The sequence below is a fragment of the Micromonospora vulcania genome, assembly GCF_042658605.1.
GTDB lineage: Bacteria > Actinomycetota > Actinomycetes > Mycobacteriales > Micromonosporaceae > Micromonospora > Micromonospora vulcania.
This window is the reverse complement of sequence record NZ_JBHSQS010000007.1, coordinates 343,915-400,499: the sequence shown is the minus strand read 5'-3', so window position 1 is coordinate 400,499 and position 56,585 is coordinate 343,915. Positions and strand designations below refer to the sequence as shown.

The 56,585-nt window shown below is 72.2% G+C and carries 51 protein-coding genes and 3 pseudogenes (2 of these 54 only partly in view); 27 read left to right on the top strand and 27 right to left on the bottom strand.

The features are described from left to right. Window positions 1-848, bottom strand: the 5' portion of a protein-coding gene (locus tag ACFQGL_RS14860) for an acyl-CoA dehydrogenase family protein (RefSeq protein WP_377511611.1). Its footprint begins 313 nt before the window's first position; the window shows 848 of its 1,161 coding nt (coding positions 1-848); it begins with the start codon at window positions 846-848; its stop codon lies off the left edge, out of view. Between the two features lie 78 nt (window positions 849-926). Here ACFQGL_RS14860 and ACFQGL_RS14855 point away from each other — a divergent pair, with 78 nt between their 5' ends. Then, the gene (locus ACFQGL_RS14855) at window positions 927-1,766 is read left to right on the top strand and encodes an acyl-CoA thioesterase (RefSeq protein ID WP_377511608.1); all 840 of its coding nucleotides are present in this window, start codon (window positions 927-929) and stop codon (window positions 1,764-1,766) included. Window positions 1,767-1,773: 7 nt separating this feature from the next. Here ACFQGL_RS14855 and ACFQGL_RS14850 read toward each other — a convergent pair whose 3' ends face one another. The 4 genes from ACFQGL_RS14850 to ACFQGL_RS14835 all read right to left on the bottom strand — a co-directional run bounded on the left by ACFQGL_RS14850 (window position 1,774) and on the right by ACFQGL_RS14835 (window position 5,413). Next, window positions 1,774-2,538: an ABC transporter permease gene (locus ACFQGL_RS14850; protein WP_377511605.1), complete on the bottom strand. Its 765-nt coding sequence runs from the start codon at window positions 2,536-2,538 to the stop codon at window positions 1,774-1,776. Then, the gene (locus ACFQGL_RS14845; protein ID WP_377511602.1) at window positions 2,535-3,308 is read right to left on the bottom strand and encodes an ABC transporter permease; all 774 of its coding nucleotides are present in this window, start codon (window positions 3,306-3,308) and stop codon (window positions 2,535-2,537) included. The genes ACFQGL_RS14850 and ACFQGL_RS14845 overlap by 4 nt, the downstream gene beginning before the upstream one ends. After that, window positions 3,305-4,285 (bottom strand): ATP-binding cassette domain-containing protein, encoded by a 981-nt coding sequence (locus ACFQGL_RS14840; RefSeq protein WP_377511599.1) that lies wholly within the window; start codon window positions 4,283-4,285, stop codon window positions 3,305-3,307. The genes ACFQGL_RS14845 and ACFQGL_RS14840 overlap by 4 nt, the downstream gene beginning before the upstream one ends. Before the next feature lie 78 nt (window positions 4,286-4,363). Next, complete coding sequence (locus ACFQGL_RS14835) at window positions 4,364-5,413, bottom strand: phosphate acyltransferase PlsX (protein WP_377511596.1); 1,050 nt, start codon at window positions 5,411-5,413, stop codon at window positions 4,364-4,366. Between the two features lie 65 nt (window positions 5,414-5,478). On the opposite strand from ACFQGL_RS14835, the gene ACFQGL_RS14830 reads away from it, so the two are divergent. Next, a complete protein-coding gene (locus ACFQGL_RS14830) occupies window positions 5,479-6,072 on the top strand; it encodes a nucleotidyltransferase family protein (protein WP_377511593.1) in 594 nt (197 codons plus the stop codon). 7 nt (window positions 6,073-6,079) lie between these two features. Here ACFQGL_RS14830 and ACFQGL_RS14825 read toward each other — a convergent pair whose 3' ends face one another. Together ACFQGL_RS14825 and ACFQGL_RS14820 are read right to left on the bottom strand one after the other, a co-directional pair. Beyond that, window positions 6,080-6,475, bottom strand: coding sequence for a hypothetical protein (locus ACFQGL_RS14825; protein ID WP_377511590.1), 396 nt, complete (start codon window positions 6,473-6,475; stop codon window positions 6,080-6,082). Between the two features lie 78 nt (window positions 6,476-6,553). Beyond that, entirely contained in the window at window positions 6,554-7,078 is a 525-nt protein-coding gene (locus ACFQGL_RS14820; RefSeq protein WP_377511587.1) for an NUDIX domain-containing protein, read from the bottom strand. A gap of 438 nt (window positions 7,079-7,516) precedes the next feature. On the opposite strand from ACFQGL_RS14820, the gene ACFQGL_RS14815 reads away from it, so the two are divergent. From ACFQGL_RS14815 to ACFQGL_RS14805, 3 genes and pseudogenes are all read left to right on the top strand, one after another. Beyond that, window positions 7,517-7,771 carry a hypothetical protein gene (locus ACFQGL_RS14815; RefSeq protein ID WP_377511584.1) on the top strand — a complete coding sequence of 85 codons (255 nt, stop codon included), beginning with the start codon at window positions 7,517-7,519 and terminating at the stop codon, window positions 7,769-7,771. Beyond that, window positions 7,741-7,860 (top strand): annotated as a pseudogene (locus ACFQGL_RS14810) (Tn3 family transposase); the annotation flags it as partial. The gene ACFQGL_RS14815 and the pseudogene ACFQGL_RS14810, both read left to right, overlap by 31 nt. A gap of 64 nt (window positions 7,861-7,924) precedes the next feature. Further along, a pseudogene (locus ACFQGL_RS14805) lies at window positions 7,925-8,182 on the top strand (Tn3 family transposase); the annotation flags it as partial. A gap of 186 nt (window positions 8,183-8,368) precedes the next feature. Here ACFQGL_RS14805 and ACFQGL_RS14800 read toward each other — a convergent pair. Then, the gene (locus tag ACFQGL_RS14800) at window positions 8,369-8,761 is read right to left on the bottom strand and encodes a MerR family transcriptional regulator (protein ID WP_377511581.1); all 393 of its coding nucleotides are present in this window, start codon (window positions 8,759-8,761) and stop codon (window positions 8,369-8,371) included. A gap of 49 nt (window positions 8,762-8,810) precedes the next feature. Here ACFQGL_RS14800 and ACFQGL_RS14795 point away from each other — a divergent pair, with 49 nt between their 5' ends. The 3 genes from ACFQGL_RS14795 to ACFQGL_RS14785 all read left to right on the top strand — a co-directional run bounded on the left by ACFQGL_RS14795 (window position 8,811) and on the right by ACFQGL_RS14785 (window position 11,636). Further along, on the top strand, window positions 8,811-10,109 hold the full coding sequence (locus tag ACFQGL_RS14795; RefSeq protein ID WP_377511578.1) for an MFS transporter: 1,299 nt from the start codon (window positions 8,811-8,813) through the stop codon (window positions 10,107-10,109). Beyond that, on the top strand, window positions 10,106-11,113 hold the full coding sequence (locus tag ACFQGL_RS14790; protein ID WP_377511575.1) for an NADP-dependent oxidoreductase: 1,008 nt from the start codon (window positions 10,106-10,108) through the stop codon (window positions 11,111-11,113). The genes ACFQGL_RS14795 and ACFQGL_RS14790 overlap by 4 nt, the downstream gene beginning before the upstream one ends. Window positions 11,114-11,435: 322 nt before the next feature. After that, the gene (locus ACFQGL_RS14785; protein WP_377511573.1) at window positions 11,436-11,636 is read left to right on the top strand and encodes a recombinase family protein; all 201 of its coding nucleotides are present in this window, start codon (window positions 11,436-11,438) and stop codon (window positions 11,634-11,636) included. Window positions 11,637-11,763: 127 nt separating this feature from the next. Here ACFQGL_RS14785 and ACFQGL_RS14780 read toward each other — a convergent pair whose 3' ends face one another. After that, window positions 11,764-12,420 (bottom strand): recombinase family protein, encoded by a 657-nt coding sequence (locus tag ACFQGL_RS14780; RefSeq protein ID WP_377511570.1) that lies wholly within the window; start codon window positions 12,418-12,420, stop codon window positions 11,764-11,766. Window positions 12,421-13,444: 1,024 nt separating this feature from the next. On the opposite strand from ACFQGL_RS14780, the gene ACFQGL_RS14775 reads away from it, so the two are divergent. Further along, the gene (locus tag ACFQGL_RS14775; RefSeq protein ID WP_377511567.1) at window positions 13,445-13,915 is read left to right on the top strand and encodes a hypothetical protein; all 471 of its coding nucleotides are present in this window, start codon (window positions 13,445-13,447) and stop codon (window positions 13,913-13,915) included. 265 nt (window positions 13,916-14,180) lie between these two features. On the opposite strand, the gene ACFQGL_RS14770 is transcribed toward ACFQGL_RS14775, so the two are convergent. The 5 genes from ACFQGL_RS14770 to ACFQGL_RS14750 form a co-directional block, all read right to left on the bottom strand. Beyond that, a complete protein-coding gene (locus tag ACFQGL_RS14770; RefSeq protein ID WP_377511564.1) occupies window positions 14,181-14,948 on the bottom strand; it encodes a hypothetical protein in 768 nt (255 codons plus the stop codon). Then, the gene (locus ACFQGL_RS14765; RefSeq protein WP_377511561.1) at window positions 14,945-16,438 is read right to left on the bottom strand and encodes a hypothetical protein; all 1,494 of its coding nucleotides are present in this window, start codon (window positions 16,436-16,438) and stop codon (window positions 14,945-14,947) included. The genes ACFQGL_RS14770 and ACFQGL_RS14765 overlap by 4 nt, the downstream gene beginning before the upstream one ends. Then, window positions 16,431-17,201: an AAA family ATPase gene (locus ACFQGL_RS14760; RefSeq protein WP_377511558.1), complete on the bottom strand. Its 771-nt coding sequence runs from the start codon at window positions 17,199-17,201 to the stop codon at window positions 16,431-16,433. Before ACFQGL_RS14760 ends, ACFQGL_RS14765 begins: the two co-directional genes overlap by 8 nt. Next, window positions 17,198-18,694, bottom strand: a complete 1,497-nt coding sequence (locus ACFQGL_RS14755) for a Mu transposase C-terminal domain-containing protein (protein ID WP_377511664.1) — start codon at window positions 18,692-18,694, stop codon at window positions 17,198-17,200. The genes ACFQGL_RS14760 and ACFQGL_RS14755 overlap by 4 nt, the downstream gene beginning before the upstream one ends. A gap of 307 nt (window positions 18,695-19,001) precedes the next feature. Beyond that, the gene (locus tag ACFQGL_RS14750) at window positions 19,002-19,172 is read right to left on the bottom strand and encodes a hypothetical protein (protein ID WP_377511555.1); all 171 of its coding nucleotides are present in this window, start codon (window positions 19,170-19,172) and stop codon (window positions 19,002-19,004) included. A gap of 655 nt (window positions 19,173-19,827) precedes the next feature. Here ACFQGL_RS14750 and ACFQGL_RS14745 point away from each other — a divergent pair. After that, entirely contained in the window at window positions 19,828-20,367 is a 540-nt protein-coding gene (locus ACFQGL_RS14745; protein ID WP_377511552.1) for a GNAT family N-acetyltransferase, read from the top strand. 26 nt (window positions 20,368-20,393) lie between these two features. Here ACFQGL_RS14745 and ACFQGL_RS14740 read toward each other — a convergent pair. Then, window positions 20,394-20,699, bottom strand: a pseudogene (locus tag ACFQGL_RS14740) (VOC family protein); the annotation flags it as partial. Window positions 20,700-20,834: 135 nt separating this feature from the next. Between ACFQGL_RS14740 and ACFQGL_RS14735 the strand changes: the two are divergent. Further along, window positions 20,835-21,125 (top strand): hypothetical protein, encoded by a 291-nt coding sequence (locus tag ACFQGL_RS14735; RefSeq protein WP_377511549.1) that lies wholly within the window; start codon window positions 20,835-20,837, stop codon window positions 21,123-21,125. A 6-nt stretch (window positions 21,126-21,131) separates the two neighbouring features. After that, window positions 21,132-21,830 (top strand): phosphotransferase, encoded by a 699-nt coding sequence (locus ACFQGL_RS14730; protein WP_377511546.1) that lies wholly within the window; start codon window positions 21,132-21,134, stop codon window positions 21,828-21,830. 28 nt (window positions 21,831-21,858) lie between these two features. Here ACFQGL_RS14730 and ACFQGL_RS14725 read toward each other — a convergent pair whose 3' ends face one another. Beyond that, window positions 21,859-22,680, bottom strand: a complete 822-nt coding sequence (locus tag ACFQGL_RS14725; protein ID WP_377511543.1) for a hypothetical protein — start codon at window positions 22,678-22,680, stop codon at window positions 21,859-21,861. Next, entirely contained in the window at window positions 22,649-23,224 is a 576-nt protein-coding gene (locus ACFQGL_RS14720) for a DUF6817 domain-containing protein (RefSeq protein ID WP_377511540.1), read from the bottom strand. Before ACFQGL_RS14720 ends, ACFQGL_RS14725 begins: the two co-directional genes overlap by 32 nt. A 110-nt stretch (window positions 23,225-23,334) precedes the next feature. Here ACFQGL_RS14720 and ACFQGL_RS14715 point away from each other — a divergent pair, with 110 nt between their 5' ends. From ACFQGL_RS14715 to ACFQGL_RS14680, 8 genes are all read left to right on the top strand, one after another. Beyond that, a complete protein-coding gene (locus ACFQGL_RS14715) occupies window positions 23,335-24,066 on the top strand; it encodes a class I SAM-dependent methyltransferase (protein ID WP_377511537.1) in 732 nt (243 codons plus the stop codon). A gap of 79 nt (window positions 24,067-24,145) precedes the next feature. Next, window positions 24,146-24,691, top strand: a complete 546-nt coding sequence (locus ACFQGL_RS14710) for a GNAT family N-acetyltransferase (protein WP_377511534.1) — start codon at window positions 24,146-24,148, stop codon at window positions 24,689-24,691. An 18-nt stretch (window positions 24,692-24,709) separates the two neighbouring features. Further along, on the top strand, window positions 24,710-25,213 hold the full coding sequence (locus tag ACFQGL_RS14705; RefSeq protein ID WP_377511531.1) for a hypothetical protein: 504 nt from the start codon (window positions 24,710-24,712) through the stop codon (window positions 25,211-25,213). Window positions 25,214-25,277: 64 nt separating this feature from the next. After that, complete coding sequence (locus tag ACFQGL_RS14700; protein ID WP_377511528.1) at window positions 25,278-26,573, top strand: GNAT family N-acetyltransferase; 1,296 nt, start codon at window positions 25,278-25,280, stop codon at window positions 26,571-26,573. 129 nt (window positions 26,574-26,702) lie between these two features. Further along, window positions 26,703-28,523, top strand: a complete 1,821-nt coding sequence (locus ACFQGL_RS14695; protein WP_377511525.1) for a glycoside hydrolase family 3 protein — start codon at window positions 26,703-26,705, stop codon at window positions 28,521-28,523. 11 nt (window positions 28,524-28,534) lie between these two features. Beyond that, a complete protein-coding gene (locus tag ACFQGL_RS14690) occupies window positions 28,535-29,818 on the top strand; it encodes an exo-beta-N-acetylmuramidase NamZ family protein (protein WP_377511522.1) in 1,284 nt (427 codons plus the stop codon). A gap of 11 nt (window positions 29,819-29,829) precedes the next feature. Continuing rightward, a complete protein-coding gene (locus ACFQGL_RS14685) occupies window positions 29,830-31,617 on the top strand; it encodes a serine hydrolase (protein ID WP_377511519.1) in 1,788 nt (595 codons plus the stop codon). A 45-nt stretch (window positions 31,618-31,662) separates the two neighbouring features. Beyond that, the gene (locus ACFQGL_RS14680) at window positions 31,663-32,238 is read left to right on the top strand and encodes a maleylpyruvate isomerase N-terminal domain-containing protein (RefSeq protein ID WP_377511517.1); all 576 of its coding nucleotides are present in this window, start codon (window positions 31,663-31,665) and stop codon (window positions 32,236-32,238) included. Window positions 32,239-32,252: 14 nt separating this feature from the next. Here the strand turns inward: ACFQGL_RS14680 and ACFQGL_RS14675 are convergent, their stop codons facing one another. Next, complete coding sequence (locus ACFQGL_RS14675; RefSeq protein ID WP_377511514.1) at window positions 32,253-32,738, bottom strand: DnaJ family domain-containing protein; 486 nt, start codon at window positions 32,736-32,738, stop codon at window positions 32,253-32,255. 175 nt (window positions 32,739-32,913) lie between these two features. Between ACFQGL_RS14675 and ACFQGL_RS14670 the strand changes: the two genes are divergently transcribed. Further along, window positions 32,914-33,564: a LysE family translocator gene (locus ACFQGL_RS14670; RefSeq protein ID WP_377511511.1), complete on the top strand. Its 651-nt coding sequence runs from the start codon at window positions 32,914-32,916 to the stop codon at window positions 33,562-33,564. Between the two features lie 5 nt (window positions 33,565-33,569). On the opposite strand, the gene ACFQGL_RS14665 is transcribed toward ACFQGL_RS14670, so the two are convergent. Genes ACFQGL_RS14665 through ACFQGL_RS14655 form a run of 3 tightly spaced genes read right to left on the bottom strand, consistent with a single transcriptional unit; the run spans window position 33,570 to window position 36,442 of the window. Further along, window positions 33,570-34,394 (bottom strand): SDR family NAD(P)-dependent oxidoreductase, encoded by an 825-nt coding sequence (locus ACFQGL_RS14665; RefSeq protein ID WP_377511508.1) that lies wholly within the window; start codon window positions 34,392-34,394, stop codon window positions 33,570-33,572. Then, window positions 34,391-35,743 (bottom strand): flavin-containing monooxygenase, encoded by a 1,353-nt coding sequence (locus ACFQGL_RS14660; protein WP_377511505.1) that lies wholly within the window; start codon window positions 35,741-35,743, stop codon window positions 34,391-34,393. Before ACFQGL_RS14660 ends, ACFQGL_RS14665 begins: the two co-directional genes overlap by 4 nt. Before the next feature lie 57 nt (window positions 35,744-35,800). After that, a complete protein-coding gene (locus ACFQGL_RS14655) occupies window positions 35,801-36,442 on the bottom strand; it encodes a TetR/AcrR family transcriptional regulator (protein WP_377511661.1) in 642 nt (213 codons plus the stop codon). 80 nt (window positions 36,443-36,522) lie between these two features. Here ACFQGL_RS14655 and ACFQGL_RS14650 point away from each other — a divergent pair, with 80 nt between their 5' ends. The 5 genes from ACFQGL_RS14650 (at window position 36,523) to ACFQGL_RS14630 (ending at window position 49,294) form a co-directional block, all read left to right on the top strand. Beyond that, window positions 36,523-37,875, top strand: coding sequence for an MFS transporter (locus ACFQGL_RS14650; RefSeq protein ID WP_377511502.1), 1,353 nt, complete (start codon window positions 36,523-36,525; stop codon window positions 37,873-37,875). A 36-nt stretch (window positions 37,876-37,911) separates the two neighbouring features. After that, window positions 37,912-39,069, top strand: a complete 1,158-nt coding sequence (locus tag ACFQGL_RS14645) for a coiled-coil domain-containing protein (protein ID WP_377511499.1) — start codon at window positions 37,912-37,914, stop codon at window positions 39,067-39,069. Between the two features lie 167 nt (window positions 39,070-39,236). Beyond that, complete coding sequence (locus ACFQGL_RS14640; RefSeq protein ID WP_377511496.1) at window positions 39,237-42,386, top strand: non-ribosomal peptide synthetase; 3,150 nt, start codon at window positions 39,237-39,239, stop codon at window positions 42,384-42,386. Between the two features lie 6 nt (window positions 42,387-42,392). Further along, window positions 42,393-48,002 (top strand): non-ribosomal peptide synthetase/MFS transporter, encoded by a 5,610-nt coding sequence (locus ACFQGL_RS14635; RefSeq protein WP_377511493.1) that lies wholly within the window; start codon window positions 42,393-42,395, stop codon window positions 48,000-48,002. Then, window positions 47,999-49,294: a phosphotransferase gene (locus ACFQGL_RS14630; protein WP_377511490.1), complete on the top strand. Its 1,296-nt coding sequence runs from the start codon at window positions 47,999-48,001 to the stop codon at window positions 49,292-49,294. Before ACFQGL_RS14635 ends, ACFQGL_RS14630 begins: the two co-directional genes overlap by 4 nt. 10 nt (window positions 49,295-49,304) lie before the next feature. Here the strand turns inward: ACFQGL_RS14630 and ACFQGL_RS14625 are convergent, their stop codons facing one another. Then, a complete protein-coding gene (locus tag ACFQGL_RS14625; RefSeq protein ID WP_377511487.1) occupies window positions 49,305-50,786 on the bottom strand; it encodes a peptide MFS transporter in 1,482 nt (493 codons plus the stop codon). A gap of 222 nt (window positions 50,787-51,008) precedes the next feature. On the opposite strand from ACFQGL_RS14625, the gene ACFQGL_RS14620 reads away from it, so the two are divergent. After that, on the top strand, window positions 51,009-51,350 hold the full coding sequence (locus ACFQGL_RS14620; protein ID WP_046564157.1) for an RNA polymerase-binding protein RbpA: 342 nt from the start codon (window positions 51,009-51,011) through the stop codon (window positions 51,348-51,350). 65 nt (window positions 51,351-51,415) lie between these two features. Here the strand turns inward: ACFQGL_RS14620 and ACFQGL_RS14615 are convergent, their stop codons facing one another. The 5 genes from ACFQGL_RS14615 to kal all read right to left on the bottom strand — a co-directional run. Continuing rightward, the gene (locus tag ACFQGL_RS14615; RefSeq protein WP_377511484.1) at window positions 51,416-51,940 is read right to left on the bottom strand and encodes an FxsA family protein; all 525 of its coding nucleotides are present in this window, start codon (window positions 51,938-51,940) and stop codon (window positions 51,416-51,418) included. Between the two features lie 65 nt (window positions 51,941-52,005). After that, complete coding sequence (locus tag ACFQGL_RS14610; protein ID WP_377511481.1) at window positions 52,006-52,815, bottom strand: polyprenol monophosphomannose synthase; 810 nt, start codon at window positions 52,813-52,815, stop codon at window positions 52,006-52,008. 34 nt (window positions 52,816-52,849) lie between these two features. Beyond that, complete coding sequence (lnt, locus tag ACFQGL_RS14605; RefSeq protein ID WP_377511478.1) at window positions 52,850-54,469, bottom strand: apolipoprotein N-acyltransferase; 1,620 nt, start codon at window positions 54,467-54,469, stop codon at window positions 52,850-52,852. Window positions 54,470-54,955: 486 nt separating this feature from the next. Beyond that, window positions 54,956-56,293: a glutamate mutase L gene (locus tag ACFQGL_RS14600; RefSeq protein WP_377511475.1), complete on the bottom strand. Its 1,338-nt coding sequence runs from the start codon at window positions 56,291-56,293 to the stop codon at window positions 54,956-54,958. A gap of 40 nt (window positions 56,294-56,333) precedes the next feature. After that, window positions 56,334-56,585: the 3' portion of a 3-aminobutyryl-CoA ammonia lyase gene (gene kal / locus ACFQGL_RS14595; RefSeq protein WP_377511472.1), read on the bottom strand. 156 nt of this gene lie beyond the right edge of the window; 252 of the gene's 408 nt are visible here — the last part of the coding sequence; its start codon lies beyond the right edge, outside the window — the gene reads right to left on this strand; the stop codon is at window positions 56,334-56,336.

Here is a 56,585-nt window from a genome sequence, read left to right as displayed (position 1 = left end):
TCGCGTACCAGAGGGTCGTTGTCCCGGCCCCGGGCCCGGGCGGTCGCGACCAGCCGGCGGAACGCCACCTCCAGGCGGGCGGTCAGGGTGAACCCGAACGTGCCCCGCTCGTGGGCGAGAGTGGTCATCGCGACGCGCCACCCGTCGCCGATCTCGCCCACCACCGCGTCGAGCGGCACCCGGACCTCGTCGAACTCGATCTCGGCGAACTCCGACTCACCGGTCATCTGACGGATCGGGCGGACCGTGACGCCGGGCGAGGACAGGTCCACCAGCAGGCAGGACAGGCCCCGGTGGCGCCGCTGCTCCGGGTCGGTACGGGCCAGCAGCAGGCAGTGGTCGGCGAGTTGCGCGTACGACGACCACACCTTGCGCCCGGTCACCACCAGCTCGTCACCCTCGCGGCGGGCGACGGTCCGTACCGCGGACAGGTCGCTGCCGGCCTCCGGTTCGGAGAAGCCCTGACAGAAGATGACCTCCCCGGTGAGGATCCGCGGCAGGTACCAGGCGCGCTGCTCCGAAGATCCACGAGCGATGATCGTCGGCCCGACCATGCCGAGACCGATGACCCCGATGTGCTCGGCGGCCTCGGCACGGGCCGTCTCCTCCAGGTAGATCGCCTGGTACGCCGGGGACAGTCCGCGCCCGCCGTGCTCCGCGGGCCAGGTCAGACCGGCGTAGCCGGCGGCGTGCAGCGCGCAGGTGAAGGACCGCACCGCGGCGATGTCGTCCCACCGCCCGGGCGCGGGTGCTCCGTCCGGCCCGCTGGTCACCGGCACCGCGTCAGCCAGCCACTCCCGCAGCCCCGCCCGGAACTCCGCCTCGTCGGCGCTGTCACGCAGATCCATGCGCCGCATCGTACTCGTATCTGGTTTTGATCTGCAGTATCTTGTTTTCACGCGTTCCGACGCCGGAAGGGGTCCTCGATGGCCAGTCTCGCGGACGGCGCCGCGGTGCGGCAGACCGCGCCCGGCCGGTACCACGCCCACCTGGCCGAGGACTGGTCGGTGTGGGGGCCCAACGGCGGCTACCTGGCCGCGATCGCGCTACGCGCGGCCGGCGAGGAGGCCGGCGGCATGCTGCCGGTGAGCCTGAGCTGCCAGTTCCTCGCCCCACCCCGCTACGGCGAGGTCGACATCGAGGTCACTCGGGTGCACGGCACCCGGCGTGCCGTCGCCCTGCACGTCACTCTGCGGCAGCGCGGCCGGATCCTGCTCACCGCGCACGTCTGGACCATCGCCGCCGGCTTGGTCGGTCCCGAACGGCGGTGGATGCCGCCGCCGGACCTGCCCAAGCCCGACGAGCTGCCCAGCCTGGTCGAGCTGATGCGCCGCGACGGTCTGCCCGTGCTGCCGATCTGGGAGCGGTGCTACGAGGTACGGCTCTCCGGCTGGCCCGCCGGTGGCTGGACTCCGCAACGCGACGGCGTGCCGACCATCCGGGGCTGGCTGCGGCTGCACGAGGGGTTACCCGCCGACCCGGACCCCTGGCTGGCGGCGGCCCGGCTGGTCTTCGCCGTCGACGTGGTGCAGTTCCCGGCGGTCGTGCAGGCGTTCGAGCGGACCACCTTCATGGCCCCCAGCATGGACCTGTACGTGGGCTTTCAGGGCGGCGACGACGGCGGCGAGTGGCTGCTCGTGGAGGGCGAAGCCGCCGCCGCCACCGGTGGCGTGCTCGGCGCCCGGGCCCGGGTCTGGTCGGACACCGGGCTGCTGCTCGCGACCGGCGGCCAGCAGATGCTCTACCGGATGGCCAGCCCCGCCTGACCGACGCTCAACGGCCGGTGCGGTTGGCGAACCGGCGTACGGCCACCAGCAGGCACACCGTGCCCAGCCCGAGCACCCAGGCCAGCGTCTGCAGCACCGGGACCAGCACCGGACCGCCAGTGGACAGGCCGACCAGCGCCTCGGTGGCGACCGAGAACGGGTTCGCCCGCACCACCGGCTGCACCACCGAGGGGAACGCCGACACCGGCACGAACCCCGAGGAGAAGATGAACAGCAGAGTCGCCGGACCGGTCAGCGACGGTGGCAGCGACTCCTCGTCACCCGGGCCGGACCCCCGCCACAGCGCGATCGCCGCCCACAACAGGCCGAAGAGCGCGATCACCGCGAAGAAGCCGACGACGGCCAACGGCCCGGCGCGGAACCGGAAACCCAGCAGCACCGCCACGCCGGTGGTGAGCAACCCGATCAGGACGATGCGCAGCACGTCGCCGACGAGCCGACCGGCCAGCAGCGCGCCCGGTGTCACCGGCATCGTGCGCAGCCGGTCGACCAGCCCACCGCGCAGGTCGCGCAGGAAACCGACGGCGCTGGACGGCGAGCCGAACGCGGCGGTGGACAGCACCACCAGCGGCGCCAGCCGCTCCAGGTAGTGCTGCCGGTCGCCGTCACCGACGATCCGACCGAAGACCGCGTACTGGGTGAGCAGGAGCAGCACCGGGAACGCGAACGCGTACACCAGCGCGGGTGGGGCCCGGAAGAACCGGCGAAGGTTGCGCCCGGCGAACAGCGAGGCCTGCGTGACGGTGCTCATCGGCTCCTCCGAAACGAACGTGCCGCGGCGAAGCCGAACAGCAATCCCAGGACCAGCAACCAGACCAGGGCCGGCCACACCCTCTGCGTGGCCCCCTCGGTGGACAGCGCCCTCAGCGCGTCGACCTGGGCGGAGAACGGCGACACCTGCACCACCGGCTGCAACCAGCCCGGAAAGGCGTCGACCGGGACGAAGGCGGTGGAGACCGTGGTGAGCACCAGGTACGGCAGGGTCAACGCCGAGTACACCTGCTCGGGGTCACGGGCGCCCAGCCCCAGTGCCGCGCAGCCGGCCGCGAGCACCACCGCGAAGCCGACCGCCAGCAGTACGAAACCCGCCGCCCGTGCCGCTCCGGCGGTGAACCGGAATCCGACCAGCACGGCAGCGATCAGGATCACCGCCACCGCGACCGCGGCCCGGGCGGCGTCGACCACGAGCCGGGCCGACGGCACCACGGCGGCGCTCATCGGCAGCGTCCGGTAGCGGGCGATCAGACCGCTGCGGGCGTCGCCGGCGATCAGGTAGCAGGCCGACATGGCGACCAGGGCGGTGGTCTGCACGACGATCGCGGGTGGCAGGAACTGCTCGTAGGCGATCCCGTAGTCGGCCATCAGCCGGCGGAAGACCACCATGAAGCCGGCGAAGAAGGCCAGCGGGAAGATGACGGTCAGGCCGACCGACCGGCCGGCGCGTGCCTGCCGCAGGTTACGGGCGGCCAGGACGGCGAACTGCTGCAACGGGCTGGCCGCCGACGCGGCCGTGCTGCTCACCGGCCGGCCCCCGCCACGTCCCGCGCCACCGTCGACCGCTCTGAGCCGTCCACGTCGGGGGCCCCGGTCAGGGACAGGAAGACCTCGTCCAGGGTGGGCCGCCGGACGGTCACGTCATCGGCCTCGACGCCGGCCGATTCGAGCCGCCGGACCACCTCGGTGAGCGTGCCGGAGCCGGCGGCCAGCCGCAGCACGTCGTCGTCCTCGGTCAGCCCCGGGAAGGCGGCGCGCAGTTGTTCGGCCGCGACCGCGCGGGCCTGCGGGTCTCCCACCCGCACCTCGCAGACCGCGCCGCCGAGCTGACGCTTGAGTTCGTCGGGAGTGCCCTCGGCGACGATCCGGCCGTGGTCGATGAGCAGCACCCGCCCGGCCAGTTGGTCGGCCTCCTCCAGGTACTGCGTGGTGAGCAGCACGGCGGTCCCGCTGTCCCGCAGCTCCCGCACCACCTCCCACAGGGCCCGCCGACTGCGTGGGTCCAGACCGGTGGTCGGCTCGTCGAGGATGAGCACGGGTCGGTCGACCACCAGGCTCGCGGCCAGGTCGAGACGGCGCCGCAGACCGCCGGAGTAGGTGCGGACCGCGCCGCCGGCCACCTCGCCCAGGTCGAAACGTTCGACCAGCTCGTCGGCGCGCGCGGCGGCGGCGGACCGGCCGAGCCCGAGCAGCCGGCCGAACAGCACCAGGTTCTCCCGGCCGGTCAGCATCTCGTCGAGCGCCGCGAACTGGCCGGTGACCGCGATGCTGCGGCGTACCTCGGCGGCCTGGCTGACGACGTCGAAGCCGGCGACGCGGACGGTGCCGGCGTCCGGCTTCAGCAGCGTGGTGAGACAGTGGATCGTGGTGGTCTTGCCCGCGCCGTTGGGCCCGAGCAGGCCGACCACCTCACCGGCGGCGACCTCGAAGCCGACCCCGTCGACCGCGGCCGTGGCGCCGAACGACCGGCGCAGATCGCTGACCTGGATCATCTGTTGTGACATCGCACCACCCTCATGCCAGGAATCCCGGAACCATATCAACGCTCGTATGTGTAATGCCAGATACAAGAACCAGTTCGGTCAGCCGTCAACGGGGCTGCGCCGTCCCCTTCGTCGCTGCTCGGAGGACGCCGCGAAGGCCGCGCCGATCCGCCGCACGACACCCGAGCGCAGACACTCCCCGGCGATCCCCACGCTCGCCTCGATGTCGGCCGCTCCGGCCGTCCCATGACATATCACGCAAACACCGCGTACCCCCAGCAACGCTCCGCCCGGCTCGGCCTCGAGTCCGTTCCGCACCGCCTGGGTCACCCGCCGCTCCCGGTCCCGGGCCAGCGCCCCGATCGGCGAGAACGCCCGCACCGCGTCCAGCGCCAGGCCGACGGTGGCGTCCAGGGTGCGCTCGTGCATCTTCAACGCCACGTCACCGGTGAAACCGTCGGTCACCGCCACGTCGACCCGGCCACCGAGCACGTCGTACGCCTCGATCTGGCCGACGTAACCGGGCATGGTGGCCAGCAGGAGGTGCGCGTCACGGCGTACCGGCCCGCCCTTGACCGACTCGTGGCCGTTCGACAGCAGACCGACCCGGGGTCGGTCCAGCCCCAGCCGCACACGGGCGTACTCCGTGCCGAGCACCGCGAACTCGACCAGCCACTCCGGCACCGCCGCGGCGGTCGCACCGATGTCGAGCAGCACGGTCGGGCCCGCGCCGGGCACCGGCAGCACCGTCGCCAGGGCCGGATTGCTCACCCCCGGCACTCGGCCCAGCCGGACGGCCGCCGCGAGCACCGCGGCACCGGTGTTGCCCGGTGTCACCATGGCGTCGGCCCGGCCCGTCGCCACCTGCCCGGCCGCGACCAGCAGCGAGGAGCGCCGCTTCGCGTACGTCGCGGCCACCGGATCCTCGGCCATCGTGACCACGTCGGGGGCGTGCACCAGCCGTACGCCGGGCGGCGGAACACCGCCGGGCAGTAGGGGACGGATGAGCGCCTGCGGGCCGACCAGCACGACGTCCACCGTCGCGGCCGCGGCCAGCGCTCCGGCGACGACGGGCTCGGGCCCGAGGTCCGCTCCGGCGACGTCGACCGCCACCCGCAGCCGCCGCCCGCCGGTCTCGTCCGGTGTCATCGGGCACCTCACCAGAAATACGCGACAGCAGATACGAGATGCATGCTAGGGGCTATGCTCGCCCCATGGCTACGGCTGGACTGCTCCTCGCGGCCGGCGCGGGCCGCCGGTTCGGCGAGCCGAAGGCCCTCCTGCGCTACCGGGGGCGGCTGCTCGTGGAGCACGCCGCGGCGATCCTCACGGCGGCCGGCTGCCGGCCGGTCGTGGTGGTGCTCGGCGCACAGGCCGACCAGATCCGCGCCAGAACGCGGCTGCCCGAGGTGGTGCTGAACGACGACTGGGCGACGGGCATGGGATCCTCCCTGCGGGCCGGGCTGGCCGCCCTGACGTCCGGCACCGCCGAGGCCGCCGTGGTCACCCTGGTCGACATGCCCGGCCTCACCCCCCAGGCGGTACGCCGGGTCGCTCGCGACGCCACCGCCGACTCCCTCGCCGTGGCCACCTACCAGGACGGTCACCGCGGGCACCCGGTGCTGCTCGGGCGGCACCACTGGGCCGGCGTGGCCGAGGCGGCGGCCGGGGACCGGGGCGCACGGGACTACCTGCGCGCCCAGGGCGACGCGGTCCGGCTGGTCCCCTGCGCCGACGTCGCCGACGGCACCGACGTGGACCTGCCCGAGCAGGCCGCCGCCTTCGAAATCACCCGAGCGCTGGAGTGACCGAAGCTCAGTCTCCGTACCAGTAGAGCGCCAGGCCAGGATCGTGACGCCAGCGCACCAGCAACGCCCGTAGCGCCGCCACCAACCCACGCTCCTCGTCGTTAACCGCTGCCGCTTCCAGACGGTCGACCTCGGCATCGAGCTGCGGCAGATCCTCGTGAGCGAGTACACCGTCTGCCCATGGGTCAAGCTGGCCCAGGAACGAAAGGCGGTTACCACCGGCCGCATTCAGCAACGGCAGCAGCTCCTCGACACGCAGGTCGAGCAGCAGACCGCGTTCGTCCATCGTGGCCCACTCTTCGACATCAGCCCGATGGTGCTCGCGCCGCTGTGCCCGGGTAGCACGGCGCAGGCTTTTCGGACGCGGCGGCGACGAGGGGCGCAGCGCCAACAGCAGACCCATCCCGGTGAAGTTACGGCACTGTCCTTGGCCCGTGCCGGCAGGACCGCGATCGGGTCACCAACCCGCGCGGCACCGGGGTCAACGGGACATTGTGTAGAGGGTCAGCGCCGCCAGCGACGGCGCGTCGACGATGTCGCCAGCCAACACCATGGCACGGATCTGCGCGTCGGTGAACGACCGGTGCACCATGTCCTGCTCGGTCGCCTCGCGGTCCGGCTCCCCCTCGGTCAACCCGGTTGCCAGGTAGACGTCGAAGCCCTGCGTGGAATAGCCGTACGCCTCGTACAGGTGCCCCAGATGAGTGAACGTCTCCGCACGCAATCCGGTCTCCTCGGCCAACTCCTGACGAGCCAGCGCGGAGGCGCCGCCCCCGTCTCCGTGTCCCCAACTGCCCTGAGGGAATTCCCAGGCTCGCCGGCCAACTGGGTAGCGGAACTGCTCGACCAGCCAAAAGCCCTCAGTCCAGCGAGGCAGGACCAGCGCGGAGTCCGGCTTCTCCACCACCCCGTAGATGCCAGTCGAGCCGTCTGGCAGGCGAATGCGATCCTCCCGGACGGTCATCCAGGCGTTGGTGTAGACGGTCCGACTCTCCAAGCGCTCCATCGCAGGATGCTCGCAGGTCAACTGCGCCGGTCGAAACCTGGTCCCCGAGCCGCGCCCCCTGGCAGCCCTCGGCACGGCTGCGGCCGTTCCTGTCGTTGCTGGGCAAGTCGAAGGCGCTGGACGCGGCGAGCGCGGGCAAGCGGGTCCTGGCCGGGGTCCGCGCATTGCCGGCACTGGCCCGGCGGAAGGTGGGCATCAAGCCGCTGCTGCCGCGCGAGGTCGACGACAAACTCGTGCCGCCCGCGTGGCGCAAGGCGGTGTACGCCAACCCTGATCTGCCGCGGGGCGTGGTGGACCGGGACGCGTACGTGGTGTGCGTGCTGGAGCAGCTGCACCGGGCTCTGAACAGCCGGGACGTGTTCGCCTCGCCCTCGCACCGCTGGTCCAACCCGCGCCCGGCTGCTGGACGGGCCCGACTGGAACGCGGTCGAGGAGGACGTGCTGGCCGGGCTGAGCCTGGACATGCCCGTGGAGGAGCACCTGGCGGAGCTAATGCGGGGCCTGGACGCCGGGTGCAAGCAACTCGCCGAACGGCTTCAGGAGGCGGGGCCGGCGGCGAAGGTCTCCATCGAGGCGAAGGACGACGGGCGGGTGAAGCTGAACGTCGACAAGCTCGGCGCGCTCGGCGAGCCGAAGTCCCTAACCTGGCTGCGGGGGACGGCGTGCTGGAAGACCTGGCCCGCAACCGCGTGAACCTGAACAAGGTGATCACGCACTGGCCGGACCTGCTGAAGGTCGCCGGTTCCCTGGTCACCAACCAGGTCCGCGCCTACGACCTGCTGCGAATGCCCGGACGGGAGAACCGTTCGGTCCCGCTGGGGCAGGCGTTCGCCGAATACGGGTCGCATCGCCAAGACCGAGCACCTGCTGCGGGTGGTCGATCCGGTCGACGACACCTACCGCCGTCAGATGAATCGGCAGCTCACCGTGCAGGAGTCGCGGCACAAGCTCGCCCGGGACGTGTGCCACGGCAAGCGCGGCACCATCCACCAAGCGTACCGCGACGGGATGGGAGATGAGCTCGGCGCGCTCGGCCTGGTCCTCAACGCCATCGTGCTCTGGACGACGATGTACATCGACGCCGCCGTCGCCCAGCTCAAGGCCGAGGGCCACGAGAATCCGGGACGAGGACATCGCCCGGCTAGACCCCACGGGCCCTCCGGTGCTTCGGGGCGGGCGGTTCGAGCGTGGTGGTCCGACCGGAAGGGGGGCCATGGTGATGCCGGCTCCGCCCCCTTCCCCTCGGGGTCGACCGGTCCCCAGACGAAGTGCTGGGATGGGGCGGGCGGCTCAGGTGCCCGTTGGAGTGTGTCTGACCCGGGTGGCGCGGAGGCGTCGCAGGTGCTGCTGTACGGCGCTCCGGCTGAAGCTCAGGCACTTGACCTGGCTGTCGAGCCGGGCAAATTCGGCAGCGAACAGTGCGACCAGGTCGTCGTCTCCGTCGTCTGTCTCGTCCCCGTCCATCGGGTTCAATTGTCTGTCGCGGAGCAGCGGCAGGATGAGTCTGGTCGGCAGTCCTGATCTGACCAGGCTGCTCACCAGCGTTGCCTGTTCGATGTCCGCCTCCTGGTAGTGCCGGTAGCCGCTCGGTGCGCGCTGCGGTGTCAGCAGCCCCCGCTCCTCGTAGTACCGCAGCATCCGGATCGGAATCTGGGTACGCCTGGACAGCTCGCCGATCCGCATAAACCGCTCCTTGACTCTCACATCAATGAGAGACTCTACGGTACTGGCCATGACCCCTCAACCCTCCGGGCCCACAGCAAAAGCGCTGCCCCGGCTGCCCTGGCGAGCACTACTTCTCCTCTCCGGCGCGGCCTTCGCCACCGTCACCACCGAACTGCTGCCCGCGAGCCTGCTGCTGCAGCTCAGCGACGGCCTCGACATAACGCCCGCGACCGCCGGCGGACTGGTCGGGGCCTGGGCACTGACGATCGCTGTCGCCAGCGTCCCGCTGACCCGGCTGACCGCACGGGTACCGCGCCGGCGGCTCCTACCTGTCATCCTGCTGCTGCTCGCCCTGGCGACCACCGGCACCGCGCTCGCCCCCTCGTACGGATGGGCGCTCACCGGCCGGATCACCGCCGCCGCCGCGCACGGCCTCTTCTGGTCCCTGCTCGTGCCGACGGTGGCCACGCTCGTCCCGCCGGCGCGGATCGGCCGGGCGGTCTCGGTAGTGCTGGCCGGGCCCGCACTGGCCAGCATCGTCGGCATTCCGCTCGGCGCCACCGCCGGCGCCGCGCTCGGCTGGCGGGTCTCCTTCGCCGGGTTGGCGGCGCTGCTCGCACTGGCGGCCCTAGGCATCCGTACCCTGCCGCTGTCGGACGCGCCCCAACAGGCAGCACGGCAGGAAGGCCGCGACCCAGCGCTGTGGACCGTGCTCGGCGTCGCGCTGGCCGGAGGTCTCGTCATTACCGGCCACTTCCTGCTCTACACCTACATCGCCCCGCTACTCCAACAGTTCGGCGGGTACGACAACGCCACCAGCGGCATACTGCTGTTCGTCTTCGGGGCGGCCGGGGTGGTCGGCACCGTCGGGGCCGGATCGCTCTCTGACCGGTTCCCACGGCAGGCGCTAGGCTGGGTCAGTGCCGCCTTCGCCGGTAGCGCCGCCTCACTGCTACTACTCGATCTCCATCTCGCCGTGGCAGTCGTAGTGATCGCCGGCTGGGGCGTACTCATCGGGTTGCTGCCACCGGTCTTCCAGATGCACCTGCTTCGGATCGCCTCCCCCGGTCGGGAGGCCGCCTCCGGGGCGATCGGCATCACCGTGCTCAACCTCGGGATCGCCACCGGGGCGACGCTCGGCGGGGCGGTACTCGACAACTGGCAGGCCGGTGCCCTACCCGCCGTCGCGGCCATCGTCATCGCCATCGCCACCGTCGGGCTGGTGGTCAACGGTCTCCGGGGCCAGGGCACCGCCGGTGGTGCCGGAGCCGAGCACACCACCGATGCTGTCCCGGACGGTGATGACCCCCGAAGCGCAGCGGCGCCGGATCGCAGCGTCGCCGAAGCTGGCGAGGTGCGGTCGTGACGGCCGCCGTACCAGGGAGCGCGGCCGACGCCGCCGCACCCGCCCCCGACCTGATCCGCGTCAGTGTCATGGAGCGGTTCGGCGAACCCCAGGTGCTGCGTACGGTCCGGCGTCCACGACCCACACGAGCATCCGGACACGCCCTGGTCCGGGTACATGCGGCCTCGGTGAACTACGGCGAGACGAAGATCCGTCGGGGACTCGTACCGGAACTCGGGCCGCCACCGTTGGTGCTCGGCTCGGACCTCTCCGGCACCGTTGTCGAGGCCGAGCCGGGCGGCCGGTTCCGGGTCGGTGACGAGGTCTACGGCATCCACTTCATCGGCACCTACGCCGAGTACGTCTCAGTGCCGGAGGCGAGTCTGGCGACCAAACCCGTGACCATGAACCATGTAACCGCGGCAGCACTGCCGGTCGCGGCGCGCACCGCACTCGTCGCCATCTCCGAGTACGCTGCCCTGCGCGTCGGTCAGCGGATCCTGATCCACGCCGCGGCCGGCGGTGTCGGCCACCTCGCGGCGCAGCTCGCCCGGCACCGAGGCGCCTACGTTTTCGGCACGGCCCGGACCGCGCACCACCCGTTCCTCCGCGATCTCGGGGTGAACGAACCGATCGACTACACCAGGGTGGACTTCCGGAGCGTGGTCCGCGACGTCGACGTCGTCCTCGACCTAGTCGGCGGCGAGTACGGACAACGCTCCCTCGACTGCCTCCGCCCCGGCGGCCTCCTGCTCGGCGCGGCACTCGACCCGGGCGTGACCGAGGAGGACGCCGACCGCCGGGGCCGGCAGTACCAGTGGCTGGGCGGGACGCGGATGGCCCAGCCCCTCGACGTGGTACGTGACCTCGTTGACGCGGGACAACTCAAGGTCCACGTGGAGCGGACCTATCCGCTGTCCGAACTACCCGCCGCGCATGCCCACGCCGAAACTGGCCGGGTCACCGGGAAGCTCGTCATCACAATCGACGACGAACCGGCGGTCGGCTGGCCGACGCCGCCGTAGTCCGGCTCCCAGGCGGTGCCGCTACGGCTCGGTCCCCAGCTTTCGCACACCGACCCAACTTCGCACAGTCCCCGCAGGGTCAGGTAGCCCTGGCGCATTACTGCGCCGGGGCCGTGTTTCACCAGCGCCGCAGGCGCGGTCACCAAGACCGAACCGGCCGCCTGTCGGCAAACGATCGTTTGCCGACAGGCGGCCGACGTGCCCAATGAACCCGCGCAATCCGGGGGTTCGCGGCGGCGCGAATCCAATCAGATCCGATGGTGATTGCTGACAGGGTTTGACAACAGATAAGGTCCCATCCTCCGTACGCAGGGGCCCCTCGGTGGCGAACCTGGTCTACAAGCGGGTCTCGACAGACCAGCAGTCGACTGCCCGGCAGAACCGCGTCCTGGACGAGGCCGGGATTGAGGACCCGGTCGTCTTCGAGGAGGACCCGGGCACCTCCAGCCTCCTCCACCCGCTTCAGCGGCCGAAGTTCAGCGAGCTATTCACCTACGTCTGGGTGCTTGCCGGGCAGGAGTGAGACTTCTCGGCTGGACGCCACTGCTTGATTTCTCGTTTCGTGTCATTGGTTTCTCGCCAGGTGTCAGTAGGGGCTTGAGCTTGGCGGGCGGGTACGACGCTGCTCGCCGTGATGGTTGGGCGGCCGTTCATGTGCCCTCAATTGCTCGGCGGGTGCGGCTGCCGCGGAGCTGGTGCAGGTCGGGGATGTGGTTGTAGAGGGTGCCGACGCTGACGCCGAGCAGTTTGGCGATGGAGGTGAGGCTCGCGTCGGGGTTGGGCAGCATGTCGCGGGCCGCGCGGATGATCTCGGGGGTGACAACGCTGGGCCGGCCGCCGACGCGGCCTCGGGCGCGGGCGGCGGCCAGGCCCTCGCGGGTGCCGGAGACGATCAGTTCGCGGATGAACTCGGCGAGGGCGGCGAAGACGTGGAAGACGAGCCGGCCGCCGGGGGTGGTGGTGTCCAGGTTCTCGTGCAGGGAGGTGAACCCGACGCCGCGGGTGCGCAGGTCCCCGACGGTGGTGATGAGGTCTTGCAGGGATCGGGAGAGCCGGTCGAGGGCCGGGACGACGAGGGTGTCGCCGGCGGCCATGAATTCCAGGCACGCGGTGAGCTCGGGCCGTTCGGTGTCGCGGCCGGACAGTTTCTCGGCGAAGATCCGCCGGCAGCCGGCCGCCTTGAGCGCGTCGAGCTGTCGTTCGAGCTTCTGCCCGCCGGTCGACACCCGGGCATAGCCGATCTTGATCTGGGTGAGTTGCGCCGGCTCGGCGGCGAGCACTTCGGTGGGTTCCAGGGCGGCCGTCACGCCCGCAATCCTTTCAGAAAACGGTGCCGAGCAGGTTACTGAACACGCCGGTTTTTGAAGGAGTTTTTGAAGGCTCCGAGGGTCACGTTGATCATCCTTAGATGATCTTCATTAAACGAAGGTTTGTTGACGGCCCTCGGGGGGCGTCGGAACGAGAGTCACTAGGTCTGGGCCGCGTGTCGCAGCGAATGCCCGACGACTGGGCCGAGCCCGCCCCCGGCAACGCGCAGACCTCTCCCGCCTGTTGACGGCTGTATCCATGAGGTGTGCCAAGAGTTACATCGATACTCGTGGAGGTGGTTAGTTTGACCAAGCCCACAGGATCAGAACCCTGCGCCGCGCATCCGTCGCTGCATGCTGCGCTGCGGCCGTGTTCCTCGGCGCGATGCCCACCGCCGCGGTGGCATCGCCAGCACCATCGGTAGCGTCGCAGCCGTCATCACCCTCGCGGGCGGGTCACTTCGCGCCCTATCCGGGTGGTGGGGTCAGCCCACAGACGGAGTCGTCCGACATCACAGCCGGCGGCTGCAAGTACCGGCAGGCCGTTGATGACCCTCACCTCTCCGGTGGGGAGACCTCCGTCCACGGCTGGTGGATCAAGGTCTCCGGCAGTTGCCCCGCGAAATCAGACGTGGCGGTGGATTTGCAGGCCTACTTCTGTGACTCCATCTCGTGCTACTGGGTGACGGTCGGGTCGGGCAGCGGCAGGTACGCCCCCGGGGGTGGCTCCTCTAGCCGCGCCACTGCAAGAAAGGCCTGCGCGAACTCCTCGACGGTCGGCTGGCAAGGCGTCGTGGACGTGGATCTACCCGGGATAATTGACCCGTCCGGTAAAACTACGGGAACCTACCAAAACCTCGCATGCAGCCCCTGACCGCCTCTGCGCCAATTCGCATCCCCTAGGCTGCAAAGCTTGTTTCAATAGGACGTGCTCCAGCCGCACCAGCGTCGGAGCGCGCCGTAGCAGCCGATCAGGGTTGAACGGGTCTACCGCAGTCGGCACCAACGCGGGACCTCCGAGGAAGTGAGCGACGTGGACAGCGGTTGGCACGCACACCCTGACGCCGCTGACGATCACGCCGATCTTCGCCCGGTCAACCCAGGACGAGTCGTAGGGCTGGGTGCGATCTGCGACATCCGACCTGAACGCCTTGACGACCCGGACGCCCAGAGCTTCTCGGTCACTGAGTTCGCAGCACTGGATGACGCCCGCCACGTGATCTTGGATAACGCTCGTGGCTTCACGATCGGCTGGACGTCCGGTAGGACACGCGACGATGCTGTCCCGGACCACGTGGCCCGGGACAGCATCGTCCAAGCGACGTTGAACGCCGTTCTTCCTGACGACGACGAGACCCCCGAGGCACACCCATGGGCGGAGCTGGCCGACCTGGCTCGGGCTCGCGGCCTGAAGGTTTCTGCCGAAGACCTGCGCGGTCTTCCATACGACGTGATCCTCACCGACGACGTGCTCTGCTGGCTCGCAAAACCCTGAGGCCGACGCCGGCCACCGCTACCAAGTCCTCGTCCACGAAAGTGAAGCCCCCGGTCTACTCGCGCCCGGTCTAAGGTGACTTTTCGTTCCGATGCTCCCCGAGGGCCTCTGCGTCGCCGGCCCGCTCAGCGACCGGATGCGAGGGCTGGTCCAGGCCCCAGTCGTAGGCGATATCCACCCTCGCACTGTACGACCGCGGCCGCCGCCCGTGCTCCTGTTGGGCCAGCTCAGGAGGCGTCGACCGGACGGGCCCACCGGTAGGGCTCTATGCCTCGGCCGGAACCTCTGCGGGAGTGCTCGTGAGGCGCAGCGCGAACATCACGTCGGGGTGGATCTTCACTCGTGGTCCGAGGTGTGGCCTGTCGGGGTCGGCAGGACCGGCCGCGTCGTCGGGCAGGGCCAGGCCCCGGGCGATGAGGTTCTGGTAGAGGTCATACGGCGTTGGGCGCTGTTCTGATCGCTCGTCGGGGAACGGTGCGAGCAGTCGGTCGTGGACCAGCCGCATCGCCTCGGCTGCTTCCTGCGGGCGTAGCGGTTCCCCGGCGCGATCGTTGGCGAGCAGCCGGGTCTGGATGTCGGCGGGGACGCTGCCGGCGAGGATCAGGTAGGCGAGGCGCTGGTCGGTGACGATCAGTCGAAGCGGCGTCGCCGCGAGGTGGGCTTGCGCTGTGGCGAGCGCGGCGTTGAGCCGGTCTTCGGTCCAGTCGAGCGCGTCGAGGACCTGGCGGATGCTCATGGTGCGGTAGGTGGCGGCGAGGGCCAGCAGCACCTGGTCGTCGCCGGCGGTTGTCGGCGCGGTTGGTTCGGGGTGCTTCTCGCTGGTGATGATGAGGTCGTCGATGCTCATGGCGAGGATTTGCGACAGTCGGACGAGCACCTGCAGGGAGATGCTGCGCTGGTCGAGGTCGTCGTTGAAATCGCTCAGGCGTACGCCGAGCAGGGAGGTCAGGGCGTTGTCGGAAAGCCCGACCTCGCCGGCGCGGGTGCGGATGCGCGCGTAGTCGAGGGTGGCGTTGACGATCGCGGCGATCATGGCGGGGGTCCGTTCTTGGCGTGCAGTGGGTGGCTGATCCACCAGCCCTTCGCGTCGAGGTGCCAGGGCCTGCCGAAGTGCTGGGCGGGGATGGGTAGCGGCAGCGCGCACGTTTCGGCGGTGACAACCAGCGTCGCGGCGCTCGCTCCGATGCCGGTGGAGAGCAGCCGGTGGTTTCGCTCCGGGCCACGGAGGTGCTGGAATGTCCGCGCGGCGGCCATCAGCGGTCGGGCCGGGTCGGGGATGTGGTAGCCGACCGCGCCGTCCGCTACCCAGGTCGTCGCGCGCATCGCCGTGATGTGCAGGACGGTCGCGTCGTCGGACAGGGCGCTGAGCGGCACCGGGGTCAACAGGTCCGGGGACAGGCCGGTGAAGTACACGGCGGTCAGCGCGGCGGCGTGCACCGGGTTGGCGACGCCGGCGCGCAGCCGTGCGGCGGTGTGCTCGGTGAAGTCCAGGGTCGTCATGCCGGGCCCGCTGGCGATGTCGAGGTTGTCGGGCAGCGCGAGGTGCAGCCCGTGCAGCAGGAACCCGGCCTGGGCCCCGCGCAGCCGGGCGAGGGTGTGCCGGCGCGACGGGCTGTCGACGACGAGCCCGGAGAGGAACACCTGCAGTCCGACGGTGTCGTCCCACGCCCGTGGGTACCGGACGTTGTCGGCGTCCGGGTCGACGCAGAGCAGACCGGCGGCGATCTCACGCAGCGTGGAAGCGGTGTATCGGGCGTCGAGCAGATCCAGTCCCGCGTTGACCTGGCTCGCGGGCAGGTACCGAGGGAAGATCGACCGGCCGACGTCGTGGCGTGGAGTGAAGTCGCTGTTGTGCCCGTCGGGGTGTTGAGACAGCCAGGCGCACGCCGTGGTCAGGCCGTGCGTGTAGACGGCGTCGACCAGGGCGAAGTCGGCCGCCGACAGCCGCCGGTAGGCCTCAGCGCGGAACCGGTGCACGTCAGCAAGAGGTAGGCGTGGCAGTTCCGCGACCGGCGGCCCGGGCAGGGTCGCCGGTCGTACCGGTGCCGGCGGGGGCAGCACGGCGGACAGGTTGGTGGTCTCCCGGCAGTCGACGTCGGCGAGTACCGCCATGACCTCGGCCGGGAGCGCGCGGGCGTGGCAGACCAGCACGAGATGTACGCCGGTGCGCTGCGCTATCTCGATCAGCCGCTCGCACCCGGACGGCAAGATCCGGTGTGCCCGCAGCACGACCAGGTGTGTGACCCGGTCGGCGATCATCCACGCGGTGACGGCGGTGAACGCCGCAGCGGCGCTGGCGACCAGCTCGCCGGCCAGCCGGCCTACCGGGCGGCCCAGCGCGTTGAGCAGGTCGTGGGCCAGGTACCTGGTGCTGCTGACCGCCGGCGTGGGGTGCACCACGACATACCCGGCGGCCGGGTCGTGCGCCCCCAGCAGTTTCCGGGTGACCGCCACGTCGTCGTCGGTGTCGAACAGCACCGTCACCCGAGCCGGCCCAGCGTCGAGCTGCTCGACGTCAGCCACTGAGGCCGCCGAGCCGGCTGAACACCCATTGCAGCAGCTCCCGGTCGACGCGGCTGCGCTCGGTGCGGGCCAGGCCGGTCACGACGTGCGAGGTGATTCTCGCCCAGGCGCGGAAGTTGCCATGCCCAGCGTGGGTGTCGGTGAAGGCAATGTCCTCGATGTCGGCGTCGGCCCAGACCGGGTGAAAGGCCGGGATGATCTCCAGGACCTGCGCTCGGGTCATTCGCCGGAACTCCTGCCAGACGTAGACCCGGCTTGACAGCATCGGCTCGCGGCGCAGCACCTTGTAGCAGTCGCCACCGCCGACGAACACGATCGCGATGTCGGTACGCGGGTCGTCCCACAGGTGCCGCCAGAACTCGAAGCACTCCCGCGAGAGCCACTGCGCCTCGTCGCAGACCAGCACCCGGAACCGCTCAGCCAGCACGTCCTTGAGCAGCGAGTCGAACTCGATCGGGGCCGCGGGCGGGTGCCCGCCGATGCCGAGGGCATCGAAGAGCACGTGCCGGATGTCGCGGGGCGTGGGCCGGGCCCGGAACTGCACCCGGTAGACGTCCTCCGGCGCCAGGGTGCGCAGCGAAGCGTTGACCGACAGGGTCTTTCCGAGACCGGCGTCGCCGTGCACGCACATCATCGCCTTCGCGGCGACCACGTCGGCGAGGTTGTCGCGGGTCGTTAGCAGCGACTGGGTAGCCACGATGTTCGCCCCAGCCAGTCCGAGGTAGTGATCCACGCGCCCGTCGATGTCCAGCCAGGCGCTCACCGGTCACCGCCACCGCGAGCAGTGCGGGGCAGCACCCAGCCAGGGGCCGGCGGGCCGAGCGGCAGCAGCCCCGGCCGGGCCACCCTCGCCAGCTCGAGGTCGTCGGCGTCGGCCAGCTCCGCGGCGGCCTCCGCCGCGGTGACCGCGCCGACCGGCTCGGCCGGGCCGGGCGCGGTCTGCGCGGCGTAGCGCTGCCGGCGGGGCTTCTCCACCGCGCGCAGGTCGGCCTCCAGCTTGGCCTTGCGGGCGCCTCGCGTCCGGCGTAGTTGCTGGATTTGCTCCCGGCTGGCCTGGTCGGCCAACGTCGCCGAGCCCAGGGGTGTGCCGGTGCGAGCGTCGAACACCTCGACCTCGTGATCGTGGTGCGGCATCCAGCGCAGCCGCACCTGCGTGCCGACCAGCCCGGTCATCCACGGCCCGACGTAATGCCGGGAGCGCCACTGCACACCCTTGGTGGTGATCTTGCGGACCTTGCCGTCGTCTTCCAAGGTGAACAGCCGCAGATCCTCCGGCGGGACCGTGCTCAGCGGTGTCGGGTCAGCCAGCCACGCCTGCAGCGGGGTACGCCCGCCGAGAACGTCCATCCGGTGTTCGGTGTTCCACCAACGAACCCAGTCCAACAGGGCGGTGACGAACGCCTCGTACATCAACGCCGGCGCGTCGGGGTCGGCCGTACGCCGGTTCGCCAACCTCGGCGCCTGGGTGTAGCGGGGCAACTCCGAGAAGAACATCGTCTTCGCGGCGTTGTTCAACGTCTCGACCGAGCCCTTCAGATGCGGCGTGTAGCCCGGCAGGTCCTCGACACCGACGGCGAACACGCCCAGCGCCGCCGCCACCGTCTTGGACAGGAAGTCCTTGCCCCGGTCCATCCGGACCCGCTCCGGCAGCCCACCCGGCGCCCCGTACGGCTCCTTCAGGCTGATCGCCGCGCGCAGAGCGGCCAGGATGGACTCCCGGCTCGGCGGCCCAGCCGTGACCGCCGTGCCGCACACCCCGTTGGTCGCACAGTCGACGAACCAAGTCACCCAGGGCTTGAGTAGGCGGCCCTCGACGTCGACCTCGACCGGCACCTCCACGTGGTCGGTCTCCCAGGCGGCGTTGCGGTAGGTAGCCGGCCGTTGCAGGAACACGTCGAACGCCCGAGCGGCGTGCTCGCCCTTACGCAGCCCGGCTCGCTCACCCGGCGACAGGTCCCGCGCCACCGCCCGCTGCAACATCGTCATGCTCGGCGCCGCTGGTCCGCCCGCTGCGGCGGCCGCGACCAGCTCCCGGTGCACCGCCGAGACGTTGCCCCGCCAGTACGCCAGCCGCCGGCGCAGCGCCAGGTCCACGACGAACCGGTCCCGAGGCTCGGCCGTCGCCCGGCCGGTCGTCTCGGCCTGCTGAAGCCACCGCCACACCGTCCGAATGTCCACGCCGAGGCTGGCCGCAGCCAGCTCCACATGCGCGGTCGTACGCAGTCCGGTCGCCTGCAACGCCAGCAGCCGCCGCACTGTGGCCTCCCGCAACACGCGAGCCTCGACGGTCTCCTGCGACGACGCCTGCGTTCCCATGACGAACCCCCAGGCCGAGCAGGGCGTGCCGTCAGCAAACCCAACGGATGATCAATGATCGCAGGGGACCGTACGGGACCGGCGCCGCATCGCACCGCACATGGTGATCTTTGCCGCACTGACATCAGCGGGAAACCACTGACATCCGGCGAGAACTACTGACAGCCAGGCGAGAAATCGCCGGGCCCTGCCCCCACCCTGGTGCCCGCCACCAAGGACGTCCAGCGGCAGGCACCAGGTCATGCGGCTACTCGACCTCGTCGTCGTAGTCGTCCGGGTCCTGCGGATCGTTGCGGTCCGCGGCATCCTGCGCCCGGTCATCGAAGCCGCTCGCCGCGGTCGGTGAGTCCGGGTCGCGTTCGGCCGCCGCGCTGATGCGGTCGGCGGACTCGTGATCCATCTGTTCAGAACGGGCCATGACGGTTCCTCCGTCGGCTCGCGCCCCGGTTACGCCAGGGGCTACACGGACCCGGCCAACCCACGTTGACCAGGTCATCCGATCCCCGGGCTACGTCGACGCCTGGCCCGCTCCGTGCAGGCTGCCCAATGGTCGCCGCGCGCGAGGTGTCCGACGGGATCAACCGGAGGTGCACACCCCGCGAAGCCGGCTAACGAATGCCGGTCCGCTCTACAACCCACCGTACCCGCCGTGTCAGCTACTGACACGAGACGAGAAACCGGCACTGACACTCAGGCGGGAAGTCTCAGAGCCGAGGCGTCAACCTCACTGCGCCATATCAGGTGCGCTGAGCCAGGACAGGCACCACTTCGAGGCGAGGACACCGTCGCAACGCCGTGAACACCATAACTGTCATTATGATGTGCGGCCAATATGCCCCTTTTGTGGCAGTGGATTATCGGATTAATGTTACTGGTAAACCGGTAATCGCCCTGCGGTGCTGGACTCCGGGTGGAAAGACCGTGAGTGCCAGTGTCGCGAGGTGGAGCGAAGGCATGGGGACTAACGTTCGGGAAAGTCCCGCCGAGCGCGTCGGCGAGCGCCTGCGAGACGCCGGCGGTTTCGTTGTTGCTGGCGGCCAGCTGCCCGGCGTACCACCTGTTAGCTTGCGCGGATGAAAGATCTGGGACCTGTGGCTTGGCCGCCCGAACAGATCAAGACCGAGAGACTCGTGCTCCGTGAGTCTGAGACCCGGGACCGTGCGGCGTTCATCGAGCTGCTCGCCTCGCCAGAGGTGCACACCTACCTCGGCGGCCCCCGGCCGCGTGACGAGCTTGAGCGCGAGATGTCTGGGGCGCCCGAGCAGTGGCCCGGGAGCTTTGCCGTCGATCTTGACGGGGCGATGATCGGCCAGATCTTGCTCAGGAGAGCAACCGGACACCGTCGCCCTGCTGCCGCGGGGAAGGTCGATCTCGGCTACCTGTTGCTGCCGCGGGCGTGGGGATTCGGGTATGCCGCCGAGGCGTGCGCCGCGGCACTCGACTGGCTCGCCGACGCGCTTCCCGGCGATCCAGTGGTGCTCACCACCCAAAGCGCCAACGTCGCCTCGATGCGTCTCGCGGCGAAGCTGGGGTTCACCGAGGTAGAGCGATTCCAAGCCTGGGGCGCCGAGCAGTGGCTCGGCATGTGGTCCCCGGTCGCGCCGTCCAGTTGAGCGCCGTCGACTCGTGCCGTTGGTGCAGAGAAGCCGTCGTACAGCGCTTGCACGTGTACCGCGCCAAGCAGGACCAGCCGTGCGCACTCGGCCTCGAGTGCGGCGAGGCGCTCTTCACCCACGAGTTCGGTGCCGACCCGCACGTCAAGATGCAGCCGGTTCTTGGCGCTCTTTCCTTCAGGGACGCGCTGAAAGTACAGTCGCGGGCCCACGCCTGAGGGATCAATGCAGGCAAACCATGCGTCCTGTCGCTCAAGTGGCAGCGAGCGCTTGAAATCGTCCTCGCCGAGGAAGCCGAGCTCCGCGACCGCCTTCAGGCCCAGGTACTCCAGCGCCGCGCTGGCAAGTAGCCCAAGTCCACACCCGTTACTGGCGCCGCTCCCCGCCTATTGCCGGTGTCCGCCGTACCTGGCTTCACCCCATAAATGCGGTGCCCGTGGGGGACCCCGGCGGTAGCGTGCCACGGCATGAACCTGACACGGCTGCGCTGGTCCGACATCCCGGACTTCCTCCGGAATCGCGCCGAGCAGGCCGTGGCCACCCCGCTGCACGAGATCGCCAGCGCATCCGGCGGGTTCACCCCCGGTGTGGCGTCGACCGTGGCCGGCGAGTCGGGCGCCCGGTTCTTCGTGAAGGCGATCGCCCGGCACACGTCCGAGGTCGCCGGGGCCTATCTGCGTGAGGCCCGGATCGCCGAGGCGCTGCCGCCGCAGACGCCGAGCCCCCGCCTGCTCTGGTGGCACGACGACGGGACCTGAATCGTCATGTTGTTCGAGCACCTCGACGGTCGGATCCCGGACATCGCCGACCTCGACCCGGTGATGACGGCGGTGGCCGCGTTGGGGGAGACACCCGGGCCGCCAGGCCTGCCCCGGCTCGTCGACGAGTTCGCCGAGGACTTCACCGGCTGGCGCGACATCGCCGGCGCCGCCTCGTGGACAGCGGTCACCGCCGCCTACCCGGAACTCGCTGGCGCCTCGATCGACGTACTCGCCGCCCGGGAGGAACGTTGGACGGACGCCGCCGACGGAACCGCCCTGGTCCACGGTGACCTGCGCCTGGACAACATGATCCTGGGGGCCGACGGGGTCCGGATCGTCGACTGGCCCAACGCGTGCACCGGCGCCGGCTGGTTCGACCTGGTCCTGATGACCCCGAGTCTCGCGATGCACGGCGTCGACGTCGAACAACTACTCAACGAGCACCCGCTGACCCGCGACGCCGACCGGGAGGACCTGGACACGATCCTGGTCGCCGGGGCCGGCTACTTCGTCAGCCGTTCCCTGCTGCCACCGCCGCCGGCGGCACCGGCAGTCCGGGACTTCCAGCGGGCCCAGGCGAAAGCTCTGCTGGCCTGGCTGGCGAGCCGCCGCCCCGACATCCTCACCGATCAGACTTCACCATCCCCTGAAGCTGCACGCGCTGTTTTCCGACGTGAGCCCACCCACCTCACCGCGCACTGACCCGGATACGTCCGCCGCCGCGGCCGTGTCACCGCGCCGGGAGGCGGATACGCAGGTAGGCGCGGTCATCGAAGCTCATCTGCCCAGGCAGCACCCCTTTGGTACCGGCGAGTTCGGCCAAGCACCAAGGGTCCTTCTCCAGGAGTAGGGCGAGCTTCGACTCGGACTCGGCCAAGGTCTCGCCGATGACCGGATAGCCGTCGCTGGCGATCACCAGTTCGTCAACGTCAGCAGGCACCGGATGCACCACCACCAACGATGGAGGAACCGGCCGCCCATCGATGGCGGCAAATCCGTACGGTCCGATGCTGTTACGCAGGGCGCCCTGCCGCCCGGTCAGAGCTCGCGCCGCGAGTTGTCCCGGATCCACCTCCACCACCCGATCAATGCTGATCGTGCCAGCGGCGGCCCCGGCGGCGAGAACCGCGGCGCGGAAGGACGCCGCGACCTGGTCGACCAGTTTGCGCGGCTGGCCGACCGATGCGGGGAGCCCTCGGTACGCGAATCCGGCGTCACCGACCTGCCAGATTTCTCGACGCGCTCGCGAATAGACGGTGACCGCCGCGCTCGGCCGTTCCGCCGCGGTCAACGTCGAGTCGACGCGGGCCGCCAGATCCGCGGTCATGGCCGCAACCGCGGTGTACGGGTCGACGTCGCTCGGAAGCCGCCGCACGGCGTCCCTGCATGCCGCCATGGCCCACCACCCGCCCGCCACGTTTCCGTAACGCCTGCCGCTCACGTCCGTAGCGCCATCGATGACCGCCGCGTGCTCAGCGGTCACCACGATCGCGTCCTCGCACACGTCAGGATCCCCGTGCTTACCCAGCACGAACTGTTCGACGATCTCCACAGATTCGATGTTCTCTCACAAGGAGCCGCTGTGCCTCGCTGGTGACCAGCGGGGAAGCGACCGGAGCCCAGTCGGCGAACAGAGAGCGGAAGTACTGGCCGTGCCGGTCCACGACGGACGGATCCTGCTCGATGACGTCCAACTCGTTGACGATGCTGAGATCCACGAAGGGCCGCACCTGACCAGCGCTGAGGTTCCAGGTCTGGTCGGTGAAGCGGTCGACGACCTGACGGGTCGTCGCCAGCTGTCGCCAGGTCCGCCTGCGGTCGCATGCCCCGTACAGGTAGACCAGGGCCTCGGCGTCGTCACCGACGAGGTCTCGCAGGCTGGCCCGATCGGTCCGGTCGAGCAGGGTCACCTCGAAACCGTCCGTGCCGTAGACGGCATGTGTGAGCCCAGCCAGTTGTGCGTCACCGCCACACCCCAGCTCGCCGAGGCGGTCGTGCACCCGGCACAGGTGGGCATAGAGAGTGCCGCCGGGATGCTGAATCGTCTCGGCGCCCCGCTGCCGCAGCCAGCGCCGCACATCGGAGTCCGCGCCCATGGCCCGAGCCTACGCAAGCCGCGTCCGACCGAGCAGTCCCGCAGCGTGGGCGGTTCGTCACACCGTTGCGCCCTTGCTCGCTCCGGCGCGGAGGCGGTTGGGTCAACGGCATGGCTCGGATCGCGTACGACAACGCGGACGCCGCGGCGTTCGAGGCAACCCGCCACCTCACCGACGACGGACTCACCGCGTGGCGAGAGGCGGTGAGCCGGCACCTCGGTGCCCGTACCGACCTGCGGCTACTCGACCTGGGCTCCGGCACCGGCAGGTGGGCGCAGGCCTTCACCGCCTGGTACGACCGCATCGAGGTGATCGCGGTCGAACCCTCCGAGGCGATGCGCGCCCGTTCGGCGTACCAGCCTGTCGTGCGGGGCGACGCCCAGCGCATCCCGTTCGACGACGGCAGCGTCGACGCCGTCTGGCTCTCCACGGTCATCCACCACGTGCCGGACCTGACCCGGGCAGCCCGGGAACTGCGCCGGGTGCTGCGCCCCGGCGGGCGGGTGCTGATCCGGTCCGCGTTCGCCGGCCGACACCAGGCGATCACCCTGTTCCGCTACTTTCCCGAGGCCATCCGCGTGCTCGACACGTACCCGAGCGTCGCCGACGTCGAAGCAGCCTTCGCCACCGCCGGGTTCGTCACCGTCGGCTTCGAACAGGTCCCGCAGGTGACCGCCGCCTCGCTACGCGACGCCGCGACGGAGCTGCGCCGCGCGGCGCACACCCCTCTGCAACTGATCAGCGACGACGAGTACGCGACTGGCCTGGCCCGACTGCACGCGGCAGCGCAGACCGAGACCGGACCCGTGGTGGACGCCCTGGACCTCCTCGTCCTGGCCTGACGGTGGCTACCTTCGGCGTTTCAAGATCGGCCGGGTACCGTCTGCGCCGGTCCGGACGCTTTGCAGATGGAGTCGCGACATGCCCGTCACCCGAATCGCCACCCCCGACGACGCCTCGGCCATCACAGACCTGGTGCGTACGCACCGTGCGGCACTGGCGCCGTGGGAGCCGGTACGGGACGACGAGTGGTTCACGCTGGACAGCCAACGTTCGATCCTGGAGGCGTCGTTGCAGGCCTACGCCCAGGGCACCACCGTGCCGCTGGTCATCCTGGACGGCACCGAGGTGATCGGCCGGCTCAACCTGAACGGCATCACGCGGGGGGCGCTCCAGTCGGCCGCGCTCGGTTACTGGGTCAGCCCGGCACATCAGGGCCGCGGGTTCGCCACCAGGGCCGTCGCCGACGCGGTCGCGCTGGCCTTCGGTGAACTCGACCTGCACCGGTTGCAGGCCGAGACGCTGCTGCACAACACGGCATCACAGCAGGTGCTGCAGCGCAACGGTTTCCGGGCCTACGGCGTCGCCCCCGGAGTATCTGAGGATCGCCGGCAGGTGGCAGGACCACGTGTTGTTCCACCTGATCGCGCCGCGAGGCAGCTGAGATTTGACCCTCGACCGGGTTGAGGCCCGAGCCTCTGCGCCATGGACGACAACGATGGCCAGCCCGCGCCCGACCCGATCATGGCCCGCATCGGCGCGGCCGTTGAGCTCGGCCGAACGGGCCAGCAGACCCGCGCCCGCGACACCCTCACCGCGCTCTGGGAGCAGATCGGCGACGACGGCGACGCCTTGCACCGGTGCGCCCTGGCGCACCACCTGGCCGATCTCCAGGAGACCACCGAAGCGGAACTCGCCTGGGACGAGCGCGCCCTGGCAGCCCTCCGCGACCTGAGCGACGAACGTGCCCAGGAGTACCACCACTCGCTACAGGTCCGGGGATTCCTGCCGTCGCTGCACCTCAACCTCGCCGACGACCACCGCCGTCTGGGCAACACCGACCTGGCCCACGAACACCTGACCCTGGCCCGACACCTCGTCGCGCAGCTGCCGGACGACCCGTACGGCGAGATGATCCGCGGCGGAATCCGCCACGTCACCGAGGCCCTGGGGCGCGGCTTCGTCGGCCACCTTCCTGCCGAGCGCTAGACGCTGAGCTTGCGCTCCGAATCTCAGTTGCGCCACCCGAGATCGTTCTCAAGGATTCGGCCCAATGGGTGAGATCGAGATCCGACCTATCACGCGTGCCGAGGCAGTCGACTACCTCAGGGTGCTGCCGTTCGCCAACGGGCTGCCGAACTGGGAGCCCGCACCGGCCGTCTGGCACGGCGGACCCGAGGCGTGGCCGAGGCCGCGCCGACCGGCCGACGAGCGACAACTCCTGAGCTGGGTGGACGAGGTGATGGCCGATAACTACCATCCCCAGGCTGCCTTCGTGGACGGGGAGCTGGTCGGCGGATCGGCGATGCTCTCGCTGGCCATCACCGCGCCCGGCCTGCGTCCGGTCCCGCTCGGCGGTGTCACCGCGACGGGCGTGCTCCCGACCCACCGCCGGCGTGGACTGCTGCGCGGCATGATGCAGGCGATGTTCGACGAGGCCCACGCGCGTGGCGAACCGCTCGGGGCCCTGAGCGCCAGCGAAGGCGGGATCTACGGGCGCTTCGGGTTCTCGCCGGCGACCATGCGCGTCCGGTGGGAGCTGGACCGCGGCGAAGCCGCGTTCCTCGATTCGGAGCCACCCCCGGGATCGCTGCGGCTCGTGGACGCCGCGACGGCACGGCTGGCCTGGCCGGAGATTCACGCACAGATCCGTCAGCGTCGGGTCGGCGAACTCACCCCGCAGCCGGACCAGTGGGCAGGTCTGACCGATGACGCCGCGACCGCCGACGGGCCGATGCGCTACCTGGTGCACCACGACCCACAGGGCAGACTCGACGGCGTCGCGAACTTCCGGCTGCCGTGGTCACGGGTCCCGGAGCACGCCGGAACCCTGATCGTGGAGGGGCTGCAGGCGGTGAGCTCGGACGCGTACCGGGCGATGTGGATGCTCCTGACCGACTTCGACCTCACCCGGAAGATCGTGGCGCCGTCCCGGCCAACCGACGAGCCGCTTCGCTGGCTCCTGCGCAACCCGCGCGCGATGCGGATCACCCGGCAGTCCGACAACCTGTGGCTGCGGATTCTCGATCTGCCGAATGCTCTGATCGCGCGCGCCTACGACAGCACCGCGGACCTGACGATCGCCGTGGACGCGGACCCGATGTGCCCGGGCAACGCCGGGGTCTGGCACCTGGCGGTCACTCCCGAGGGCGCGACCTGTACGCGCACCGACGCACGACCCGACCTCACGCTGGACGTCCAGACGCTCGGTTCGCTGTACCTCGGCGGGATGTCGGCTGCCGTCCTGGCCGCGGCGGGGCGCATCCGGCCACACCGTTCCGACGCCGTGGGAGACCTCGCCCGCATCTTTCACACCGACCCGGAGCCGTTCAACTCCTTCGGGTTTTGACCCGAAGGGACGCGTGCGAAAGCCCCTCGACGCCGCGGAGACATCGAAGTCAGCTTTCGTAGGTTACCTTCTTGACGAGCAAAAGACGCGTAGCTAAGTTTCAGCCACCCGGACTGAGAGGCCGCGTCCATGCCGACCCGACTCACGACCGTGACGACCTGGGTGGCCGCCCTGGCGACCATCCTCACTCCCCTGCCCGCCCAGGCCGCCGCCCCACCGGCGCACCCCGCGTCCAACGAGCGGGGGTGGGTCACCTCCACGCTGCGACACATGAGCCTGGAACAGAAGGTCGGCCAGCTCTTCGCGACCTACGTCTATGGCGGTGACGCCACCGAGCCCACGGCCGCCGACCGCGCCGCGAACCGGGCCGCGTTCGGCGTCGAGACGCCGGCCGAGGTCATCGACCGGTACCAGCTCGGTGGTGTCTGCTACTTCTCCTGGTCGCACAACCTGGACAGTCCCCGCCAGATCGCCACCCTCTCCAACGGACTCCAGCGGGCCGCCCTCGGCGACGGCGCGAAGGGCCGGGTGCCCCTGCTCATCTCCACCGACCAGGAGCAGGGCACCGTGCTGCGGATGCCCTCCCCCGCCGCCCAGTTCCCCGGGGCGATGGCGCTGGGTGCCGCCCGGTCACCCCGGGCCGCCCGCACGGCAGCCGAGGTCACCGGGCGTGAGCTGAGCGCCGTCGGCATCCGCCAGCCGTACGCGCCGATCGCCGACGTCAACGTCAACCCGGGCAACCCGGTGATCGGCGTCCGGTCCTTCGGCGCCGACCCGACACTGGTGGCCGACCTCACCGCCGCCCAGGTCGACGGCTTCCAGGGTCGCGCCCGGGTCACCGCGGTGGCGAAGCACTTCCCCGGGCACGGCGACACGGCCACCGACAGCCACACCGGTCTCCCGGTGATCAACCACAGCCGCGCCGAGTGGGACCGGATCGACGCGCCACCGTTCCGCCGGGCGATTCAGGCCGGGGTCGAATCGATCATGACGGCGCACATCGTCGTCCCGGCCCTCGACCCCTCGGGCGACCCGGCGACGTTGTCACCGACCATCCTCACCGGTGTGCTGCGCGGTGAACTCGGCTTCCGGGGCGTGATCGTCACCGACGCGCTGAACATGGCGGGCGTACGCGCGAAGTACGGCGACGAGCGGGTTCCGGTACTCGCGCTCAAGGCCGGCGCCGACCAACTCCTGATGCCGCCGGACCTCGCGCTGGCGCGTGCTGCGGTGCTGCGGGCCGTCGCCAGCGGCGAGCTCACCGAGCGCCGCATCGACGAATCGGTCCGCCGCATCCTCGGTGTGAAGTACCGCCAGGGCCTGGCCCGCTCGCCGCTGGTCGACGTCGAGCAGGCGGTACGCACGGTCGGCGCGCCGGAGCACCTCGCCGCCGTCACCCGGGTCACCGATCCGACGCTCACCGCCGTGCGCAACGACGCCGGCCTCTTGCCGCTGCCCCGCGCCGACCGGTCGGTGCTGGTCACCGGCTGGGACAGCGCCGCCTTCGCCCCGGTCGCGACGGTCGCCGACGGGTTCACCGCCCGCGACGCCCGAGCCACCGCCCGGCCGGCGACCCTGCCCTCCGACGCGGTGATCGCCGCGACGGCGGCCCAGGCCGCCGAGCACGACCTCACCGTCGTACTGGTCAACAAGGCGTGGGACACCACGGTCACCGACCCGCGCGCCACCCAGCAACGGCTCGTCGCGGCACTGCTGGCCACCGGCAGGCCCGTGGTCGTCGTGGCCGTCCGCGATCCGTACGACATCGCGTACCTGCCGGGTCTGAGCAGCTACCTGGCGACCTACTCGTACACCCGGGCGGCGATGGACGCACTCGTGCGCGCGTTGCACGGTGAGCTGTCCCCGAGCGGGCGGCTGCCCGTCACGATCCCCACGGCCGACGGGACGGGCACCGTGCTCTACCCCTACGGTCACGGCCTGAGCTGGTAGGAGGCAACGCGATGCTGCGAAGGAAGTTCCTGGTCGGTGCGAGCGCGCTGGGCGCGGGAGCGCTCAGCGGCAAAGCGCCCGCGGCGGCCAACCCCGGTGCCCGTCGGGTCCGTACCGGCCTGGACGAACTGGTGTCCTCCGGCTTCGCCGTGCTGGCCGGCCAGCGGGTGGGTGTCGTGTCGAACCCGACCGGCGTGGACGCGGCGTACCGGCATCTCGTCGACCTGATGCACGCCTCGGGCAAGGTCCAGTTGGCCGCGGCGTTCGGCCCCGAGCACGGCTTCCGCGGCTCGGCACAGGCCGGCGGCAGCGAGGGCACCGGCGTCGACGCGCGTACCGGCATCCCGGTGTACGACGCGTACGGCGCCTCGCTGGCCCGCTGGGAGAGCATGTTCACCGAGGCCGGAGTGGACACGGTCGTCTTCGACATCCAGGACGTCGGCGTCCGCTTCTACACCTACATCTGGACGATGTACACCTCGATGGTGGCCGCGGCCCGGGTCGGCAAACGCTACGTCGTGCTGGACCGTCCCAACCCGATCGGCGGACGGGCCTACGGGCCGTTGATGACGCCGCCGTACACCTCGGGTGTCGGCCTGAAGGAGATCATCCAGCAGCACGGGATGACCGTCGGTGAGCTGGCCCGGTACTTCAACGACACGTTCCTACCGGTCGAGGCCGGGCGTCCGGTCGACCTGCACGTGGTGCGGTGCCGGCACTGGAAGCGCGACGACCTCGCCGCGGACACCGACGTGCCCTGGGTGATGCCCAGCCCGAACATGCCCACCCCGGACACCGCGCTGGTCTACCCCGGCACCGGTCTCTTCGAGGGCGTCGCGTCGATCACCGAGGGGCGCGGCACGTGCCGCCCGTTCGAGCTGATCGGCGGGCTGGCGACCGACTTCGATCACCACTGGGGTGACCGGCTCAACGCCCGGAACCTGCCCGGCGTCGAGTTCCGCGAGGCGTACTTCTCGCCCACCTCGGCCGGGCAGAAGCCCGAGCTGCTCAACAAGCTCTGCGCCGGCGTGGAGGTCAAAGTCGTGGACCGGGCGGCGTACGACCCGATCCGTACCGGTGTGGCGATGCTGGTGGAGGCGCACAAGTACCCGGCGTTCGCCTGGCGGCGTGACTCGTGGGACACGGTGCGCCCGTACTGGATCGACAAGCTCACCGGCTCGCCGCGCCTGCGTACCCAGATCGACGCCGGAGCCGACGTGGACGACGTCGTCGGCGCCTGGGCCGACGAACTGGCCGCCTTCAACCGGCAACGCCGGCCCTACCTGCTCTACTGAGGAGTGCGGTTGTGATCAGGCCTCTCGGTTCCCTCGTGTGTGCTCTGGCGCTCGTGGTGACGGCCACGACGTTGCCCGTCACCGCGGCCACCGCCGCGGCGCCCCCGTCCGGACCACCGGCCGCCACCCCCGCCGACATCCACTTCCGCCACGACACCCTGCGGCGTGGCAGCGCCCGCCAGGTCGGCCTGCTCCCCGAGCAGGTAGACCGCATCCCCGCCGACCTGGCCGGGTATCTCCAGCCGACGCCGGACCACCCCGGATATCCGGCGTACGCCGGCGCGGTGGCCCTGGCCGCCAAGGACGGCGTGATCGTCCAGCACGCCGCCGTGGGCAGCGCGGTGCGGTACGCCGCCGTCGGGCCACCGCCCGGCCTGGTCGGCGTGGAACTACCCGCCGACCAGCAGATCGCGACCCGACCCGACACCATCTTCGACCTCGCGTCGGTGTCGAAGCTGTTCACCACGATCGTCACCATGCAGCAGGTGGAGCGGGGGCGGGTGGACCTGGACGCGCCGGTCGCCCGGTACGTCCCGGAGTTCGCCGCCGGTGGCAAGGCGACGGTGACCGTCCGGATGTTGCTCACCCACACGTCGGGTCTGCCCGCCTTCACCGCGCTGTGGAGCAGGTACCCGACGCCGGCCGAGCGGTTCGCCGCCGCGCTCGCCACACCGCTGGCGGCCGGTGCGACGCCCGGCTCCCAGTACGTGTACTCCGACCTCGGGCTCATCGCGCTGGGTGTGCTGCTGGAACGGGTGACCGGCCGGCCGCTGAACGATCTGGTCCGCGACGGCGTGACCGGGCCGTTGGGCATGACCGACACCGGCTACAACCCGGGCCCGGAGCGACGGTCCCGGATCGCCGCGACCGAATACCAGCCGTACGCCGGGCGCGGCATGGTCTGGGGCGAGGTGCACGACGAGAACGCCTGGTCGCTCGGCGGGGTGGCCGGGCACGCGGGCGTCTTCTCCACGGCGGCGGACCTGGCCGTCCTGTGCCAGTCGCTGCTCAACGGCGGCGAGTACCGCGGTCGACGGGTCCTCCGGTCGGACACGGTGCGCGCGATGCTGGTCAACTACAACGCGCCGTTGGAGTCGGCCTACCCGGAGAGTGACCGTGGGCTCGGCTTCGAGCTCAACAAGCACTGGTACATGATGGGGTTGTCGTCGCCGCTGGGCTTCGGGCACACCGGCTTCACCGGAACGTCGATCGTCATCGACCCGCTCTCGCACTCGTTCGTCGTCCTGCTCAGCAACCGGGTGCACCCCGATCGTGGCTGGGGCAGCAACAACGTGGCCCGCCGCGCGGTCGCGCGGGACCTCGCCGAGGCAATGCCGGTGCGGCCACGCTCGGCCAGCGCCTGGCGGGCCGACCCCCGCGACCTCGCGACGAGCACCCTCACCGCACCGCTGCGCCGGCCCGCCCGGGCCGCGACGGCGAGCTTCCTGCTCTGGTACGACACCGAGCCCCGCTACGACAGCGCGCGGTTCGAGGTCTCCACCGACGGTGGACAGACCTGGGCGCCGACGACCATGCAGCTGCGCGACGGCGGCCGTCGATGGACCGCCGACGGCACCGTCACCGGTTACGGGGGCCGGGTCTGGTGGCAGGTCTCGGTGACCCTGCCCGACGGGGCCACCCACCTGCGGTGGAGCAGCAGCACCGACGGCTCGGGCCAGGGCCGCGGTGTCTATGTCGACCGGGTGGTGGCGGCGGACCGGGACGGCGTGCTCTTCCAGGGCGAGGGCGGCGACGCCTCCCGACTCGTCGCCGATGGGTGGTCGCCCGCGCGCAGCTGAGCGATTCCCGTTGCGTGGGCCGGCCGGTGCTGCGAGGGTCGACCGATGCCAGTGGTGACCGGTGCCGACCTGCTCCAGGCGGCCGACGAGATGACCAGCGTCCTGCACCCGCACCGAGACCGCGACTGGTCGGTGCCCGCCGGCACGCTGAGCTGGAGCTGCTGGACCACCGCCGCGCACATCGCGCACGACCTGCTCGCGTACACCGGTCAGGTCACCGGCGGCGGCGATGACGGCTACCTCCCGTACGACCTGCGGGTCCGACCCACGGCGAGCCCGGCGCAGGTGCTCACCGTGGGCCGCGCCTGCGCCGGGATGCTCGCCGCCGCGGTCGACGCCGCCACGCCGGACTCGCGGGCCTGGCACTTCGGCCCCTGCGACCCGGCCGGCTTCGCCGCGATGGGCGTTGCCGAGACCCTGCTGCACACGCACGACATCACGCTCGGTCTCGGCGTGCCGTGGCGGCCGCCGCAGCAGCTGAGCACGCTGGTGCTGCGGCGGCTCTTCCCGGACGCCCCGGCCGGCGACGCAAGCGAGGTGCTGCTCTGGATGACCGGCCGTGGCGAGCTGCCCGGCCGGGCGTGGCGAGACTCCTGGCACTGGAAGGCTGCGGTGGACTGACCCTGCCGTCAGGATCAGCCCCGGCGGCGCCAGCGCGGCCACCAGCCGCGGCGGGACCGCCGGGGTGGCGCGGCTACGGTCACCGACTCGGCGGCGGGCACGGGGACACCGGGCCGGGTGCGCTCGGCACGCCAGCGTTGGACCACCTCGTCGGTGTTCACCGGCCGGACCGCCACCCGAGGACCGTCGGGGTTGCGTAGCCAGGCCACGATCTGCGCGTTCAGTTGCCCCACGAAGTCGCGTACGGACTGCTCGGTGGGCAGCTCGCGGACCTCGTCGGGAACCTGCTCGATACGCCGGCGCAGTTGCAGTGGGGTGGGCAGCAGCAGGTCGCTGGGCAGCGCCTCGCGCTCCAGGAAACTCTTGATCCACCACGACTCGTCGTACGGCATCCCGCGACCGGGGATCGGCTTGCCCATACCGGGCAGATCGTCGAACTCGCCGCGTTGCGCGGCACCCCGGATCTGGGCTTCCACGGCCGCTTCCCACGCTTCGGTCACCCGTCGACACCTCCCTGGCCACCGTATCCCGGCACTCCCGGAGGTCAGCGCGTCCGGCCTGCCGGACATTCCCGGCAGACTTCCGCAGGCCACCGGTTCGGTGGTGGCGCTTGGCCGCGTCCGAGCGCGGCCATAGCGTCGATGGTGATCATCAGCGAAGAATGTGGGGTGGCTCATGGTGGGTCCGGGTGCGCTCTTGGGCATCGGGCTGGTGGCGTTGGGGCTGGTGCTCACGCCCGGCCCGAACATGGTGTACCTGGTGTCCCGATCGGTGGCGCAGGGCCGCCGGGCCGGGCTGATCTCACTGCTCGGGGTGGCCGCCGGGTTCGGCGTGTACCTGGCCGCCGCGGTGGCCGGGCTCGCGGCGATCTTCGTCCTGGTCCCGGTGCTGTACGCGGCGGTGAAGCTGGCCGGCGCGGCGTACCTGCTGTGGCTGGCGTGGCGCACGCTGCGTCCGGGCGGGCAGTCGCCGTTCAGCCCGAAGCCACTGCCACCGGACGGGCCCCGGCGGCTGTTCACCATGGGCCTGGTCACCAACCTGCTCAACCCGAAGATCGCCATCCTCTACGTGTCGCTGCTGCCGCAGTTCATCGACCCGGCGCGGGGGCACCTGGCGGCGCAGAGCCTGGTGCTCGGGCTGACCCAGATCGCCGTCGCGCTGACGGTGAACACCCTGATCGTGCTCACCGCCGGCACCCTCGCCGGCTTCTTCGCCCGCCGGCCGACCTGGCTGCGGGTTCAGCGGTGGGTGACCGGAACCGCGTTGGCGGCGCTGGCCCTGCGGATCGCCGCCGACCGCTCCCGCGCCGCGGTCGCCACCCCCTGAGCGGGTCAGGGCGTCGGGTCGCGGTGCCGGCGGATCATCCCGGCGGCCAGCGGCGCGGCGTCCAGGTCACCGGCGGAGAGCCGGGCGGCGAGGGTACGGCGTACCAGCCGGTCGGCCAGCCGGGGCGCGTGCCGCCCGACGGCCATCTCCAGTCGCCCGCGCGCGGTGGTCGCCACGTCCCGGGGTGCCCTCCGGGCGGTGGCGGCGCGCAGGATCGCCGCGACGGCCCCCTCGACGGGCTCCGGCCGGGACACCCCGCGCAGCGACAGCCCGGCCTCGGCGGTGCTGTCGTGGATCGGTGACTCGACCATGCTGGGATAGATCACGCTCACCCCGACGTGGGTGCCCACCTCGTGGCGCAGCGCGTCGGCGTACGCGACCAGGGCCCGCTTGCTGACCCCGTACGCGGCGGCGAGCGGCAGCGGCAGCACCGCCATCCGGCTGGCCACGAAGATCACCCGTCCCCGCGCGGTGAGCAGGGCGGGTAGCGCGGCGGCGGTGGTGCGCCAGGCGGCCAGCAGGTTGACCTCCAACTGCCGGCGGACCACCTCGTCCGGCGGCAGTTCGGCCGGGGCGGGCCCACCGACCCCGGCGTTGTTGATCAGCAGGTCCAGTCCGCCGAGGCGGTCCACGGCTGCCTGTACGGCCGGCGCGACGGCGGCCGGGTCGGTCAGGTCGCAGCCGAGCACCGGCAGGTCGTCGTCGGGCCGGGCGTGCAGGTCCAGCCCGACCACCCGGGCGCCGGCGGCGGTCAGCGCGGTGCCGAGGTGCCGGCCGAAGGTGCCGCTGGCCCCGGTCACCAGAACCCGGCGGTCGGCCAGCCCGGTCACCGGCCGGCGCCGATCGGCGTGCTGCCGTCGGCCGGCGCGGCCGAGCGGGCGCGGCGGGTGCCGGCGGTGAGTTCCCGGGTCAGCTCGGCCAGGTAGACGTCGAAGTCCACCCGCATCGCCGGGCGACGCTGACCCCAACGGGCGGTCGCCGCACGCAGTTCGGCCCGGCACACGGCCTGCTGTCGGGCCGGGTCCGGCAGCGCGTACCGGCCGGCGAGGTGCGCGGCGACCAGCTTGGCCTGCGCCTCCACCAGGGGAAACGCCGACCCGGTGGACTGCATCAGCCCGACGAAGCTCAGGCCGGGCGCCTCGGGGTGGAACACGTGCCGGTACAGCGGCAGGGTGTCGGCGCCTGCACTGAGCAGCGCCGGGTCCAGGAACGGGACCTCCACCCGGTAGCCGGTGCACCAAATGATCAGGTCGACGGCGTCGGCGCGGCCGTCGGTGAACTCGACCCGGTCGCCGTCGAGGGCGGCGACGCCGGGGCGGGCCTCGATGTCGCCGTGGGTGAGCCGGGACAGCAACCCGTCGGAGAGCGTCGGGTGGTCCTGGAGGAACCCGTGGGTCGGGGCGGGCAGCCCGTAGCGGGCGGGATTGCCGACGGTGGTGGCGAGCATCGTCTGGCTGATGCGTTGGCGCAGACGCCACGGCAGCCGGCGGGCCAGCGCTCCGTTCAGGGTGTCCGACGGGCGGCCCAGCAGGTACTTCGGCACCACCCAGACGCCCCGGCGCAGCGACAGCAGGGTGCGGCTGGCCGCGTACGAGGCGTCCACCGCGATGTCCATCGCCGAGTTGCCGCCGCCGACGACGAGTACGCGCCGACCAGCCAGTTGGTCGGGACCCCGGTAGTCGTGGCTGTGCAGTTGCTCGGCCGTGCAGGTGCCGGGGTACGCCGGGCTGGGCAGCCGGGGTACCCGGTTGTGGCCGTTGGCGACCACCACGGCCTCGACGGTGACCTCGGTCGGCCCGCCCGGCCCGCTCGCCCGGACCGTCCAGGTGCCCGAGGAGTCCCGGGTGACCCGCTCGACGGTGTGCCGCAGGCGGATGACCTCGCGCAGCCCGAAGCGGTCGGCGTAGTCGCCCAGGTAGCCGGCGACCCGGCGGTGGTCGGGGTAGTCGGGCCAGTCGGCGGGCATCGGACGGTCGGCGAACTGGGTACGGCCGCGACTGGTGTTCAGGTGCAGCGTGCGGTACGCGGGCGAGTCGGGCGCCCCGTACACCCAGAGGCCGCCGACCTGGTCGGTGGCCTCGAAGCAGACCGTCGGCACGTCGGCGTCGAGCAGTGCCTTGACGGCGGCGAGCCCGGCGGCTCCGGCGCCGATCACCGCCACCCTGGGTCGTACGCCCATCGCTGCCCCCACCTAATCCAACGTCCGATGGATAATGGTCGTGCGGCAGCGGCGACGTCAAGGGGTCGGCGTTCCGTACAAGGCGTCCAGGAAACGGTGCACGAAGGCGCGGAACTCGCGCCGCTCGCGGGCCCCCGGCACGCCCGCGGCCAACGCCACCACGTGCCCGTGCGCCGCCCAGACCAGGCTCCGCACGGTGATGTGCGGTGTCGGTTCGGTCAGCGCTCCGGCCGCCGCCGCGGCGGTGAGCAACTCCGCCACCAGTCGGTAGAGCGGCTCGGCGTAGCGCTGGTCGAGTTCGGCGTGCCGGTGGGGTTCCAGCCAGCGACGCAGCCACAGCGCGGTGGTCTCCGGGCGGTCCTCCAGGAAGTCGACGAAGACGTCGAGCAGATCGTGCAGGGCGTTTCGCGCCGCGTCCGGCCCGGCGTCGAGCGCCGAGCGGGCCTGCTCGGCGGCTCGGGTCAGGACGTCCCGTTCGGCGGTGAAGACCCGGGCGAAGCAGGCCTCGTAGAGCGCTGCCTTCGTACCCGTGTGGTGTGCGACCGTGGCGACGTCCACGCCGGCGGCGGCGGCGACCTCCCGGAGCCCGACGGCGTCGAAGCCGCGCTCGGCGAAGAGCGCGGTGGCCGCGGTGAGCACCACCTCGCGGGTCGGCCGGGTCTCGTCCCGGCGGGGCCGGCCCGGACGGCGTCGGGGCATGGTCATGGCCGCCATTGTGCCCCTAGAATCCATCAACCGTTGGATTGGTGGGCTGCCGCTGCCCCGGAGGGGATGCCGCGATGACCGGGCTCGACCGGCGGCCCGCGGCCGCCACGGACGCGACGACGCTACCGCGCGGCCCGCTCGCCGGGTTCGCGGCCGGCTCGATCGGCATGGGCGTCTGGGTGACCGTACCCGGCCTGCTGCTGCTCTACTTCCTCACCGACGTGCTGGCCGTCGGGCCGTGGCTGGCCGGTCTGGCGCTGCTGCTGCCCAAGATCGCCGACGTGCTGCTGCACCCGTGGGTGGGGCACCGTGCGGACGTCGAGCAGACCCGCCGGGGTGACCGGCGTCGGCTGCTGCTGCTCGGCTGCGCCCTGCCGGCCGCGTTCGCGGCGCTCTTCGCGGTGCCCGCAGGATTGACCGGCGCGCCGGCCGCCGCCTGGGTGGCGGTGTTCTTCGTGGCCGGCAACCTGCTCTTCGCCGCCTACCAGGTGCCCTACCTGGCGACCCCGGCCGACCTGCGGATCGGCTACCACGAACGCACCCGCCTGATGGCGTTCCGGATGGTCGTGCTGACCCTCGGCATCCTGCTGTCCGGGTTGCTGGCCCCGCTGCTGACCGGCGGCGACACCGCGAGCCGCGGTGGCTACCAGCTGATGGGCGTGGTGCTGGCGGTCGGGATGCTGGCGGCCATGCTGGTCGGTGTCGCCGGCATCGCCCGGCTGCGCGGCTCCGCCGCGGCCACCGCCCCGGCCGGGCACGGCGGCTGGCGGGCGTTGCGTACCGCGCTGCGCGACCGGCAGTTCCGTTGGCTGGTCGCCTCCTACCTGGCCATGTCCACGACCACCCACCTGGTGCTGGCCGGCGTGCCCTACTACGCCGAGTACGAGCTGCGCAGGACCGGCCTGACCACGGTGCTGGTGGCCGCGTTCGTGGCACCGGCGCTGCTGGTCACCCCGCTCTGGCTGGCGCTGGCCCGGCGCGTCGGCAAGCAGCGGGCCCTGCTGGGCGCGCAGGGCGCGTTCGCGGCCGGCTCGCTGGTGCTGGCCGTGGGCCGTCCGGCCGGCCTGCCGGTGCTGGTCGGGGCGGTCGCGGTGCTCGGGGTGGCGTTCGCCGGCATGCAGTTGCTGCCGTTCTCGATGCTGCCCGACGTGATCCGCGCGGCCGGCACCACCGGCGCCGGCACCTACACCGGGGTGTGGACGGCCACCGAGGCCACCGGCGCGGCCCTCGGCCCGTACGCGTACGCCCTGTGCCTGGCCGTCGGCGGCTTCGTGGCCTCGACGGCCGGTCAGACGCCGGTCCAGCCGGACACGGCGCTGGCGGCGGTCCGCTACGGGTTCGGTCTGCTGCCGGCGGTGGCGATGGCCGCGGCGGTGAAGCTGCAGCGCCGCTACACCCTGGACGACGCCGCCCGGGCCACCAGCTGAGCCTTCCCGGTCGCCCCGCACTAGACTTCGCCCTCGATGGACGCCCAGCCCACCCCCACCGAGACCCGCCCGTGCGCCCACTGTGGACAGCCGGTGCCGCAGCGGGTCGGCGCGGGTCGACCGTTTCGCTACTGCCGGGACAACGACGGCGCCTGCCAGCGTGCCTCGCGCAACAGCCGGATGCGCCACCGCAACGCCCCGGGCCTGCCCGGGCAGGTGGCCCGCACCTGGGAGGCGGTGGACCGGCTCGACCAGATCGTCGAGACGTTGACCGAGTCGCTGCACGCCGAGTTGTCCCCGGTGGGTGTGCAGCGGCAGCTCGCCCAGGCCCGCGCCGAGGCCGCCACCGAGGTGGCCGCGGCGCAGACCGAACGCGACGAGGCCCGCGGTGACGCCGAGGACGCGGCGGCCGACGCGGCGCGGGCCCGCGAGCGGACCCGGGCCGCGCTCGCCGAGGGCGGCGACGCCCGCCAGCGCGCCGAGCGGGCCGGGCAGCAGGCCGCAGCGGCCGACGAACGGGCCACGCACGCCGAGGCGGCCCGCGAGCAGGCCCGGCGCGACGCCAGTGCCGCCGAGGCGCTGCGTACCCAGGCCGAACGGGACCGTGACCAGGCCCGCCACGAGGTGCGCGACCTGCGCGCGGAGCGGGACACCCAGCGGCAGCGGGTCGCCGACCTGACCGTCGAGCGTGACGCCCTGCGCGGCGACGCCGAACGGGCCACCCGCGCCGCCGCCGAGGCCACCGAGCGGGCCGGGCGATGGCAGACCGAGGTGCAGGACGTCCGGCGCCAGATCGACCAGGCTCGCGCCGACGCCGCGCGGACCCGGGCCGAGGGCGCCGAGGCGGCCCGTGCCCGGGAGCAGGCCGAGCGGGACCGCGACCGCGCGCAGATCGCCGCCCGAGAGGCCGACAACGGCCGGCAGGAGGCGGCCGAGGCGGCCGCGCAACTGCGCGCGGCGCTGGCCGCCACCGCCGCCCAGCGCGACGCGCTCGCCGCCGAGGTGACCGCCGCCCGGCAGGCCGCGGCCACCGCCGAGGGCCGGCTCACCAGCCTGACGGTACGGCTCGACGCCGCCGAAGCCGACCGTGACGTGGCCCAGCGCAGGGTCGCGCAGCTCGGTGACCAGGTCAGCGACCTGGCCGTGGCGCTGGCCCGGCTCGGGCCCGCCCCGACCGACGATGGGCCACGCTGAACGGGTTCACCCGGAGTCCATGCCTCATCAACCCGGCGTTCAGTACCAGCCATTCAGGTATTTACTGCTGGCGATTACTCCGAGTGTTGCCCCGCGCTCCTCCCCTAGCATCGTCAGTAACCGATGCGGGTTCGACGTGTCGGGGGCGATCCGCGGGGGGAACGCACGTGCAGGCCAGGTCCGACGAATATCTTTTTGCTGCGTCTTTTGCCCAGGAGTGGATCTGGCTGGCTGGCCAGATCGGCACCGAGGCATCGGCCTACAACCTGCGCTCACCTGTTCCGCTGCCCGCCGGCACCGACGCGGCGATGGTCCGCGCCGCGCTCGCCGAGCTGACCCGGCGGCACGAGACGCTGCGCACGTCGCTGCGCCTGCACGAGGGGGCGCTGACCCAGGTCGTACACGCCGACCTGCCGATCGACCTGGCCGAGCTGGACCTGTCCGGGGTGGCCGAGCCGGACCTCACGGCACGACTGGTCGAGGCGGCCGAGGCGGATCTGGCCGCACCGTTCCAACTGGACCAGGCCCCGCTGTGGCGGGCCCGCCTGGTGCACCTGCCGCAGCGCCGCACGCTGCTGTTCACCGCTCACCACACCATCTTCGACGGCAGCTCACGGCCCATCCTCAGGCAGGAGATCGAGGAGCTGTGCCGGGCCGCGCGCGACGGCCGGGCCCCGCGACTGCCCACCCTGGACATCCAGTACGCCGACTACGCGGTGTGGCAGCGTGACCAGGCCACCGGTTCCGCCGCCGCGGCCGACCTGACGTACTGGCGCGAGCGGCTCGCCGGGGCGCCGCACGTACACGGGCTGCTGCCGGACCGCCCGCGCGGCGTGTCGGCGGGCCGACCCGGCGCGGAGGTGACCTTCGCCCTGCCCGAAGAGCTGCGCGACGCGGTGGGCGAGGTCGGCCGCCGGCACGGCGCGAGCACCGCGATGGTGCTGCTCGCCGGCTACGCGGCGCTGCTGCACCGGCTGACCGGCGACACGGAGGTTCTGGTCGGGCTACCGGTCGCCGGTCGGGACCGACCGGAGCTGGCGCCGATGATCGGCATGTTCGTCAACACGCTGGTGCTGCGTATCGACGTCGGCGGTGACCCCGGCTTCGGCGCTCTGATCGGCCGTGTGCGCGAGACGATGCTCTCGGCCATGGAGCACCAGGACCTGCCGCTGCCCCGGCTGGTGGAGGCGCTCAACCCGCCCCGTGTGCCCGGCGTGGCGCCGCTCTACCAGCTCGGCTTCAACTACCTCGGCGCGGTGGGCCTGAGCACCAGCAACGGGGCCGCCCGCGAGGAACTGCTGCTGGAGCTCACCGAGACCGAGGGCCGACTGGAATATCGCAGCGACCTGTTCGACGAGGCCACCGCGCGGCGCCTGGTCGGGCGCTACGAGTGCCTGCTCGGTGCCGCCGTGGCCCACCCCGACCGCCCGCTGTCGGCCCTGCCGCTGCTGGCCGGCCCCGAACGCGACCTGCTCGTCACCGACTGGGCCACCGGTCCGGCGACGACCCCGCCCGAGCAGGGCGTCGTCGACCTGATCCGTGCGCACGCCGTACGAACCCCGGACGCGGTCGCCATCCGCGACGCCGACCGGTCGCTGACCTACCGGCAGCTCGACGAGGCGGCCCGCGGGCTGGCCGACCGGCTGCGGGCACTGGGCGCCGGGCCCGAGCAGCTCGTCGGGGTGGCGCTGCCGCGCGGCGCCGACGTGGTGGTCGCGATGCTGGCCGTGCTCCGGGTCGGCGCGGCGTACGTGCCACTGGATCCGGCGTACCCGGCGCAGCGGCTGACCTACCTGATGGCCGACACGGCCACCGACGTGGTCGTCACCACCGGCGCGATCGCCGCGACGCTGCCCGCCGGGGCGTACCGCACCGTCCTGGTCGACGACCTCGACGACGGTTCCGCCGGGCAGGGCGAGCCGGCCCGGTTCCACCCCCGCGCGCTGGCCTACGTCATCCACACCTCCGGCTCGACCGGCCGGCCGAAGGGCGCGATGATCGAGCACGGGTCGCTGGCCGCCCACGCCACCTGGTTCGTCGAGCAGCACGCCATCACGCCCGCCGACCGGCTGCTCGTGCTCGCCTCGCCCAGCTTCGACCTGTTCGGTCAGGAGGTCTACCCGGCCCTGGTCGCGGGCGCCACCCTGGTGATGGCCCCGCCGGCGGGGGCGCTGGACGCCGACGCGCTGCTGGACACCGTCCGCAGCGAGCGGGTCACCCTGCTGTCCTGCGTACCGACGGTGCTGCGGCACCTGGTCGCCCACCCGGCCCTGGCCGCGGCGGCGGACCTGCGGCAGGTCGTCTGCATCGGTGAACAGCTCGACGGCGACCTGGCCGCCGACCTGGCCGCGGTGCACCCCGCTCCGCTGCACAACCTCTACGGGCCCACCGAGGCGACCATCGCGGTGTCCGCGTACACCGTGCCGCCCGGTGACCGGCCGGTCGGCGCGGTGCCGATCGGTGTGCCGATGCCCGGCGCGCACCTGCACGTCCTGGACGAGCGGGGTGATCCGACACCGGTGGGCGTCCCGGGTCATCTGCACATCGGCGGCACGCCGCTGGGCCGCGGCTACCTGCGCCGGCCCGCGGACACGGCGGCCGCGTTCGTTCCCGACCCGTTCGGGCCACCCGGGGCGCGGCTTTACCGCACCGGCGACCGCTGCCGGTGGCGCTCAACCGGTGCCCTGGAGTTCATCGAACGCATCGACCGGCAGGTGAAGGTCAACGGCGCCCGGGTGGAGCTCGGCGAGATCGAGACGGTGCTGCGCGCCCAGCCCGACGTCCGGCAGGCCGCCGTGACGGTCCGGCCCGACCAGCACGGCGGGCAGCGCCTGGTGGCATACCTGAGCGGCGACGCCGACCCGGCCAAGCTGCGCGCGGCCCTGCGCGCCACGCTGCCCGGTCACCTCGTGCCGGCCACCTTCGTCACCCTCGACGCCCTGCCGATGATGCCCAGCGGCAAGCTCGACGTCGCGGCGCTACCCGCCCCGGCCGACCCGGACGAAGCGCAGCCCTCGTTCGTCGCACCGCGCACCGGCGCGGAGGAGTTGGTCGCCGACGCCTGGGCCGAGGTGCTGGGCAACGGGCCGATCGGTGTGCACGACAACTTCTTCGACCGGGGTGGCCACTCGTTGCAGGCCAGCCGCGTCGCCGCCCGCCTCGGCGCGGTCGTGGACCTCGACATTCCCCTGCACCTGCTGTTCGCCCATCCCACGGTCGCCGAGTTGGCCGTCCAGATCGAGAAGCTGCTCGTCGCGCGTCTGGACGAGATCTCCGAGGACGAGGCCGCCGCCCTCCTCGCCACGTACGAGAGGTAATCGCTCATGTCCGCAGCCCCCGAGTCGGCTGCCCCACCCGCTCCCCTGTCCGCAACCAAGCAGGCCCTGCTGGACCGGCTGCTGCGCCAACGCGCCGACGCCGGCGCCGGGCGCATCGGCCGGGCACCGGCCGACGCGCCACGCACCCTGTCGTACGCCCAGGAGCGGCTCTGGTTCATGGACCAGTTCGCGCCGGGCGCGACGGCCTACCACGTGCCGGTGGCGGTGTGGCTGGACGGGGACGTGGATCCCGACGTGCTGGTCGACGCGCTGGGTGACGTGGTGGCCCGCCAGGAGAGTCTGCGGATGGCCTTCCCGGCCACCGAGGACGGCCAGCCGACGGTCACCGTCGCCGCGCCCGCCGCGGTGCCGGTACGCCGGGAGACCGTGCGCGCCGACGACCCGGCCGACGCCCGCCGGCAGGCCCTGGACCTGGCGCGTGAGCAGGCGTCCGTCCCGTTCGACCTGGCCACCGGGCCGCTGCTGCGGGCCCTGCTGGTCAGCTACGACGAGCAGCGGTGGCTGCTGTCGGTGGAGACCCACCACATCGTCGGCGACGGCTGGTCCATCGACGTGCTCGTCGGTGACCTGCTGACCGCCTACCGGGCGCGGCGCGACGGGAGCACGCCGACCTGGGCGGAGCTGCCGGTCGGCTACGGCGACTACGCGCACTGGCAGCGCCACCGGCCGGGCACCGGCCGGGGCCTGGCCTACTGGACCGAGCAGCTCGCCGGTGTGCCCGCACTCGAACTGCCCGCCGACCGGCCGCGCCCGCCGACGCAGCGCTTCGAGGGTGCCACGCACCGCTTCGAGGTGGACGCCGCGCTCGCCGCCGAGGTCACCGCGCTGGCCCGCCGGCACGACGCGACGCTCTACATGACCCTGCTGGCCGCATATCAGCTGCTGCTGTCCCGGCACGCGGACCAGGACGACTTCGCGGTCGGTTCGCCGGTGGCCGGGCGGCACCACCGCGAGCTGGAGGGCCTGGTCGGCATGTTCGTCAACATGCTGCCGTTGCGGGCCCGTCTCGATCCCCACGAGTCGTTCAGCGACCTGCTCACCCGCACCCGGCAACTGGTCCTGGACGGGCTGACCCACCAGGACGTCCAGTTCGAGCACCTGGTGGCGGAGCTGGACGTGGACCGGGACGTCAGTCGTCCCCCGCTGTTCCAGGTGACGTTCGCGCTGCAGAACTACCAGATGCGCGACCATGGCGCCGACGACGCCGGGCCGGCCGCGCACTGGGAGGTCCTGGACCTGTCGACCACCCGCTTCGACCTGGAGCTGCTGGTGGCGCAGACCCGCACCGGCGAGCTGTGGTGCGAGTTGACCTACCCCACCGCCCAGTTCGACGCCGAGACCGTCGGCCGCTTCGGTGAGCGGTTCGTGCACCTGCTGCGCGCCGTGGTCGAGCACGCCGACGTGCCGCTGCGCGCCGTCGACCTGCTGACCGACGCCGAACGCGCCCAGGTGCTCGACGAGTGGGGCAGCCGGGCCGGCCGGTTCCCGGTGACCCGGACGTTGCCCGCCCTGTTCGAGGAGCAGGTGGCCCGTCAACCCGACGCCGTCGCGCTCGTGCACGGTGACGAGCAGGTCAGCTACGCCGAGCTGGACCGGCGCGCGGAAGCCCTGGCGGGTCGGCTGCGCCGTCTCGGGGTGGGCCGGGACACGCTGGTCGCGCTGCACCTGCGCCCCGGAACGGGCACGGTGGAGGCGATCCTCGGCGTGCTCAAGGCCGGTGGCGCGTACGTGCCGCTGAACCTGGCCTACCCGCGTGAGCGGCTGGAGTTCATCCTCGCCGACACCGCCGCGCCGGTGCTGGTCACCGACGAGACGTCCACCGAGGCTCTGCCCGCGTACGCCGGGGTGGCGATCCGCCTCGACGCACCGGAGCAGGACCCGCCGGCCGTGTCCGCCGACCCGCCGGCGTCGCCGGCACGTCCCGGTGACGCGGCGTACGTCATCTACACCTCCGGCTCGACCGGGCAGCCCAAGGGCGTGCTGGTGGAACACCGTCAGGTGGTTCGCCTGCTCACCTCCGCGGAGGAGCACTTCGACTTCGGCGCCGAGGACGTGTGGGCGCTGCTGCACTCCTACGCGTTCGACTTCTCGGTGTGGGAGATGTGGGGCGCGCTGGCGTACGGGGGGCAACTGGTCATCGTGCCGCCCGATGTGGTGCGTGATCAGGAGAGCCTGCTGGACGAGCTGGCCGCCCGCAAGGTCACGGTGCTCAACCAGACCCCGGCGGCGTTCCGCGCGCTGCGCGCCACCCTCACCGAGACCGACCGCTCGTTCGCCGACCTGTCGGTACGGACCATCGTCTTCGGTGGTGACGCGCTCTACGTGCGGGAGCTGCGGCACTGGCTGAACACCTACGGCGAGTCCACGCCGGTCCTGGTCAACATGTACGGCATCACCGAGACCACCGTGCACGTCACCGCGCAGCGCATCCGCCGCGTCGACGTACGCCGGGGTGTCGCCTCACCGATCGGCCGGCCGCTGGCCGACCTGCGGGCGTACGTGCTGGACCGGCACCTGAACCCGGTGCCGGTGGGCGTGCCCGCCGAGCTGTTCGTCGCCGGGGAAGGGCTGGCCCGCGGCTACCTGAACCGGGCCGGGTTGACCGCCCAGCGGTTCCTGCCCGAGCCGTTCAGTGGTGAGCCGGGCGCCCGGATGTACCGCACCGGTGACCGGGTGCGCTGGTCGGCCGACGGCACGCTGGAATACCTGGGCCGGGTGGACCGCCAGGTGAAGATCCGCGGTTACCGGATCGAGCTGGGCGAGATCGAGGCGGCCCTGCACCGGCACCCCGACGTGCGGGCCTCGGCGGTGCTGGTGCGGCCCGACGGCACCGGCGATCGGCGGCTCGTCGGTTACGTCGTACCGGCCGAGGGTGGGCCGCGTCCGACGCCCGCGCAGCTCCGCGAGCACCTCGCCGGCATCCTGGCCGACTATCTGGTGCCGGCCGCGTTCGTCGTGCTCGACGCGTTGCCGCTGACTCCGAACGGCAAGCTCGACGACCGGGCGCTGCCCGATCCGGAGTTGGGCCGCCAGGCCGAGCAGGAGTTCGCCGAGGCCAGCACGCCGAACGAGCGGCTCATCGCCGGCATATGGGCCGACCTGCTCGCGGTCGAGCAGGTCGGCATCGACGACGACTTCTTCCTCATCGGTGGGCACTCGCTGCTGGCCGCGCAGGCGGTCACCCGGATCCGACGCGAGGTCGACGCGGCCGGCGGCACGGGCGCGGTGTCGCTGATGGACCTGTTCCGCTGCCGGACGGTCCGGGAGTTGGCCCGGCTGCTCGACGAACCGGCCGGCGAGGACCGCCCGACCCGGCTGCTGCACGAGCTGACCCGGCCGATTCCGGTCGCCGAGCAGGTCCGCACCCTGGTGTGCGTGCCCTACGGCGGTGGCAGCGCGGCGGTCTACCAGGCGTTGTCCGAGGCCATGCCGGCCGGGCACCGGCTGTTCGCGGCGGCCATCCACAACCAGGAGGCCGGCGGCACCGAGGACACGCTGCCCTTCGGGGATCTGGTCGACGGCGCGGTGACGGAGATTCTGCGCGACATCACCGGCCCGCTGGTGCTCTACGGCCACTGCGGTATCGGCAGCGCGCTGGTGGTGGCGGTGGCCCGTCGCCTGCAGGCCGTCGACCGCCCGGTGGAGGCCGTGTACGTGGGCGGCATCTTCCCGTTCGCCCGCCCTCGTGGTGTGCTGTCGCGGCTGTCGCGGCTCGCCGAGCTGGAGTCGCTGCGCAGCAACCGGACGTTTATCAACCGGCTGGTCGGGCGGGGCGTCGACATCGAGGAGTTGGGCCTGGACGAGGTCGACCGGGTGATCCGCAACATGCGCCACGACACCCGCAGCGCCGAGGACTACTACAGTGGCCTGCTCGACCAGCAGATCGAGCGGATCGACGCCCCGGTCATCTCGGTCGTCGGTGAGCAGGACCCGGCCACCGACTACTACGAGGAACGCTTCCGGGAGTGGGACTTCCTCTCCGACACCTGCGCGCTGGTGGTCCTCGACGAGGGTGGGCACTACTTCAACCGGTACCGGGCGACCGAGGTCGCCGAGATCGTGACGCGTACCCACCTGGCCCTGGACGCCGACGACGGCGCGGAGCTGACCCGGGCGGGTCGGGGCGAGGACGCCGACTGGTGGTTGCACGGTGTGCACCGCCGGGGCGCGGCCGAGCAGCCGGGCGGCGAGCCGGTCGCCGCGGGCGCCCGCCGGGCGGCCGAGCCGAGCATGGGCCGTTTCCTCGGGGTGGCCGCCGGGCAGTTGATCTCGCTGATCGGCTCGGCGTTCACCCAGTGGGCCATCCCGATCTGGATCTACCTGACCACGGGCTCGGTGGTCCAGCTCGCGCTGTTCGTGACGTTGGCCCTGGTGCCCGGCCTGATCATCGCGCCGCTCGCCGGCGCGGTGGTGGACCGGTCCCACCGGCGACGGGTGTTGATCGCCGGTGACGTCGCCGCCTGGGTCGTGCAGTTGGCGTTGGGCGCGCTGTTGTGGACCGACACACTGCAGATCGGGCACATCTACGGTCTGATGGCCGCGTTGTCGGTGGCCACGGCCTTCCAACGCCTGGCGTACGTGGCGTCGGTGCCGCAGTTGGTGCCCAAGCGGTACCTGCGGCACGCCATCGGCGTGGTGGAGATGGTCAACGGCGCGGGGACGCTGTTCGTGCCGCTGTTCGCGGCCGGTCTGCTGGCCACCATCGGCCTGGACGGCATCCTGATCATCGACATCGTCAGCTACGCCGCCGCGATCGTGATCACCTCGCTGATCCGCTGGCCGGCACGGATGGGCTGGCACCGGCGCGAGTCGCTGGCCGCCGAGATCGCCAACGGTTTCCGCTTCTCCTGGGGGCACCGGCAGTTCCGGGCGATGCTGCTGTTCTTCCTGGTGCTGAACATCTTCCTGGCACCACCGCTGATCCTGATGAGTCCGCTGGTGCTGTCGTTCGGCGGCCTGGCCGACGCCGCCCGGGTGTCGTTCCTGTCCGGGTTGGGCGCGACGGTCGCCGGGCTGACGGTCGCCCTCTGGGGTGGCCCGGCCCGTCGACCGATGCGCGGGGTGCTGTTGTCGATCCTGGCCATGGCGCTGGCCTGCCTGCTGGTCGCGTGGCGTCCCGATCCGCTGCTGGTGGCGGTGGGGGCGTGCGCGCTGACCGCCGGCCTGACCCTGACCACCGGCATCTACCGGGCGATCGTGCAGGTCAAGATTCCGCAGCGCTACCACGGGCGGGCGGCGGCGCTGAACCAGATGATCTCGTGGTCGACGTTGCCGCTGGGCTTCGCCGTCGTCGCTCCGGCCGCGACCGCGTTCTTCGAGCCGATGCTGATGCCCGACGGCCGGCTCGCCGGCAGCGTGGGCCGGCTGATCGGCGTCGGCGAGGGTCGGGGTATGGCGTTCGTGTTCCTGCTGTGCGGGCTGGCGATCGCGGTGCTGGTGGCCGTCGCCGCGCGGATCCGCGCGGTCGCCCGGTTCGACACCGAGGCGCCGGACGCGGTGGCCGACGACCTGGTCGGGGTGGAGTCGCTGCGGCACCGGCGCGAGCCGGACTCCGCCGCACCGGTGGTGCCGAGCCGGCCGAGGGCGGCGGCGTGAACGCTCCGGTGGCGCAGACACCTCTGGCCGACCTGGAGGTGATCATCTGCTCGGCGGACCGTCGTCGGGTGCTGGCCCGGGCCGACGGTGACGCCCTGCGGTTGCCTCGGCTGCGTCCGACCGGGGCGTGGCCGCCGCCGAGCAGCCAGCTGCCGGGGGCCGTGGCCGCCGAGACGGGTCTGCTGGTCGCGTTGCTGGAACCGCTGGACAGCACGTTGTTCGTGGCCGAGCCGGTGGGTGGGGAGCCGACCGCCGGCTACGCGTGGCACGACGTCGACGCGTTCGGGGTGGGCCCGGTGCCGCGGTGGCTGCGACGGTCCGCGCCGAGCACCGCGCCGCCGTGGTACCGGGCCGGCTGGTTCGCCGCCGCGGTCGCCTGGCTGGACCCGGTGCTGGCCGAGCGGGGGGTGCGGCGTACCGGGCCGGTGACGCAGATCCGGCACTGGACGACCTCGACGGTGTTGCGGGCGCCCACCACGGGCGGGGCGGTGTTCCTCAAGGCGGTGCTGCCGCACCTGGCCGCCGAGCCCGGGGTGATCACCTTTCTGGCCCGGCAGTGGCCGCGTGCGGTGCCGGAGGTGCTGGCGCATTCGGCGGCGGACGGTTGGTGGGTCACCGCCGACTTCGAGGCGCAGCCGCCAGCCCGCGACGGTGCCGCGGCGCTGCGCATGTTGGCCCGGATGCAGACCGCCACGGTGGGGCGTACGGCGCCGCTGGTGGCGGCGGGCTGCCCGCAGGTGAGCCTGGACGACCTGGCGGCGCGGGTGCCGGCGCTGCTGCGCCGGTCGCAGCTGTGGCAGTCGGCCGGGGTGGACCGGGCGGGGCTGACCGGGATCGGCATGTGGTTGCAGGACCGGTGCGCCGAGTTGGACGATCTCGATCTGCCCAGCACGCTGGTGCACGGGGATCTGCACCCGGGCAACGTGGCCGACCGGCCGGACGGTCCGCTGCTGTTCGACTGGAGTTTCGCCTCGGTGGCCCATCCGCTGTTGGATCTGGCCGGCTGGCTGCACCCGCTGGCCGAGCCGGAGGCGCGTCGGCAGGTCGGGGCATACCTGGACGGGTGGCGGCAGGTCGCCTCCCCCGGCGAGTTGTCCGAGGCGTGGCGGGTCGCCAAGCCGGTCGCGGCGCTGGCGGAGTTGGTGAAGTTCGCCGATCTGGTGGACCGTACGGGGCCGGACTACGAGTTCGACTATCTGCCGATGGCGGGCGTGTGGGCGCGGCGGATCCGCGACGCGGTGGCCGGTCGCGACGCGCACCTGACCGGCTGGCGCGATCCGCAGCCGATCTGAGCCGCCGGGGTCAGTGGATGCCGGCCATCAGGGCGCGGATGTGTCGGGCGAACATGACCGCGCCCAGCCCGAACGCCACCGACGCGAGGCCGAAGGTGAGGAAGTAGGTCGACTCGGACCACGTTTCGGCGAGTCGGGCCACCTGTCCGCCGATGGCGTCGCCGACGGCGGTGGCGAGGAACCACAGGCCGAGCATCTGGCTGGCGTACTTCACCGGCGCCAGTTTGGTGGTGGCGGACAGGCCGACCGGGCTCAGCGACAGCTCACCGGCGACCTGCAGGGCGTAGACGGCCACCAGCCACCACGGGGACACCCGGTTGCCGCCGACGGCGGCCTGCGCGGCGGCGGCCATCAGGACGAACGACAGGCCGTTGAGGACCAGGCCGGCGGCGAACTTCACCGGGGTGGACACCCGGTGGCCCACCCGCAGCCAGAGCAGCGCGAACAGTGGTGCGCCGATGATGACCAGGATCGGGTTGACCGACTGGAGCCAGGACGCCGCGAAGGTGAAGCCGGCGACGTCGCGGTCGGTGCGGTCGGCGGCGAAGATGTTCAGCACCGACCCGGCCTGGTCGTAGATCAGCCAGAACGCGGCGGCGAACACGAACAGCCACAGGTACGCCTTCATCCGGCTGCCTTCGGTCGCGCTGAGCTCCCGATCGGTCATGATCCGGGTGAAGTAGCCGATGGTGACCAGCACGGTGACCGCGGTGAGCAGGTTCACCACCGTGTCGACGGTGAACAGCCCGGCCAGCGCGAGGGCGGCGACGAGCACGACGAGGGCCGCGGCGGCCAGCCCGACGCGGGTCAGCGCCCGGCGGCGGTCCGCGCCGAGCAGCGGGTCGGCGGGACGCTCACCGGCGTCGCCCAGCTTGCGGCGGCCCACCACGTACTGGATGACGCCGAAGGTCATCCCGACGGCGGCGACGGCGAACCCCAGATGCCAGTTGATCTTCTCGCCGAGGTAGCCGGTGACCAGCGGGGCGATGAAGGCGCCCAGGTTGATGCCCATGTAGAAGATCGAGAAGCCGGCGTCGCGGCGGGGAGAGTCCCGGTCGTACAGGGCGCCGACCATGGTGGAGATGTTGGGTTTGAGCAGGCCGGTGCCCAGGACGATCAACGTCATCCCGGCGAAGACGCTCCACCGGGTGGGCACCGCCATCACGTAGTGCCCGGCGGCGATCACCACCCCGCCCCACAGGACGCTGCGTCGGGCTCCGATGAGGCGGTCGGCGACCCACCCGCCGGGCAGCGCCATCAGGTACACCATGGCGTTGTAGGTGCCGTAGACGGCGGTGGCGCTGGACTCGCCCAGGCCCAGCCCGTCGTCGGCGACCTCGGCTGTCAGGTACAGCACGAGGATCGCCCGCATGCCGTAGAAGCTGAGCCGTTCCCACATCTCGGTGAGGAAGAGGGTGGCCAGTGCCCGGGGATGCCCGAGGAACGTCCGTTCGGCGGCGACTCGCCGCCCGACCGGGACATCATGGGTCATCGCAACCTCCGGCGCGCGTGGGCGGTTAACATCCCCGGTGACAGCCGAAACACTCCACCGTTCCCACCTGGCCGGGGATCACCTGGCCGGGCTATCGTCCTGGCCGGCTACCCTTGGTCCCGGCCCACCCGTGGACGCCTCACGCCCTCGGGCGGGAATGGCTCGACGGGAACCCGCCGTTACACCCAGAAGACCAGCACCACGAACGAGGGGAAGTCGATCATGGGCGAGCGTATGCTGCGCGGAAGCCGCCTGGGCGCGGTCAGCTATGAATCCGACCGCAACACGGAGCTCGCGCCGCGTCAGACCCGCGAGTACCTCTGTGCCAAGGGCCACCAGTTCGAGGTGCCGTTCGCCGTCGACGCCGAGGTCCCGACGACCTGGGAATGCAAGTTCGACGGCAGCGTCGCCCGACTCGTCGACGGCAGCGAGCCGGAGCAGAAGAAGGCCAAGCCGCCGCGTACCCACTGGGACATGCTGCTGGAGCGGCGCTCGATCGCCGAGCTCGAGGACATCCTCGCCGAGCGGCTCCAGGAGGTCCGTACCCGCCGCGGCCGCGCCTGAGCCGCACACCGCACGACACGACGCCCCCGGGGTTCTCCCCGGGGGCGTCGTCGTGTCTGGGTGTGTCAGTTGCGGCCGGGCTCGACGATCTCGCCCTCGATGGCGCGGCCGCCGTCGACCACCACCGGCTGCTCCGGTTCCGGACGCGGTGTCGGTTGCGGGGCGCCCTGGCGGACCCGCACCGTGCGGGGCCCGAACAGGCCACCGGCCATCATCGACGACACTCGCCGCTCGGCGGTGCGTTGCACCCCGGCGCGGGCGAGGCGTCGCACCGGTGGCACCAGCAGCAGCAGCCCGACGAGCCCGCTGAGCAGCCCCGGCACGGCCAGCAGCAGCGCTCCGGCCAACCCCACCAGCCCGTCGGTCACCTGCCGTCCCGGTGGCTGCCCGGCCTGGGCGGCCACGCGGAACCCCCGCCAGGCGCGGGTCCCCTCGCGGCGCAGCAACACCAGCCCGAGCAGCGACGCCGCGAACACCAGCAGCACCGCCACCCCGAACCCCAGCGCCCGCCCCACCAGGACGAACACCGTCAGCTCCAGCACCACCGCCACCAGCAGGCCCAGTGGTACGAACCTCAGTCCTCGGCGCATCTCACCTCATCGCCATTCTCGCGGTACGTGGACAGTCCCGCCCGTCCAGCATGACACGGTCGCGCTCACGGCCACCGCACCTGACCGGTGGGGGTGCCGTGCAGGCCCCGGCGTACCGCCTGGCGCCGGTCCTGCACCCCCCAGGTGGTGATCCGCCACAGCGCCTCGGCCACGATCCGTGGGCTCATCTTGCTGTCCCCGCGTTCCCGTTCGGCGAAGGTGATCGGCACCTCCACGATCCGTACCCCGGCCCGGTGCGCCAGTCGGGACAGCTCCACCTGGAACGAGTAGCCCTGCGAGCGGACCGAGGACAGGTCGATCGCGTCCAACGCGCTGAGCCGGTACACCCGGTAGCCGCCGGTGGCGTCCGAGACCGGCATGCCCAACGCGAGGCGCGCGTACAGGTTGCCGCAGCGCGACAGCAGCAGCCGTCGCAGCGGCCAGTTCACCACCTGCGCGCCACTGGTCCACCGCGACCCGATGACCACGTCGGCGTCGCGGGCGGCCTCCAGCAGCGCCGGCAGGTCCTCCGGGGCGTGTGAGCCGTCGGCGTCCATCTCCACCACCGCGTGGTAGCCGTGCTCACGCGCCCACCCGAATCCGGCCAGGTACGCCGCACCGAGGCCCTGCTTGCCCTCGCGGTGCAGCACCTGCACCTGCGCGTCGGTGTCGGCGAGGGCGTCGGCGATCGCGCCGGTGCCGTCGGGGCTGTTGTCGTCGGCGATCAGGATCCGCACCGCCGGGGCGGCCCGGCGGACCCGGGCCACGATCGCGGCGACGTTGTCGGCCTCGTTGTAGGTGGGGATCACCACCAGGACCCGGCCCACGCCGGGTACCTCCGCCGGACGCCGGACCGTATCAGTTGCCTGGATCACGGTTCCTCCGCTTCCGCCGGCGTACCGGCTGCCGCTATCCGGGGAGCACCCGCTGTCGGCGCCGCAGCACCGCCGCGCCGGCCAGGGCCGCCACGGCCAGCCCGGCGAGCGCCACCTCGGGCCACCAGCCGAGGCGGGTGGCGAGGGTACGTCCGTCGTCGAGCCGCAGCTGCCGTACCACGACCTCCCGGGTGTTGAACCCGGTGGCATCGCTTACCCGCCCGTCGGGGGTGACGAACCCGGACACCCCGACCGTGGAGGCCATCAACGCCGGACGGCCGTGTTCGACCGCCCGCAGCCGCACCATGGCCAGCTGCTGGCGGGCCTCGGCCACGTTGAAGGTGGCGTTGTTGGTCTGCACCACCAGCAGTTGGGCGCCGCCGGTGACGGTGTCACGGACCACCTCGTCGTAGGCGACCTCGAAGCAGATGACGTCGCCGAGCACGGCGGGGCCGGCGCGTACCACGCCCGGGGTGCTGCCGGGTACGAAGTCGTTGCGGATCAGGTCGACCTTCTTGCTGACCGCCCGGGCGATGTCCCGCAGCGGCACGTACTCGGCGAACGGCACGGGGTGCCGTTTGGTGTACAGCTGGCTCAAATCGGCGCCGGTGCCGGGCCGCCACAGGATGCCCGCGTTGCGGACCTGCCCGGCGTCGGGGCCGAGCAGCACCGCGCCGACCAGGATCGGCGCGGCGATGGTGTCGGCGGCCTGGGAGATCCGGGACCCGGCGCCGGGGTTGCGCAGCGGGTCGATGTCGCTGGAGTTCTCCGGCCACACCACCAGGTCGGGTTGGGCTCGGGTGCCGGCGGCGACCTGCGCGGCCAACTCCAGGGTGGCGTCGACGTGGTTGTTGAGCACCGCCTGGCGTTGGGCGTTGAAGTCCAGGCCGAGGCGCGGCACGTTGCCCTGCACGATGGCCACGGTGACGGTGTCGCCGCCACCGGTGCGGGCGACCGGCACGAGCAGACCCACCGCGCACAGCGCCACCGCGGCGGCGGCCGGTACGGCCACCGGCAGCCACCGCCGCGTACCGGCGGTCCGGCCGCCGCCCAGGCCCCGCCAGGCGGCGGTGACGAGCAGCCCACCGGTGATGGCGACGGCGAAGGTGACCAGCGGAGCGCCACCGAGCGCGGCCAGGCGCAGCAGCGGCGAGTTGTCCTGGCTGAACGCGAGCCGCCCCCAGGGGAACCCGCCGAACGGGGTGCGGTCGCGCATCGCCTCCTGCCCCACCCAGAGCAGCCCGGTCAGCGCCGGCCACGCCCACCAGCGGCGCTCGGCCAGCGGCGTCACCCAGGCGGTGGCCGCGCCGAGCAGCGCCAGGTAGCCGGCCTGCAGCAGCGACAGCAGCACCCACGGCAGGTAGCCGGTGTGCAGGTTCGTCCAGGCCAGCATCGGCGCGAACAACGCCACGCCGGTCACAAAGCCCAGGCCGGCGCCGGCGCGCAGCCGCCTGCGGTGCGCCGCGGCGGCCAGCAACGCCACACCGACCGGCGCGAGCGGCCACACCCCGTACGGGGGGAACGCCGCGAGCAGGGCCAGGCCGGCGGCCACGGCCATCGGCACGGCGACGCGCAGGGGCAGCGGCCGGTGGGCGTCGGCCGGGCGGGGCGGCACCGCCGGGGCGTGTGTCTCGTCCCGGTCCAGTGTCGTCACCGCAGCTTCACCTCGATCACCCGGCGAAGGTTACCTGGCCGGCGGGCGCTTCGACCGACGGCACCGGACGGCCGGGGACGCACCACCCGGCGGACATGAAATCGGGGCGCGGCTCGCGCCGCGCCCCGATGCTCCCAGGCCCTCCCCGGCCGGTGGGGCGAGGATGCGGCACGCCGACCTTCGGACCGACCAGACGGTGGACTGGCTGCCCCCGCCGGGCCGTTGTCTACTGGCCGTGCACCTCACCCTGCCCGTACACCGGTAACCGCGACCGGTTCGCGCCGCCCCGCCGACCCCCGCCCGCTGGACCTGGCCGCCGCGACGATGACGCTGAAAATGTCGCTCGGCCAGCGGACGAAGGGACGAAGCGAACAACAGCCGCTTCCCGTGGTAGGACTCAAAGACGGTACGTGTTGCACCCCGTCGGTTGTCAACCCGCCCCCGGCCTGTCGTGTCGTGGGCCACGGCGTGTCGGGTCGGCGTGTCTCACTGGATGGCCACATGGTGGCGCAGCAGCGCCCCCGCGGCGGCCCGATGGTCCTCGGCGAGCAGCCCCGCGGCGGCCAGCACGTAGTCCACGTCCACCACCGGGCGGGCGGCGCGCGGCAGCGCCCAACCGCCGGCGTGATCGCCCAGGACGGCCGCCAGGACCTGCTGCGCCGCGTCGGTCGGCGCGTGCCGCAGCACCCCGCCGGAGCCCACCATGAGCCGTACGTCGCGCAGGTCCCGCCCGCCGCGTTCGCCGGTGGCGTCGCCGCGGGCGTGCCGGCGCAGCGCCACCGTCGCCGCGAGGGCGGCGATGCGCTGGTCCACGACCCGCTCGGTGTCGTCGGCGGCCAGGAACCCCGGGTCGGTGGCACGCCGCGCGGCGGCCGCCGCCAGGTCGTCCTGCTCCCCGGCGGTGAGCAGCCGCTCCTCGCCCGCGGCGCGGATCACACCGGGGGCGCTCCAGCGCATGCCCAGGTCCCCCTCCACGGTGCGGGCCCGCCACAGGCTGCCGGCGACCTCCCGGCCCGGCCCGGTGGCCCGCTCGTCGGGCGTGAGCACCGAGTACACGTCGGTGGTGGCGCCACCCACGTCGACCACCGCCAGGTCCCCGCCGATGGTGTCGGCGAGGACCTCCACGCCGGTGAGCACCGCGTCGGGGGTGGCCGCGCGCACCAGCCGCGCGAACCGGGTGCCCCGCGACAGCCGTTTACCGCCGATGACGTGGCGCAGGAACACCGCGCGGATCGCCGCCCGCGCCGACGTGGGCGCGAGCACCCCGATGCGTGGCAGCACGTTCTGCGCCGCCGTGACCGGCACCCCGGCGGCGTGCAGCAGATCGGTCAGCTCGGCGCGTACCTCGCCGTTGCCGGCGAGGACCACCGGCACCCGCCAGCGGGCCCGGGCCAGCCGCGTCGCGTTGTGGGTGATCGTCTCGGCGTCACCGCCGTCGGTGCCGCCGACCAGCAGCACCACGTCCGGTCGGGCCGCCCGCAGCGCCGTCAGGTCCGCCGCGCCGAGCCGGCCGGCCGCCACGTGCACCACGTGCGCGCCGGCGGACAGACCGACGCGCCGGCCCGCCTGCGCGGTGACCAACGGCTCGTAGCCGATCACGGCCAGCCGTAGCCCACCGCCGGCCGACGAGCACACGTACCACGGCACGTCACGCACGCCGAGCCCGGCGGTGGCCACCGCGACCGCGGCGTCCAGGCCGTGCAGCACGTCGGTGCCCACCGTGGTCGGTGCCGCCGCCCCGCCCACCAGCGCGCCGGCGGCCAGGTCCACCACCGCCACCTTGGTGTACGTGGAGCCGACGTCCGCGCAGACCGCCAGGGTCACGAGTTTCCCTGTTCGCGACTGCGGGGCTCGCAACCCCGGCTCACTCCTCGCGACTCACGCTGGCGGCGGGAACGACCACGGTGCCGGTCGCGGTGACCGCCACGATCGGCGGGTCGAGGACCTCGGCGGCGGACTCGGAACGGTCCGGGCGACCCCGGCACACCACCGCGCAGGACAACTCCAGGGTGCGGCTGCGGGTGCCCACCCGGGACACCTGCGCGGTCACCTCCACCACGTCACCCGCGCGGATCGGCGCGGTGAACCGCACATCGGAGTACCCGGCGAACAGGCC

Bases quoted from the DNA above. Each gene is read 5' to 3' on its own strand.
- ACFQGL_RS14855 (WP_377511608.1), top strand. From the start codon at position 927: ATGGCCAGTCTCGCGGACGGCGCCGCGGTGCGGCAGACCGCGCCCGGC.
- ACFQGL_RS14850 (WP_377511605.1), bottom strand. From the start codon at position 2,538: ATGAGCACCGTCACGCAGGCCTCGCTGTTCGCCGGGCGCAACCTTCGC.
- ACFQGL_RS14840 (WP_377511599.1), bottom strand. From the start codon at position 4,285: ATGTCACAACAGATGATCCAGGTCAGCGATCTGCGCCGGTCGTTCGGC.
- ACFQGL_RS14835 (WP_377511596.1), bottom strand. From the start codon at position 5,413: ATGACACCGGACGAGACCGGCGGGCGGCGGCTGCGGGTGGCGGTCGAC.
- ACFQGL_RS14830 (WP_377511593.1), top strand. From the start codon at position 5,479: ATGGCTACGGCTGGACTGCTCCTCGCGGCCGGCGCGGGCCGCCGGTTC.
- ACFQGL_RS14825 (WP_377511590.1), bottom strand. From the start codon at position 6,475: ATGGGTCTGCTGTTGGCGCTGCGCCCCTCGTCGCCGCCGCGTCCGAAA.
- ACFQGL_RS14820 (WP_377511587.1), bottom strand. From the start codon at position 7,078: ATGGAGCGCTTGGAGAGTCGGACCGTCTACACCAACGCCTGGATGACC.
- ACFQGL_RS14800 (WP_377511581.1), bottom strand. From the start codon at position 8,761: ATGCGGATCGGCGAGCTGTCCAGGCGTACCCAGATTCCGATCCGGATG.
- ACFQGL_RS14795 (WP_377511578.1), top strand. From the start codon at position 8,811: ATGACCCCTCAACCCTCCGGGCCCACAGCAAAAGCGCTGCCCCGGCTG.
- ACFQGL_RS14770 (WP_377511564.1), bottom strand. From the start codon at position 14,948: ATGATCGCCGCGATCGTCAACGCCACCCTCGACTACGCGCGCATCCGC.
- ACFQGL_RS14750 (WP_377511555.1), bottom strand. From the start codon at position 19,172: ATGGCCCGTTCTGAACAGATGGATCACGAGTCCGCCGACCGCATCAGC.
- ACFQGL_RS14745 (WP_377511552.1), top strand. From the start codon at position 19,828: ATGAAAGATCTGGGACCTGTGGCTTGGCCGCCCGAACAGATCAAGACC.
- ACFQGL_RS14735 (WP_377511549.1), top strand. From the start codon at position 20,835: ATGAACCTGACACGGCTGCGCTGGTCCGACATCCCGGACTTCCTCCGG.
- ACFQGL_RS14730 (WP_377511546.1), top strand. From the start codon at position 21,132: ATGTTGTTCGAGCACCTCGACGGTCGGATCCCGGACATCGCCGACCTC.
- ACFQGL_RS14720 (WP_377511540.1), bottom strand. From the start codon at position 23,224: ATGGGCGCGGACTCCGATGTGCGGCGCTGGCTGCGGCAGCGGGGCGCC.
- ACFQGL_RS14715 (WP_377511537.1), top strand. From the start codon at position 23,335: ATGGCTCGGATCGCGTACGACAACGCGGACGCCGCGGCGTTCGAGGCA.
- ACFQGL_RS14710 (WP_377511534.1), top strand. From the start codon at position 24,146: ATGCCCGTCACCCGAATCGCCACCCCCGACGACGCCTCGGCCATCACA.
- ACFQGL_RS14705 (WP_377511531.1), top strand. From the start codon at position 24,710: ATGGACGACAACGATGGCCAGCCCGCGCCCGACCCGATCATGGCCCGC.
- ACFQGL_RS14700 (WP_377511528.1), top strand. From the start codon at position 25,278: ATGGGTGAGATCGAGATCCGACCTATCACGCGTGCCGAGGCAGTCGAC.
- ACFQGL_RS14695 (WP_377511525.1), top strand. From the start codon at position 26,703: ATGCCGACCCGACTCACGACCGTGACGACCTGGGTGGCCGCCCTGGCG.
- ACFQGL_RS14690 (WP_377511522.1), top strand. From the start codon at position 28,535: ATGCTGCGAAGGAAGTTCCTGGTCGGTGCGAGCGCGCTGGGCGCGGGA.
- ACFQGL_RS14680 (WP_377511517.1), top strand. From the start codon at position 31,663: ATGCCAGTGGTGACCGGTGCCGACCTGCTCCAGGCGGCCGACGAGATG.
- ACFQGL_RS14670 (WP_377511511.1), top strand. From the start codon at position 32,914: ATGGTGGGTCCGGGTGCGCTCTTGGGCATCGGGCTGGTGGCGTTGGGG.
- ACFQGL_RS14660 (WP_377511505.1), bottom strand. From the start codon at position 35,743: ATGGGCGTACGACCCAGGGTGGCGGTGATCGGCGCCGGAGCCGCCGGG.
- ACFQGL_RS14655 (WP_377511661.1), bottom strand. From the start codon at position 36,442: ATGCCCCGACGCCGTCCGGGCCGGCCCCGCCGGGACGAGACCCGGCCG.
- ACFQGL_RS14650 (WP_377511502.1), top strand. From the start codon at position 36,523: ATGACCGGGCTCGACCGGCGGCCCGCGGCCGCCACGGACGCGACGACG.
- ACFQGL_RS14645 (WP_377511499.1), top strand. From the start codon at position 37,912: ATGGACGCCCAGCCCACCCCCACCGAGACCCGCCCGTGCGCCCACTGT.
- ACFQGL_RS14635 (WP_377511493.1), top strand. From the start codon at position 42,393: ATGTCCGCAGCCCCCGAGTCGGCTGCCCCACCCGCTCCCCTGTCCGCA.
- ACFQGL_RS14625 (WP_377511487.1), bottom strand. From the start codon at position 50,786: ATGACCCATGATGTCCCGGTCGGGCGGCGAGTCGCCGCCGAACGGACG.
- ACFQGL_RS14620 (WP_046564157.1), top strand. From the start codon at position 51,009: ATGGGCGAGCGTATGCTGCGCGGAAGCCGCCTGGGCGCGGTCAGCTAT.
- ACFQGL_RS14615 (WP_377511484.1), bottom strand. From the start codon at position 51,940: ATGCGCCGAGGACTGAGGTTCGTACCACTGGGCCTGCTGGTGGCGGTG.